Annotated in this window: 41 protein-coding genes; 18 read left to right on the top strand and 23 right to left on the bottom strand. The window is 34.6% G+C overall.

The window, feature by feature from the left end; translation table 11 throughout:
* Window positions 1-367 precede the first annotated feature (367 nt).
* Window positions 368-1,591, bottom strand: coding sequence for a TCR/Tet family MFS transporter (locus AC07N0_RS09975; RefSeq protein ID WP_494589054.1), 1,224 nt, complete (start codon window positions 1,589-1,591; stop codon window positions 368-370).
* Between the two features lie 425 nt (window positions 1,592-2,016).
* On the opposite strand from AC07N0_RS09975, the gene AC07N0_RS09970 reads away from it, so the two are divergent.
* The 3 genes from AC07N0_RS09970 to AC07N0_RS09960 all read left to right on the top strand — a co-directional run bounded on the left by AC07N0_RS09970 (window position 2,017) and on the right by AC07N0_RS09960 (window position 4,568).
* Window positions 2,017-2,982: a hypothetical protein gene (locus AC07N0_RS09970; protein WP_494589053.1), complete on the top strand. Its 966-nt coding sequence runs from the start codon at window positions 2,017-2,019 to the stop codon at window positions 2,980-2,982.
* A 284-nt stretch (window positions 2,983-3,266) separates the two neighbouring features.
* Window positions 3,267-3,878: a hypothetical protein gene (locus tag AC07N0_RS09965; RefSeq protein WP_494589052.1), complete on the top strand. Its 612-nt coding sequence runs from the start codon at window positions 3,267-3,269 to the stop codon at window positions 3,876-3,878.
* Window positions 3,879-3,890: 12 nt separating this feature from the next.
* Window positions 3,891-4,568, top strand: coding sequence for a hypothetical protein (locus tag AC07N0_RS09960; RefSeq protein WP_494589051.1), 678 nt, complete (start codon window positions 3,891-3,893; stop codon window positions 4,566-4,568).
* A gap of 99 nt (window positions 4,569-4,667) precedes the next feature.
* On the opposite strand, the gene AC07N0_RS09955 is transcribed toward AC07N0_RS09960, so the two are convergent.
* From AC07N0_RS09955 to AC07N0_RS09930, 6 genes are read right to left on the bottom strand one after another with little or no spacing between them, the layout of a single operon-like run.
* Entirely contained in the window at window positions 4,668-5,294 is a 627-nt protein-coding gene (locus AC07N0_RS09955; protein ID WP_494589050.1) for an SCO family protein, read from the bottom strand.
* Entirely contained in the window at window positions 5,284-5,841 is a 558-nt protein-coding gene (locus AC07N0_RS09950; protein ID WP_494589049.1) for a toxin-antitoxin system YwqK family antitoxin, read from the bottom strand. The genes AC07N0_RS09955 and AC07N0_RS09950 overlap by 11 nt, the downstream gene beginning before the upstream one ends.
* Window positions 5,842-5,879: 38 nt before the next feature.
* The gene (locus AC07N0_RS09945; RefSeq protein WP_492802661.1) at window positions 5,880-6,626 is read right to left on the bottom strand and encodes a YHYH protein; all 747 of its coding nucleotides are present in this window, start codon (window positions 6,624-6,626) and stop codon (window positions 5,880-5,882) included.
* Window positions 6,627-6,647: 21 nt separating this feature from the next.
* Window positions 6,648-7,133: a hypothetical protein gene (locus AC07N0_RS09940; RefSeq protein ID WP_494589048.1), complete on the bottom strand. Its 486-nt coding sequence runs from the start codon at window positions 7,131-7,133 to the stop codon at window positions 6,648-6,650.
* Entirely contained in the window at window positions 7,130-7,426 is a 297-nt protein-coding gene (locus tag AC07N0_RS09935) for a hypothetical protein (protein ID WP_494589047.1), read from the bottom strand. Before AC07N0_RS09935 ends, AC07N0_RS09940 begins: the two co-directional genes overlap by 4 nt.
* Before the next feature lie 7 nt (window positions 7,427-7,433).
* On the bottom strand, window positions 7,434-8,009 hold the full coding sequence (locus AC07N0_RS09930; RefSeq protein WP_492802657.1) for an RNA polymerase sigma factor: 576 nt from the start codon (window positions 8,007-8,009) through the stop codon (window positions 7,434-7,436).
* 224 nt (window positions 8,010-8,233) lie between these two features.
* Between AC07N0_RS09930 and AC07N0_RS09925 the strand changes: the two genes are divergently transcribed.
* Both AC07N0_RS09925 and AC07N0_RS09920 read left to right on the top strand, forming a co-directional pair.
* Complete coding sequence (locus AC07N0_RS09925) at window positions 8,234-8,920, top strand: FadR/GntR family transcriptional regulator (RefSeq protein WP_494589046.1); 687 nt, start codon at window positions 8,234-8,236, stop codon at window positions 8,918-8,920.
* 77 nt (window positions 8,921-8,997) lie between these two features.
* Window positions 8,998-10,212 carry an MFS transporter gene (locus AC07N0_RS09920; protein WP_494589045.1) on the top strand — a complete coding sequence of 405 codons (1,215 nt, stop codon included), beginning with the start codon at window positions 8,998-9,000 and terminating at the stop codon, window positions 10,210-10,212.
* Between the two features lie 83 nt (window positions 10,213-10,295).
* Here AC07N0_RS09920 and AC07N0_RS09915 read toward each other — a convergent pair whose 3' ends face one another.
* From AC07N0_RS09915 to AC07N0_RS09900, 4 genes are all read right to left on the bottom strand, one after another.
* The gene (locus AC07N0_RS09915) at window positions 10,296-13,733 is read right to left on the bottom strand and encodes a sensor histidine kinase (RefSeq protein ID WP_494589044.1); all 3,438 of its coding nucleotides are present in this window, start codon (window positions 13,731-13,733) and stop codon (window positions 10,296-10,298) included.
* 540 nt (window positions 13,734-14,273) lie between these two features.
* Window positions 14,274-14,636 carry a hypothetical protein gene (locus AC07N0_RS09910; RefSeq protein WP_494589043.1) on the bottom strand — a complete coding sequence of 121 codons (363 nt, stop codon included), beginning with the start codon at window positions 14,634-14,636 and terminating at the stop codon, window positions 14,274-14,276.
* A 573-nt stretch (window positions 14,637-15,209) separates the two neighbouring features.
* Window positions 15,210-15,611, bottom strand: coding sequence for a response regulator (locus AC07N0_RS09905; protein WP_492802648.1), 402 nt, complete (start codon window positions 15,609-15,611; stop codon window positions 15,210-15,212).
* Window positions 15,608-18,187, bottom strand: coding sequence for a PAS domain-containing protein (locus AC07N0_RS09900; RefSeq protein WP_494589042.1), 2,580 nt, complete (start codon window positions 18,185-18,187; stop codon window positions 15,608-15,610). The genes AC07N0_RS09905 and AC07N0_RS09900 overlap by 4 nt, the downstream gene beginning before the upstream one ends.
* A 357-nt stretch (window positions 18,188-18,544) precedes the next feature.
* On the opposite strand from AC07N0_RS09900, the gene AC07N0_RS09895 reads away from it, so the two are divergent.
* Window positions 18,545-19,135 carry a DUF4202 domain-containing protein gene (locus AC07N0_RS09895; protein ID WP_494589041.1) on the top strand — a complete coding sequence of 197 codons (591 nt, stop codon included), beginning with the start codon at window positions 18,545-18,547 and terminating at the stop codon, window positions 19,133-19,135.
* A gap of 83 nt (window positions 19,136-19,218) precedes the next feature.
* On the opposite strand, the gene AC07N0_RS09890 is transcribed toward AC07N0_RS09895, so the two are convergent.
* Together AC07N0_RS09890 and AC07N0_RS09885 are read right to left on the bottom strand one after the other, a co-directional pair.
* Window positions 19,219-19,734: a hypothetical protein gene (locus tag AC07N0_RS09890; RefSeq protein WP_492802643.1), complete on the bottom strand. Its 516-nt coding sequence runs from the start codon at window positions 19,732-19,734 to the stop codon at window positions 19,219-19,221.
* A gap of 64 nt (window positions 19,735-19,798) precedes the next feature.
* Window positions 19,799-20,662: a chromate resistance protein ChrB domain-containing protein gene (locus AC07N0_RS09885; protein ID WP_494589040.1), complete on the bottom strand. Its 864-nt coding sequence runs from the start codon at window positions 20,660-20,662 to the stop codon at window positions 19,799-19,801.
* A gap of 260 nt (window positions 20,663-20,922) precedes the next feature.
* On the opposite strand from AC07N0_RS09885, the gene AC07N0_RS09880 reads away from it, so the two are divergent.
* The gene (locus AC07N0_RS09880) at window positions 20,923-21,879 is read left to right on the top strand and encodes a sulfite exporter TauE/SafE family protein (RefSeq protein WP_494589039.1); all 957 of its coding nucleotides are present in this window, start codon (window positions 20,923-20,925) and stop codon (window positions 21,877-21,879) included.
* A gap of 36 nt (window positions 21,880-21,915) precedes the next feature.
* Here AC07N0_RS09880 and AC07N0_RS09875 read toward each other — a convergent pair whose 3' ends face one another.
* Entirely contained in the window at window positions 21,916-22,554 is a 639-nt protein-coding gene (locus AC07N0_RS09875) for an NAD(P)-dependent oxidoreductase (protein ID WP_494589038.1), read from the bottom strand.
* Window positions 22,555-22,879: 325 nt separating this feature from the next.
* On the opposite strand from AC07N0_RS09875, the gene AC07N0_RS09870 reads away from it, so the two are divergent.
* Window positions 22,880-23,794, top strand: a complete 915-nt coding sequence (locus AC07N0_RS09870; RefSeq protein WP_494589037.1) for a sugar phosphate isomerase/epimerase family protein — start codon at window positions 22,880-22,882, stop codon at window positions 23,792-23,794.
* 251 nt (window positions 23,795-24,045) lie between these two features.
* Here the strand turns inward: AC07N0_RS09870 and AC07N0_RS09865 are convergent, their stop codons facing one another.
* Window positions 24,046-24,552 (bottom strand): metallophosphoesterase family protein, encoded by a 507-nt coding sequence (locus AC07N0_RS09865; RefSeq protein WP_494589036.1) that lies wholly within the window; start codon window positions 24,550-24,552, stop codon window positions 24,046-24,048.
* A 241-nt stretch (window positions 24,553-24,793) separates the two neighbouring features.
* On the opposite strand from AC07N0_RS09865, the gene AC07N0_RS09860 reads away from it, so the two are divergent.
* The 5 genes from AC07N0_RS09860 to AC07N0_RS09840 all read left to right on the top strand — a co-directional run bounded on the left by AC07N0_RS09860 (window position 24,794) and on the right by AC07N0_RS09840 (window position 33,368).
* Window positions 24,794-25,435, top strand: a complete 642-nt coding sequence (locus AC07N0_RS09860; RefSeq protein WP_492802634.1) for a hypothetical protein — start codon at window positions 24,794-24,796, stop codon at window positions 25,433-25,435.
* Window positions 25,436-25,487: 52 nt separating this feature from the next.
* Window positions 25,488-29,567, top strand: a complete 4,080-nt coding sequence (locus AC07N0_RS09855) for a hybrid sensor histidine kinase/response regulator (RefSeq protein WP_494589035.1) — start codon at window positions 25,488-25,490, stop codon at window positions 29,565-29,567.
* A gap of 108 nt (window positions 29,568-29,675) precedes the next feature.
* Window positions 29,676-30,419 carry a phosphatase PAP2 family protein gene (locus tag AC07N0_RS09850; protein ID WP_494589034.1) on the top strand — a complete coding sequence of 248 codons (744 nt, stop codon included), beginning with the start codon at window positions 29,676-29,678 and terminating at the stop codon, window positions 30,417-30,419.
* Between the two features lie 95 nt (window positions 30,420-30,514).
* A complete protein-coding gene (locus AC07N0_RS09845) occupies window positions 30,515-31,864 on the top strand; it encodes a hypothetical protein (RefSeq protein ID WP_494589033.1) in 1,350 nt (449 codons plus the stop codon).
* Window positions 31,848-33,368: a tetratricopeptide repeat protein gene (locus AC07N0_RS09840; protein WP_494589032.1), complete on the top strand. Its 1,521-nt coding sequence runs from the start codon at window positions 31,848-31,850 to the stop codon at window positions 33,366-33,368. Before AC07N0_RS09845 ends, AC07N0_RS09840 begins: the two co-directional genes overlap by 17 nt.
* Before the next feature lie 63 nt (window positions 33,369-33,431).
* On the opposite strand, the gene AC07N0_RS09835 is transcribed toward AC07N0_RS09840, so the two are convergent.
* Complete coding sequence (locus AC07N0_RS09835; protein ID WP_494589031.1) at window positions 33,432-34,433, bottom strand: zinc dependent phospholipase C family protein; 1,002 nt, start codon at window positions 34,431-34,433, stop codon at window positions 33,432-33,434.
* Window positions 34,434-34,587: 154 nt separating this feature from the next.
* Window positions 34,588-35,052: a GNAT family N-acetyltransferase gene (locus tag AC07N0_RS09830; protein WP_494589030.1), complete on the bottom strand. Its 465-nt coding sequence runs from the start codon at window positions 35,050-35,052 to the stop codon at window positions 34,588-34,590.
* Between the two features lie 70 nt (window positions 35,053-35,122).
* Here AC07N0_RS09830 and AC07N0_RS09825 point away from each other — a divergent pair, with 70 nt between their 5' ends.
* Window positions 35,123-35,740 carry a hypothetical protein gene (locus tag AC07N0_RS09825; protein ID WP_494589029.1) on the top strand — a complete coding sequence of 206 codons (618 nt, stop codon included), beginning with the start codon at window positions 35,123-35,125 and terminating at the stop codon, window positions 35,738-35,740.
* 83 nt (window positions 35,741-35,823) lie between these two features.
* Here the strand turns inward: AC07N0_RS09825 and AC07N0_RS09820 are convergent, their stop codons facing one another.
* The gene (locus AC07N0_RS09820; protein ID WP_492802621.1) at window positions 35,824-36,639 is read right to left on the bottom strand and encodes a hypothetical protein; all 816 of its coding nucleotides are present in this window, start codon (window positions 36,637-36,639) and stop codon (window positions 35,824-35,826) included.
* 411 nt (window positions 36,640-37,050) lie between these two features.
* Here AC07N0_RS09820 and AC07N0_RS09815 point away from each other — a divergent pair, with 411 nt between their 5' ends.
* From AC07N0_RS09815 to AC07N0_RS09805, 3 genes are all read left to right on the top strand, one after another.
* On the top strand, window positions 37,051-38,079 hold the full coding sequence (locus tag AC07N0_RS09815; protein ID WP_494589028.1) for a GntR family transcriptional regulator: 1,029 nt from the start codon (window positions 37,051-37,053) through the stop codon (window positions 38,077-38,079).
* Between the two features lie 196 nt (window positions 38,080-38,275).
* Window positions 38,276-41,083, top strand: coding sequence for a leucine--tRNA ligase (gene leuS, locus AC07N0_RS09810; protein WP_492802618.1), 2,808 nt, complete (start codon window positions 38,276-38,278; stop codon window positions 41,081-41,083).
* Between the two features lie 141 nt (window positions 41,084-41,224).
* Window positions 41,225-41,755, top strand: coding sequence for a YfiT family bacillithiol transferase (locus AC07N0_RS09805; protein ID WP_494589027.1), 531 nt, complete (start codon window positions 41,225-41,227; stop codon window positions 41,753-41,755).
* 90 nt (window positions 41,756-41,845) lie between these two features.
* On the opposite strand, the gene AC07N0_RS09800 is transcribed toward AC07N0_RS09805, so the two are convergent.
* The 5 genes from AC07N0_RS09800 to AC07N0_RS09780 form a co-directional block, all read right to left on the bottom strand.
* Window positions 41,846-42,931, bottom strand: coding sequence for an aminotransferase class I/II-fold pyridoxal phosphate-dependent enzyme (locus AC07N0_RS09800; protein WP_494589026.1), 1,086 nt, complete (start codon window positions 42,929-42,931; stop codon window positions 41,846-41,848).
* 115 nt (window positions 42,932-43,046) lie between these two features.
* Window positions 43,047-44,399 (bottom strand): MATE family efflux transporter, encoded by a 1,353-nt coding sequence (locus AC07N0_RS09795; RefSeq protein ID WP_494589025.1) that lies wholly within the window; start codon window positions 44,397-44,399, stop codon window positions 43,047-43,049.
* 233 nt (window positions 44,400-44,632) lie between these two features.
* The gene (locus AC07N0_RS09790) at window positions 44,633-45,280 is read right to left on the bottom strand and encodes a response regulator (RefSeq protein WP_492802609.1); all 648 of its coding nucleotides are present in this window, start codon (window positions 45,278-45,280) and stop codon (window positions 44,633-44,635) included.
* 10 nt (window positions 45,281-45,290) lie between these two features.
* The gene (locus tag AC07N0_RS09785; RefSeq protein ID WP_494589024.1) at window positions 45,291-46,079 is read right to left on the bottom strand and encodes a sensor histidine kinase; all 789 of its coding nucleotides are present in this window, start codon (window positions 46,077-46,079) and stop codon (window positions 45,291-45,293) included.
* A gap of 696 nt (window positions 46,080-46,775) precedes the next feature.
* Window positions 46,776-47,423 (bottom strand): hypothetical protein, encoded by a 648-nt coding sequence (locus tag AC07N0_RS09780; RefSeq protein WP_494589023.1) that lies wholly within the window; start codon window positions 47,421-47,423, stop codon window positions 46,776-46,778.
* A gap of 317 nt (window positions 47,424-47,740) precedes the next feature.
* Here AC07N0_RS09780 and AC07N0_RS09775 point away from each other — a divergent pair, with 317 nt between their 5' ends.
* Entirely contained in the window at window positions 47,741-49,504 is a 1,764-nt protein-coding gene (locus AC07N0_RS09775; protein ID WP_494589022.1) for an ABC transporter ATP-binding protein, read from the top strand.
* Window positions 49,505-49,545 lie beyond the last annotated feature (41 nt).

Below are 49,545 nucleotides of genomic sequence, written 5' to 3'. Positions count from 1 at the left end.
CTTTGAGCTTTGAGCTTTGAGCTTTGAGCTTTGAGCTTTGAGCTTTGAGCTTTGAGCTTTGAGCTTTGAGCTTTGAGCTTTGAGCTAAGGAAAATTCGAATCTTGTATAGATAGTTCCTCAAAGATTAAGTTTTTCCCACTTTATCTGCTCTTGTTGGTATTTTTACGGAATCGCCTAAACCAACAAAGCAGAAGCCTAGAAAATCTCGCCTTCCTATTAGGATGCGATTTAAGTCACACCCTAATAGGAATATCCTGTACTTCTGCACTTATTGAGGTTTTTATAGGATTTCCCAGACTAACAAGGTGGGTGAATAAGGGCATAAAATTCCCCACTCACAATTCAAAACTCTTCACTCACAACTCCCTACGCTTCTGCTACAGATTTTCTAGGAAAAGATTTCAAGGCTATTAATAAAGCAATAATCGTTAAAACTGCTGCCATCATAAAGGCTGCTCCCGGGAAGAAAACAGGTGCATTTTCTGCCGAGAAATAAGCAAACAAATTAGAGGCTAACAAAGGTCCGAAGATGGTCGTTACACTTTGTAAACTGGTTACCCCCCCCTGTAATTCACCTTGTTCATTAGCAGGTACTTGTTTAGAAATCATACTTTGTAACGCTGGCCCCGCAATACCGCCTAAGCCAAAAGGAATCATAAAAGCATACATCATCCAGCCTTTGGTAGCTAAAGCAAACAAGGCAAAGCCTGCTGCATAAAATAATAAACCTACCATGACAGAGTTTCTATCTCCTAATTTTGGATTAATGATTCTGTTTAACCCTCCCTGAACAATGGCAACAACTAGCCCCACAAATGAAAGTGAATAACCAACTTCTGCTAAAGTCCAGTTAAATTCTTTCATCGTGAAATACGACCAAGTGCTAGGGTGTGTTTGCCCTGCTAATTGCAAACAGAAAAATGCACCCACCAATCCTAATACTACTGGATAGCGACCCAAGCTTTTTAATGAACCTACTGGATTAGCACGTTTCCAATCGAAATCTCTTCTATTTTCTACCTTCAACGATTCTGGCAATACAAAATAGCCATACAACCAATTTAAAAGTGTTAATGCGGCTGCTACAAAAAATGGTACTCTCACGCCAATATCGCCTAATACGCCTCCAATGACTGGACCAATAATAAAACCAACCCCAAAGGCAGCGCCAATCATACCAAAGTTTTTAGAACGGTTTTCATCATCTGAAATATCAGCTATGTAAGCAGAGGCTGTGGTGAAGCTTGCCCCTGTGATACCTGCAATGATTCGCCCAACAAACAACCATGCGATAGTTGGTGCAAAACCAAGCAGAATATAGTCTAACCCAAAGCCAAAAAGTGAGCCTAAAATAATAGGACGACGACCATACTTATCACTTAGTCCCCCAAGAATGGGTGAAAAAATAAATTGCATACAAGCGTAGGCAGCCATCATAACACCAGAGTATTGTGATGCTTCGCTAAGGCCTTTACCAGTAAGTTCTTGTAATAATTTAGGTAAAACAGGAATAATAATCCCAATTCCTAAAACATCAATCAATATAGTAATGAAAATAAATACAATAGCAGGGTTTCGTTTTGCTGACATGAGAAAAGAAGTGAATTCACAGATAATAATTATGTAGCAAGTTAAGCATTTTTTGTAAAAGAGACAGCCTTTTGCTTTGAAGGCTCTCTATCACTGGCATGATTTTAATATATCCTTTATATGTGTAATAATCATAAATTATGTAAGTCAATTCATTATTTTTCATTTTGATAGATAGCCAGAACTGCTTGAAATTCAATACCAATGTTGTGTCAGCATTATTTTTTAGCCTCACATGATGATGTACCTAGCTTGTTTAAGCGGTACAGGTTGCATATTTTTGTGAAAATCGGCTAATATTATTTGTTACTAATAGATTTAAAAACCAATCTATTTTCCTTTTTGTTTTGCGGTGTAAGTCCTTTCAAGCTTCTGTAAACTAAACATAATTAACTAATTCCTTGCTTATTATTTTCTGTAAAAACATGAAAAAACTATCAAACTTATTTGTAGTCATTTTAGTGGCTTTGGTTTCGGCGTGTGGTGTTACGCCAGATATTCAACCAACAACTGTGGATAATACTTTACCTGCTGCAACGGGCGGACTAGATGTCACCTTTACAGACCCAACTATCAACTCAACATCATCGGTTGTAGCGGCAAATGGGGATAATGTAAACGTATCGTTGTTAATCAAGAAAACAGCATCAGGAGGGAAACCTCGAATCCTTCGGGTTTTTGTAGAAACTACTGCGAATTATCGTCCTGCCAATGCCACACCTTTGTTTGAAATTAAATTGAAAAATAAAGACGAACAAACACAAACGATTGACTATACTGTTTCGCCAACGTCAGGAAAAGTTTATATCCATTTTGATGTATATGATAATACGTCAACAGATGCCAATAGTACTTCTGCGAATGTAACGCGTAGAACCTTAGTCGTAAATGTTTCTTCTGAAGCTCAAATTGCTTCTTGGACTTCCCTTACTTTGGGGGCGCAATCGAATGCAGCAGGTTCAAGGGTAACTTCAGCTACAGGCGATATTTATAAAGTATGTGATTTGGATTCAAACATGAAGTATGTAGATATTACGTATGCATCTGTGGGTTCACCTGTCAAATCAACGTTGATGTCTAACCCAGCCAGAAGTGCTAGCTTTAGTTTAAGTACCACAGCAACTGCAACTGATTGCTCAGGTTCTTATACGGGCGGAGGTTCGCCTACTTATTTTGCGGTAGCACCTACTGCTGTAGACTTTGCCACTGCTAATGATGTAGCATTGGGAGCTTTGAGTATCTCTAATACTGCTCCTCAATTTATTGCTGTTGAATCAGGCAAAGTATATGCCTTCTTGAATGGTAGAGGTAAAAAGGGACTTATTAAAATCAATAGCATAGTAACGGGTGTAGCAGGCACTATTAATTTCGATATTAAAGTACAGAAGTAAAGCAAGAATGTATCTTCATTTAAAAAACGGTTGTAGTATTTATTTACTACAACCGTTTTTTTTTGTAGGGGTTATCACAACATCAATTGTCATAGCCACGTATAAGCCACTATTATATCGTTGATTATCAACATCAACAAAGGTTTCCATAAGCTTTAAATAAATATGATACTGACTATTTTCACTTATTTGCTTGTTTTAACACAAGCTAGTACTTTCGTCATTAAATAATAAACACTTACTTAAACTCTTAAATTATGTTTCATAAAAAAACCTCTTTGCTGATGATGATTTTTCTCATGGTCAGCCTCCTCTCTAAAGCCCAGTATGAAAAGGATACTAAATTTTGGCAAGTAGAGGGTACCTTCAGTGGAAATATTACCTCTAACGACACTAAAGGGGCAACATCTTTGACGACTGACCACGCAAACCACACGATAGCGATTGGCTTTAAAAGAGCTAAATTCAGTGAGGATTTTTTGGCAAAGGGCTGGTTGTTAGATTATACCCTACAATCAAGCACTTACTCTAGTAGTAATTCATCTACAAACAACAACTATTTTCATACCATAAAAGCAGGTTATTTTGTAGATAAATTTAAGCCATTGAATAAATCATTAGCTATTTATGGAGAAATCGTAGGGAAGGTTGGCTATGGATTCAGAACGGGCAATATTACCTATACTTATGATTACAATACTTATCAGCTAGAAGCAGGTGTGAACTTCGGAGCACGTTATTTCTTAAAGAAAAATCTATTTATCAACGGCCAAACCTCTTTGGTAAATTTGAATTTACAACATTATAAGATAGGTACAGAACAGCAGACGAATTTAATGCTCAATAGTATCATGAATGTAAGTTCATTATCTATTTCAATTGGCAAAACATTCTAAATCCCTATTAAGATGAAATCAAACATACAATTTATATACATTTTTGCTATCATATTGTTAGCGAATACTTATTCAAAAGCCCAGTTTAATGCTGGTGATTCTTTTCTGCAAGGCTCATTGAATGTTAATCAATCCTTGAGTTCAAGCAATAATATGGCGGGACAAAAGACCTATGCAATTGGGGTAGACTGGGGGAAATATAGCACTAAAAATACAGCCCGTATTCTTTCATTGAACATCAATTACACGGATCAATCTTATCAAACTTCAGCACTTCAAAACAAGGTTCTGAGTATTGGTTTGAACAAAGGGCATGAATACTATAAAAGTATCTTTGGAAAAATCGGTATTTATGGCCGTATTATGGGAGGAATAAATTATGGAAATTTGCAATCTAAAACACTTCAAAATAGCGGTTCAGTCAATTATACCCAACAAACTACTAATAGTCTTGGATTAAATTTGTTTGGAAATGGAGGAATAATGTATCGTTTAAATGATAAATGGGCATTTACTGGTAATTTACTCAATTTGAATGTTGCTAATTTAAATTATGCGTGGACAGACGGGAAAATATCTCCTCTTCAAGGAGGAACCACCGAAAACTTCACCCAAAAACAATTTAATTATAGCTTTACTCCTAGCCTTGCATTCTCTTATGGATTAGGCATTAGGTATGTAATAAAGTAAGTGTTTTTCCATTTAGGGTGCGACTTAAGTCGCACCCTAAATGGAAAACAATAATCAATACAAAACTTATTACAAGGACATATTCAGAATAACTCAATTTTACTCCTCACCTTTCAATACTTTAATATCCTCAATCAAATGCTCGATATCTAAGGGAATTGTTCCATTATAAATTCCTCTTATCCTCAGTTGTTTATCTACTAATATAAAGTTTTCAGTATGCAGGAAATCATTCTCTTGTTTCTGAACGCCTAAATTTTCATCTGCAAAATATGACTTCCTCGCAAGTTGGTAAATGGCTTTCTTGTCACCTGTCAATAAATTCCATTTTGGTGTGTTAATTTTATGGGTTATAGCATAATTCTTTAAAACGCTTACACTATCACGATTAGGCATGACGCTATAAGACATTATCCGCACGATACTATCATTAGGAAAAGCTTGCGATACTTTTTGCATAGATTCCATCAATCTCGGACATAGACTTGGGCAAATCGTAAAGAAGAAATTGGCTACATGGATTTTACCTAATAAGTCTTTTTCGTTGATACTCTTATTATCCTGATTCTGAAATTGAAAAGGTGCAAGTTTATGAGATACTTCCTCGGACTGCCAAACCGCCGTAAAATCAGGCGTATTATAAAAAGGCAGTTGCTCTTGTTTAGGACTTTTACAACTCCAACAGACTAGAGCCATACACAAGGCGATAATGTAGCTAGTTTTCATTCGTAACTGAGTTTTCATTCTTACCCATACAGCCTTTAGCACCCAATAAGCCAAATCGTCGACCATTTTTCACTTCATAGTTCGCTTTTATCTTGCCATCATCAAACCACATTTGTTGTACACCCATTGGTTGTCCATTTTCATCATAATTGCTTATGGTAAAAAGCTGACCATTGGGATACCATTCTTTGTGTGTTTTGATAGGTACGTCATTGTTAAATTCGTATTCAAATCGTTGTTGTCCGTTCTCCCACCAAGCTTCATGTTTGCCTGTTTTGTGATTTTCTGTAAAGTACCTACGCTCTTGTATCTGCCCATTTTCAAACCATTTCTCTGACAAGCCATCTAATTTCCCTGCTGAAAAGTATTGTTTTGACTGTATTCTATGGTCTGTATAAAACTGTAAAACGGCTCCAGTAAATGGCTTGTTTTGATAATACAGGTATTCTTCTTTTTGATGGAATAGTTTATCATCCCAAGAAATCTCCTCTTGGGACGACTGGCATGATACTATAATAAAAAGCAATAAAGTGATAAATTTTACCATTGAATTAAAGCATTCTTCGGTCTAATAGCCCTACTCATTTATTTACTCACTGTTCCAGATGTTCCATAAAAGCCTGTTCCGTTTATATAAGGGTCAGCATCGGTAATATGGTAGTGATAAATACCAGCGGGGAACTCGGTAGTAGCATGCGAATGCCCATGTAAATTATCTAAATCAGCATTGGTTACGGCTTTTCCATTTTCTACTGGCCCGTATACAGGAAATCCATCGAGCAGTAATCCTAAAAAAGCACTTTTCCCATTTTTAGTGGTTAGGTAAGCAGGTTCTTGATGATAATGATATTGACCCGTTTGCTGGGGATGTCCCAAATATTGGTCAAAAGAATTTATTTCGTTGGTCAAAGGCTGATTAGGCCCTGCATATTGATTAAAAAAAGGAATACCATTCAATGAAACCCCTATTGGTCCTAAAGGCGTCGCTGCTGAAGCACTAGCTTTGGTCGGGTGTAAGGGTATTTTAAAAACCAATGCTTGCTCTGAAATGCTATTCGGATTTATACTAAACTTAGTATTGGTGCCATTATAGGCTTCATAACGCGCATCGGTTTTGGCAAAATACGGACTCTTATGGTCTGGGATACCATTGCTCCGAATCACCAGATAATCTCCTTCCACGGTGGCGGTAACGCTAACACCCGAGAACTTATTTTTAATGACCGAAATATCCACATCTGATGTTGTAGTAGTTGGTGTGACGCTAGTATCATCGCTTTGTTTACAAGCTAAGAAAATAATTGAAAGCACGATTAATGAGTAATACTTCATAGTTTTAATGGGTTAAGTTAATTATTCTGGTCTTCTTCCTTCTTCGCCTCTTGGTGGCGGAGGGCCACCTTGATGAGCCATTTTTGCTAAAATTTCTGATAGTAGGTGGTCTAGCAATATTTTTTGGGCTGGCGTACAAATCGTATTTCTTACTTTCCTAAAATGATTTACCGTCACTAAATCTTGCCTGACAATTAGTTGGGCTATTTTTTCAGATAACACCTGTGTTTTTACAGTATCTTCGGGCGAACCAACCATTTGGAATAGCTTATTTTTCAATGGCAATATTTCCTCATTGATTGCCCTCAAATCACGTTGATGCTCATTAATAAGTACATCATACTGCTCGCTCTGAGCCTTGGTAAATTGAAGGGTTTTCTCTACCAGCTTTCTGACTTCCTGTCTATCATGATGTGGAGGTCTTCGGTGAGAAAACCAAATCGTACCTAATAGCATGATATTCATCACCACCAAGAAGCCGATTATCCAATTATATTTATTTTTCATGGTTCATACACATTTTGAGTGCCTGATATGCCTAAATAATTGCCTAATTCTTCTTTAGTCATGGTAGGCTGGCTATTGCTAATGTAAATTTTACTGATAGTCACTATATTAAAACCCACAATGAACATACATACCGCTAATTTTGCATAACTCATCCAAGGCATTATCACTGGCAAAGGACGCTGATTAATACGATTTTTGATTTTGGCATACAAATATGGATTCGACGATACTGGTTGTATCTTATCAATACTGTCCAGTGTTTTGAATATTTCTTCTTCTATATTTTTCATATGTCCCTTATTTTTCAGTTTCGTAATATTGTTTTAGTTTCTTCTGCAAACTTTGTTTTGCCCTAAAAATCAAAGACTCAATGGATGAAACGCTCAGTTCCATCACTTCTGCAATTTCTTGATAACTCAATCCATCAAGCTTATGAAGTGAAAACGCAACTCTTTGGCGTTCGGGTAGTTCATCTATTTTACTAAACATTAGGTTGGTTCTTTCCTTATTTTCAAGCAATACACCAGGGTGGTCTGTTTCGATACTGCCTACAGTGTTGATTTGGTCTTCTAGTCCAAATAAGGATAAAACAAAGCTCAATCGCTTTTGCCTTTTTTGTTTCCTCAGATAATCCAATGATTTAGTCACCGCTATTCTATACAAGAAAGTAGAGACCTTGGCTTCGCCTCTAAAAGAATGTATCGATTCGTAAAGCTCAATAAAAACCTCTTGTGCTAAGTCTTCAGCTTCTTCGACATTCCGCAGAAAGCCCAGACAAGTATTAAATACTTTGTCTTGGTACTTTTCCACTAAAAATCGAAAAGCTGCTTCATCAGCATTTTTTAACTTTTCTAACAGTTCGGTTTCAATCATTAGCAATAATCGAGGTTCATTTATTCTTTAGATGTTGTTTATAAAAAAAACTTGCGGTGGATTTGAATATTTTATGAAAAAAATTTCTGAATTAATGATAATATAACCATTTATCCCTAGCGAGGGACTTAAGTCCCTCGCTAGGGATAAATGGTTATTAAACTTATATTACTTCAATCAAAAATATCGAATATTTTTTTGTATTAACCTTAAAAATCTTATCTTTGCAATCATCAGATGATATGATGTATAATAACATGAGCTTAATCAATAAAAAAACATTAGCAGAAGAAGTAGCCGATAGGCTAATTGAGCAAATTTCTTTGGGCAATTATAAAATTGGTGATAAACTCCCAATTGAGTCTGAATTAATGAAACTCTTTGGTGTCGGGCGTTCTAGTATTCGTGAAGCTATCAAAATTTTATCTATCCAAGGCTTATTAGCTGTTCAACAGGGCGTTGGTACATTTGTGGCATCCGATAAAATTCAAGAGTCGCTCAATGACCAAATGGGTCGTGCAGAAATAGCGGATGTTATTGAAGTTCGCTCTTTACTAGAAGTAAAGATTGCCGAAAAAGCCGCCTTAAATCGTACGCCTAGTCAATTAAAAACAAGTAGTAAATGGCTAAGTCTTAGAAAAAAGTTTGCAACAGAAAATGATGTTCAAAATTGTATTCATGCAGATGTAAATTTTCATATCTCTATCGCCGAAGCTTGTGGGAATCCAATACTAACAGAGATTTATAAAACAGCGAGTATTCAAGTGACAAAATCGTTTGCAAGTATTAATCAAAATACTGACAACTTCAAGGAATCACATTCACTACACGAAGACTTATTACAATGGATTGAACTTCAAAATCCTGAAAAAGCAGCCTCCGCTGCCAACAGCATTATTTCAAGATTATAATTTTCACCCTTATTAATAATTGACTTTAATTTTATTCAAATTCATCTGATGATATGATGAAATAAACTTTAATACCGATGAATAGTACGCTAACAAAAACAGCCTCTCCTGCTACCAAACAAATCGTTTATCAGATATTGTTTGCCATCAGCTTTACTCATTTTTTAAATGACCTTATTCAATCAACCATTCCTTCGTTATATCCTATCTTGAAAGGTGAATTCAAACTTACGTTCGCTCAGATAGGCGTTATTACATTGGTTTTTCAACTTACGGCTTCTATCCTACAACCTTTTGTGGGGATTTATACAGACAAAAAGCCTAATCCAAAATCATTGGCCATAGGCATGACGCTTTCATTAATAGGATTGGTTTGTCTGGCTTTTGCCAATCATTACTATTTAATCCTGTTATCGGTTAGTTTTATTGGCATGGGTTCATCTGTTTTTCACCCTGAGGCATCGCGCGTGGCACAATTGGCTTCGGGTGGTCAGAAGGGATTAGCACAATCCATTTTTCAAGTGGGTGGCAATGCTGGTAGTGCCGTAGGTCCTTTATTAGTAGCTTTAATTATTCTTCCCTTAGGACAAAATTATGTAAGTCTTTTTGCCATTGCCGCCTTCGTCGGTATTATTGTGTTGCTACGCATCGGCAAATGGTATGGAGAGAAAATTGCTGCCAGAAAAACAATTACTAAGGATAATTCATCAGTAATAGTATCAGAATTACCTCGCAAAAAAGTAATATTTTCTATCACTATTTTATTGGCGCTTGTGTTTTCTAAATACATCTATTTAGCCTCAATGACCAATTATTTCACCTTCTTCTTGATAGATAAATTTCATATCTCTGTAAAAGAGTCACAATTATATCTTTTTATGTTTCTTGGCGCTGTTGCCATTGGAACCGTGTTAGGTGGTAGACTGGGTGACCGTTATGGTAGAAAGAAAATCATTTGGGTATCTATATTAGGTGCCGCTCCGTTTACGCTTTTCTTACCTTATTTATCGTTGTTCTGGACGATTGCTTTTGCAGTAATCATCGGGCTAATCATCGCCTCAGCCTTTACAGCAATATTAGTATATGCTACTGACTTGATGCCAGATAAAATTGGTTTAGTAGCGGGATTATTCTTTGGATTTTCTTTTGGGATGGGTGGTATTGGCTCTGCGGTATTAGGGGCCTTAGCAGACTCTACAAGTATTGCCTATATCTTTAAAATATGTGCATTCCTGCCGTTAATGGGCATTATTACTAGCTTATTACCTAACCAAAAGCCACGTGTAAAATAAAGGGTTAACGGAATTATAATCCGCATCCATCAAAAAAGCAGTCAGAAATTAGTTTTCTGACTGCTTTTTTGATGGATGTTTACTTAACAATATTGATACGGAAAGGTTAATGTAAATGCTGTACCTTTTCCTTCTTCGCTTTCAAAAGTGATTGTTCCACCCAATTTATTGGTAAATTCTTTGGTAATATTCAACCCCAAACCTGTTCCTTCTATCGCTAATACATTATTGGCTCTGAAAAATATCTCAAATAAATTCTTCTGGTCTTCTAAAGGAATACCTATGCCATAATCTTTGATAATTATGGTAAAATTATGCTCGTTAAAATTCAATGCTAGACTAGGATTAGCCCCTCCTTTTGAATACTTAAAGGCATTATCAACCAAATTACTGATAGCATGATTTAACAACGAGGCATCTGAATAAATCACTTTGCTCGCTAAGGGTATAGATAAATCAAGTTTTCTAAGGTCTTTTCTATCTGAAAAATATTGTGAGTTGATTTCATTTACTAACGCTACAATATCGATATACTCTAATTCTAAATTGAGCTTGTCATTCGCTGTTTTTTCTAATAAAAGAACATCTTTAAGCATTTCAGTCAGCCGATTAGACTGGAGTGTTACCCTATTAAGATGATGTTGTATTTTATCTTTAATGTCGATATTATTAAGCATATTAGTATAAATACCCAAAATATCAATGCTGGTAACGATGGTTGCAAGGGGTGTTCTAAATTCATGTGAAGCAAAAGAAATAAAGCGTGATTTTAGTAAATTGATTTCTTTTTCCTTCTCTAACGAAAGTTCTAATTGACGAAGTTGTTTTTTGGCTTCTTCTGCATTTTTCCTTTCCGTAATATCAATTATAATGCCATTAAAAACAATTTTTTGACCAATAGTGGTAGGGCTTGAGATGCCTTCAAACCATTTAATTTCATTCTTTGCATTCAGAATCCTTCCTTCAAAATGCCAATCAGATTGCGTTTGAACAGCTACATACATAGAAGATAAAAAAGCTTTTTTATCTTCATAATAGATGTGTTTTGATAAATCTGTCTCGTTAACATCAAATTCAATTCCGAAAATATCAGCCATTTTAGAGCTTAAATAAGGGAAATGAGTTGACCCGTCTGCTTCAACACATAACTGATAAACAACCCCTGGAACACTCTTAGCTAAGTTTTTAAACATTAATTCACTTTCTCGCAATTGTTCTTCTACTAATTTTAGCTCGGTGATGTTAATACTTATTCCTATCAATCTATCCACTTCTCCGTGCTCGTTAACCATCGGTATCTTAGATAATAAGTACCATACTCTTTTCTTGCTAGGGTCATCAATTAATGTTTCTTTGTTAATAATGGCATTGCCCGTTTTGAATACAGTTTGATCTTCCTCTATAAATATTTTAGCATATTCTTCTGTAAAAGTTTCGTAATCGCTTTTGCCTAGCCCTTCTTTTTCTTCTTTAAAACCTAAGTATTCAAGCTCGGCTTTGTTAATTAAAGTCTTTCTTGACGCTAAATCTTTTACATATACGTTCAAGGGTAAATTATCAACTATTGTTCTGAGTAAATACTGTTCACTTTTAAGCAATTGCTCTGCTTTCTTTCGTTCAGTAATATCCCTAAAATTCATAACGATTCCTTTGATAGAAGGCTCTGCCAGTTGGTTATTGAAATGAGTTTCAATCCATAATAATTCTCCATTAGGTCTTGTGTATCTAAAAGATGCCGTCGGATTATAATTTGGTTTATTATATACTTCATGATAAATTCTACCAAGTTCTTGTAAATCATCAGCATGAATACTATTTCTACTATACTCATCAAGGCTATTAATTCCAAATATTTTTTTACCTCCAGGACTAATATCAGAAATATTGTTATCTAAATTTACAATCGCAATTCCTTCTAAGCTATTTTCAATCAAGGCTTTAAAACGCTTTTCCTTTTCTATAATATCTCTTTCTGCTTGTTTCTTTTCTGTGACATCCTGTGAAGTAATTCTTATTTGACTTGCTTTCCCTTCTTTATCTCTGATAAGTTTGGCATTCATTACGATGTATTTAATCCTACCATCTATCATGTTGATACGAAAATCAACATTCAAGTACTTATCCTCATTCATCATCAAGTCATGTTGTTCTATTAGCTTGTCCTTATCTTCTTCATGAACATAGTTTAGGGCATCATCGAGGTTGAGGGGTGCTTGATCAGTGGCTATCTCGAAAATAGTATACATTTCTTCTGACCAGTGATTACTTTGCTCCATTAAATCTATTTCCCAATAGCCTAATCTAGCAATATTCTGAGCAGCCAATAATTGTTCATTTGTTTTCTGAAGGGCAAACTCACTGAGCTTTCTTTCCGTTATATCTTTACCATAACAAGCCGTTCCAATAATTTTATCTTCCATTTTCATGGGATAAAATGACACTTCTCTCCATAAATTTTGTTTATATGAGATATTATACTGTTCAGTAAAGGTTTCTCCTCTCATTGCTCTTTCATAATAAGCAGTGTAGAGAGCTAGATGGGCTGGCATAGAACTAAGCGTATCTAACACGTTTTTTCCTGTATAAACACTCTCCCCACAATAATCAAATATTAGTTTTTCAAAGGCCGCATTATAGGATATTAAACGAAATGACGTATCTATACTCCATACAATTTCAGGGGTATTATCAATTAATGATTTTAAATTTTTGGCATCAAATTCTTTTTGTTTTCTAGCAATCACTTGGTCATTGATATCTCTAAAACTCAACAAAATAGCCTCTATTCCCTGATTATGTTGTAGGTTATGTATTGATACTTCAAGCCATTTATCCGTATTATCAGCCAGCTTGATGCAAAACTCTACCTTATTTAATTCATCAGGGTTTGTAAACGATTTTCTAAAAGCCTGATTTAATAATTGTCGGTCTTCATAATGTATATTGATATTAGCTTTGATAAAGTCGATACTATCATCAGCATCAAAACCTAAAATCTTTTTACCCGTAGTATTTATTTCAAGAAAATTAACATCACTATCCAACAAAACATAGCCTTCATGACAATTTTCAATAATTGATAGAAATCTATTTTCTTTTAGGATGATAAGTTCTTCTTTCGCTTTTAAGATTGAAATATCCTTGAAGTAACCATGCCAAATGGTTGAACCATCCGAATTACTTTCTGGGCTAGCAAATACCCGTAGCCATCTAACATCAATGCCATCCTTGCATATTCTGAATTCGTAAAGCCAATTATTAAGTTGTTTCTGAGATGTTTGTAGGGAAGTAAAAAAGCCCTCATAATCATCATTGATGATAGATTGTAAGTATATTAAAGGATTGTTCTGAAAAATATCTTTATTAACATTAAAAAATATCTTTTCAATTACCTTATTGACATAAGGAAAAGAAATATCTCCTTCAGGGGATAGCACTAACTGGAACATCGCTACCAGCAAGTTATCATTTATATTTTCAAAATCTTGAGGGGCTCTTGATTCATTCTCCAATATATTCATCGGTACTTGATTGTTATACTATACAAATCATCTTTTATTGTGAGTAAGGTGGTTACTCGACCTAAAACATTTATAATCAAAGATTATACCATCTTTAACACCAATACTATTTACCTGAAAGATTACTTAATTTGTGATAATAACAACAAAAAAACGGCAATATTTTACTGGCAATTTACCAGTGCAATAAATCAATTCTGAACGGGTTATGTTTTTTTTTTGCTTTTGAAAACGAAGAAGTTTTTTTGTATTACTTTAATTCAATAAAGTAATACAAATTTTTAGTAGAGATAATTAAGGTGTATTAATCTAAGAAGTAGCAGTATTATAAGGTGGTGTAGAACTATTTATTACCTGAATTTATGATATAAAATTTAAACTATAATTCATTTTTTAGTTTACGGTCAAAAAAATTAAAATAATACAAGACCTCATCAATTAAGTTTAATTTTTTTATCCTATGTTAATTATTACAAAAATTGGCTACCTCCTATATTTTGTAAAAAATACGAGAGATAGCCAATTATAAGGTAATTAACTTTAATCAATTACTGAATCATTCTTTTTGGCAGTATCACTAGCCATTTGTTGGTCTTTTACTACTGCCTTAGTATAAGGCATTTTAGCATTTTGCCATGTCAGATACTCTTCTTTTGGTTGATTTCTGATAATGCTCAACCCTTTTTCAGCAGTGTTTGATGCTTGTTGTTTATAATTCCTGTTTATAGCTACATTTTCGCTAACAGGAAATGACTTTTTATTTTTTTTGGCTGCAGCAGCAGCTTTATTCGGATGTTTGTAATTGTGTGTGCTATACCCAGGATCACTTGCCGTAATCTCCTGAGCGAACGAACCATAACTTGCTAATGTTAACAAGGTCGCCCAAAAAACTTTTGTTTTCATGATGTTATGTGATTTAAGTTTGTATGTTTTGTTTCAGAATTTACTTGCTCTAAAAATTGAGTATAAATAACTAATATCAATTTCAATTATTAAAAACCTTAGAAAATTGTATTATTTACATTCAAAACAGTGTTGCTTTTTTATTCTAAACGTAAGATGCAAACAAAAATTTTGACAAACAAATGTTCGATTTTGAGCAAGATGAGTGAGTTTTAGCAGCAAAAATCAATAATATTTTGTTTTTATTAAAGAATAAATACGAAATTATAAGCTAATTTTGAGTAAATAGTTGGTTTTCATCAATAATGCTATCGGATTGATACCTAAATACGTATAACAATGAAAAAAAAATATTTTTATTGTTACCATTATTCAGCAGGTTTAAAATCAGACGAAAAAATATGATAATTTATACTTTTTAAAGTATTTAAGTATTAAATTCAACCTAAAACAACTCGATTTCTACTTAAAATAAAGCATCTTAGGGTGTATAAAACATAAAATCCCGAAAAATAAATTAAGCATTAATACTTAATTTATTTTTCGGGATTCTTGCAGAGAAAACACTTATAATTAATTTTCAAAAAAACGTTTTACTTGTTGTTGAGACTTTAAGCCTTCAAGAATATCTTTGGTAAGAGGTTTTGAAACATAAGAAATTACTTGTTCATAAGTACTAGCCTTGTCGAGGTCGTGCTGGTCAATCGAAGAGCTTACCATTACGACGTAGATTTGATTTTTCAACGCCTGTTTTTGCAAAGCTTCTAATAACTCCCAACCATTCATCACAGGCATATTTATATCAAGTAGTATTAAATAAGCATCATCTCCATTGTTATTGATAATAAAATCAAACGCTTGCTTCCCATCAGCAAAGTTGATAGGAGCATCAGTAAGCCCACTTTTTTTTGCAATTATTGAGTGCAGGGTTTGCACCATCTTGTCATCATCAACAATTAATAAATTGAGTTTCATATTAAAATATTATTGTGGTCTGTTTTAATTGTGTTATTGATTTTTCTTATAATCCCATCGAGCTCATAAGCTGAATCAAGAATATTTTGAAGAAGTTCTTCCCTACTTATTTCAATATTATCAAAATCATTCAATAAATTGATAATTCCCATAATTCTAGCCACGGGAGCTCTAACGATATGCGATTGCATCCATGCAATTTCTCTGAGCTGTTTGTTCTGAGTTTCTATTTCTCCAAGATGCTTCTTTTGATCATTAATATCTTGAATCATCCCGTATATACGAATAGGTTTTCCTTGTGCCAATTCTACTCGTCCTTTGGCCCTAACCCAACGTACCTTCCCTTTAGCTGTCACAATTTGTACTTCATGGTCATAAGGAGTACCAAAATTGATTGCCTTATTTACCGCTTCTACAATGGCATCCCTGCTTGTCCCTTCTCTATAGGACAACATACTGCTTTCAAAAGTAGGTTCATAATCTATCGGCACTTCATGAATTTCTTTTGTGATTGAGCCCCAAGTTACTTTTTTGGTCGATAGGTCATATTGCCAACCACCTACACGGCCAATCTCGCTTGTTTCTTTTAGCAGGATTTCAAACTTTTTCAAGTCTTCTAAATCCTGAATCATGCCATATAATCTTACAGATTTTCCTTCTAAAGTCGCTACTCCACCCTTTACTCTTATCCATTTCTCATGCCCCTTTGCAGTAATAATCTGGGTTTCAAAATCAAAGTCTTTGGCTTCTGCTATCACCGTATCGATTAGCTTTCTAATCCTAGTTCTATTTTCACCTTCTCTGTAAAAATCCAATAATTCATCCACTTTCAAATCATAATCCAGCGGAAGTTCATGAATCTCTTTCGTGATTTTAGACCAAGAAACTGTATTATTTACCAAGTCTACTTCCCATCCCCCTACGCGTGCAACTTCGCTAGTTTCTAATAAAATCCTTTGGTTAGTCTCCAGTGCCAATTCAATCTTTTTACGATTGGTAATATTTCTGGAAAACATCGCCGCCCCTCTTATCTTATCCCCATCTTTGATAGGGTTATAGGTAGTTTCACTCCATGCCCCCCATATTGAATCAAGTGCTGGGGAATAAGTCTCTACCGTAAAAGTTTCACCAGACAATACTCTTTCATATTGAAGTTGTCTATGCTGCTTTAGCTCCGCTAAAAATTGCTGATTTTGATGCATTGAATCGCCAGATTCAAGTTTCCAAGCTGCGATTTTGTCAATAAAATTCAAGTAAGCATCATTCGCTGCCAACAAGTTTTGGTTTTCGTCAATGCTCCAAACCAAATCATCGGTACTATTGATTAAGGCTGCCGTATTAGCCCGTTCTGTTTCAAGTAATTTTAAGTAAAGTTTTTGTTCAGTTATATCGTTGATTAGGGTGTGTTTGGCTTTTTTGCCATTATATTTTATGTTATGAGTTGTAATTAGTACACTAATCGTTTCTCCATTCTTTTTTATATGCCTCCACTCGTATTGATTAGCCTCAAATTCGTCATCAGCGTTCGTATAGTCGAGGTATTTATAAGCATCTTCTTTAGGACGAATATCCAACAATGTCATTTTCAAAAACTCTTCTCTAGTATATCCATAATGCTGTATGGCAGCCTCGTTGATTTCTAAAAAAGCAAACGTTTCAACATCATATATCCACATGGGCTGTGGATTTGAAAGAAATAGTAACTTATATTGTTCTTTACTTTTTTTAATTTTCTCTTTATCCTTCTTCCTTTTGGTAATATTTCGAGCATTTAGTACCAGTTTTTCTACCTTGCCATCTTCATAAATCGGATGAAAAGTAATATCCATCCATTGCTCATTATACCATTCAGTAGCGGGCATATAAATATCTACTGAAAAAGCATTTCCTAAAAATGCTTTCTGGCTTTGTGTCTTAAACAGTTGGATTAGCTCTTCGGTATAGAAGTTTTTCAATAAAAAACTTTCTCCTACTTTTAACGTCTTTCCAGTATGTTTTTTGATGGCATCAACATAGGTTTTATTAGCAGAAATCAGGTTTAGATTTCTATCTACACACCAGATATAATCGTTGGTGGCACTTAATAATACCTTTAATTGGTTTTTTTCGAAAAGTAATTCGTCTAAATTAAGTTGATTTTGTTCAATTAATTCAATCGTTTTTTTAGCAAATGTTTTGAAGATTTTTTGCTCCTTTTCTGTAAGCTCTACCAAAGATGGATGGAGCAAAGTAATATGTCCTAACATCAGACCTGAAGGCAGATATAGTGCTATACTTGAGATAGACTTAATCCCTTTTGCTAACAACCATGCATCTTGGGGATTATTAATCGTAAAAATTTCTTTTGAATCTCCTCCTTCATGTTTAAGCAAAAAAGGGCTTATAGGTAAATCTAAGCTAAATTGAATATTTTTAGCTGACTTACACCACTGCCTTTTTGTCTCTACAAAAGATAGACAAATGACGGATGAATCAAATATATTTGAAGCTACATCAAGAACAAAATCGAAATCGTTTTCCTGTAGTGCTTCAACTTGAATTGTAATAAATTCATTTGGCGGAGTGAAATTATTCATATCGAATTGAAAGCAGTTTTTAAAAAGACTAAAATAGTAGGGTAAGTCCAAATCAATCTCAATGCAAACTAATCAAAAAAAATGAAAAATATACGCTTTATTGTATTTAAGCAGATTTTTCATCACTTAAATTCATAATTAATAGCACAGGCGTAAATTTTTATTGAAAAAAAATAATGGATTTTTTGTTTAAAAGTTCATTTTATCATAAAATTCTATTTAAAACAATAAATTAAAAATATAACTATTTAAAGATTTTATCATAGAGCCTTCTGGCAAATAAATTTTTTATTTGAAAGATTTACCCTTAACATTACAGAAAAAAGAGCGACAATATACTAATCAATTTATAAGATAATGGAAAAACTTGAAATTGCTTTTCAAAAATTTGATGAATATAATAAAGCTGATAATAATATTTTCGTGTGGGAAGAAAAGGAATATCCACAGGAGTATTTTTTAGCACTACAATTATATCAATGGGTGTTGAAATTAGACCCTATTGCTACAGAAGCATTATTACTGGCTTCACGAAGCCAGCATATTGGTCGCTGGGAAATTGCCCGAGAAACATATCCAGACGGAAGAGTAGGTTATTTAACGTGGCGTAAGGATTTATCATTTTTTCATGCTAAAAAAGCGAAAGAAATACTTACTGAAGTTGGATATAGTGAAGAGGAAATTGCAAAAGTGGAGAGGATTATTCTTAAACAAAGAATAAAAACTGACCCAGAGGTTCAGACAATGGAAAATGCACTTTGCTTAGTTTTTTTACAATTCCAATATGAAGATTTTCATCCCAAATATTTACCAGAAAAGGTAATTAATATTTTGAAAAAATCTTTATTAAAAATGGATGCCCACGGACATCAATTTGCATTGAACCTAACTTATTCACCCCAAGGTCTGGCTTATATTCAGGAGGCTTTGAAATTATTGGCTGAATAATTTTATAGACTATTTCATAAAGTCAAATGAATATTGACCTTATGAAATAGTCTTTTGCATTAACATAAATAAATTTTATTCTTTTAAAAGCCTACTCCAAACTGAAAACCTATGGTATAAGAGGTGGGCTTATCATTCCCGAAACGAACAGGCAAAGGGACAGCTATAAAGTAGTTGGAATGCTTGTTCTTTTTAACCACTTTGTTTAGCACTGGCGTAAAACCGTATCTTCCGCCCGTTTCAAAGGCTGCTCTTGTTACTAAAGTAAGTCCATGTTTAAATCGAAACATTACACCAGGATGAAACAAGAAATTGTTCACCTTGCTCACTCCATTTTCTGAACGAATGGTTGGGACAAATTCAAAACTGAATCCGATTTTATCACTTTTCAGGATATTAATGCCCGTCGGGAAGCCAATCGTATAACTTGACCCAAAATTTGATGTGCTCGTGCCATCAGCCGACCAAGTAGTAATGGGATGCAAAATGCCCATATAGCCTACAATTTTGGGATAGGTATTTTCTGGCGAAGGTTGTTGTGCAAAAAAGCTAAAAGACAAAGAAAGTAAAAAGATGAGGTAAGTAATTTTGTTTTTCATTGTAAGAATTAAGGATTGTTCCTGACAAAATTTCAAGAATAATCCTCCTCAAAATAGCACATAATTAACTTTTTGTATCAAACTTACTTTTTGTGATATTTTTTTTAAAAATCGATGGATTTTCGCCTGTATATTTTTTGAAGATTCTAGTAAAATGGCTCTGATCTGAAAACCCTGTTAAATAGGCAATCTCTGTTAATGAGTGATTGGTATTACTCAATAGCTCTATCGCTTTTTCAATCCGCAGTTTGCGGATGTATTCTCCAAAAGATAGGTTTTCAAAATATTTAGAGAATTCTCTGGAAAGATAAGCAGGATTTACATCCAACTCTTTTGAAATTTCTTTCAGGCTTAAAGTCAGATTCGTGTCTATTTGGTCTTGAATAATATCCTTTAATTCCTTGGCCCATACAGGCGTCTTACGATTACTTTTGGTAGCAGGTTGGAATACTTTTTGAAAGACATCCACTAAAAGGTTTTCAAAAGGATTCTGAAAATGTTTTACTGCTTGCAGGTATTTTGCCCAACTGTATAAGCCATCATAAATCACCATGCCTTGTTTCAATAATTCGTGGTCATCTTGAATATTATGAGCCATGCCCGAGGCTATTGCCCATAATCCTGCTGATTGTGGTGCAATATCATGTCGGTCAGTATCGGCACCCCGTACTATTACCGCCATTGTATGAACAGCTTCGTCATCGATATTGTATTTTTCAATCAAACAGTCGAAAGTACATAAGCCCAATTTATGGGATAATTCTACGTTCGGAACATCAAAGGGTATTGCTCCTATTACTTCAGCTTGCTGAATTACAGCATCAAAAGGAACAAAAATAAATTCTGCCTCTGAGTCAATGTATTTTTTAATCAACCACGGACAAGCTATTCTATCAATCTTTGGTTTTTCTCGGGTTATCCATTTCATAAGTAGTGACTAGTAAATAGTGATTGGTGAACAGTCATCTGTCGCAGTAGCATTTCAAACCCCTATTTATCAGTCATTTATGATAAATAAAAACGTTGCTTAATTTGTATGGATCACTAAATAAATGAATCATTTTTGAAAAGTGACAGCAAAATAAGAATTTATTCTCTTAATATTAAATTCAAAAATAAATACTCTACTTGTTTTGTAGATTTATTTAACTCTATTAACTTTGTAGGAAACTAAGAATTTAATTTTTTATGGAAATAGAATCACCGACTAATCTTGAACAAGTTGTTGAGAAAAAGAAGTCATCCAAAAACCCTTTTGAAGAAGCCATTATTAAGATTTGGAAACGTGAAAGAACACCTTATGAAGTAGCCATTCACTTCTTTAATGCACTAGCTTTGATGATAGTAGGGTATTTTGTTTTTACCTATCTAACCATTCAAAATATTACTACAGGTTTACACGAAATCAATTCAGATATCCTTTATTACATTTTGGGGGGCTTTATTGCTCAAATGATTGACGGAGCTTTGGGAATGGCTTATGGCGTTACAGCTTCTACTTTTCTAGCGAACGTTGGTGTGTCGCCAGCAGTAATTTCAATGAGTGTTCATGCTTCTGAGATTTTTACGAGTGGCGTGTCGGGTTATATGCACTTAAAATTTGGTAATGTTAATTCCAAACTGTTTAAGGCTGTATTGATTCCAGGAGTAATCGGGGCAGTATTGGGGGCTTATGCACTTTCTACTTTGGCCGAAAGCTATATGCAATATGTAAAACCTGCCGTTTCTGTTTATACTTTAATATTGGGGATAGTTATTATCCGTAAAGCCTTAGTAAAAAGACAACAAAAGAAAAACATCAAAATGATTGGGCCATTAGCATGGTTTGGTGGTATGATGGACTCTATCGGCGGTGGTGGTTGGGGACCTATCGTTTCTTCAACATTGATTGCTTCGGGACGTCATCCAAAATATACTATTGGTTCAGTAAACTTAGCTGAGTTCTTTATCTCACTTTCGTCTTCATTAACATTCATTTTTGTGATTGGCTTTTCGCAATGGCAGGTCATTCTGGGCTTGATTCTTGGAGGTATCGTAGCAGCACCAATTGCGGCTCGTTTATCAAGTAAATTGCCAGTAAAAGCGTTGATGATTATGGTAGGTATTGTAGTAATCTTAGCAAGTTTGAAGAAACTTATTGGATAATTTCCTTCAAACTTAACTAAGTTACCAGATTAGTTTTTAGATATTAGTAATAAAAGGTGCCGCTCGAACATACTGATTTTCAAACAATTGTTTGATGATAAAATCAGCTAAATCGGTGGCACTTATTTTATCTCCTGTACAATCTTCCAAACTGACATCTGTATTGCCTCTAGTGTCTGTTTGTTCTATCATGGGCAATCTTATCAGCGTCCAATCGACATCACTATCTACCAACATTTCGTATTCGTGCTGTTTGTCGGCAGTAGTTTTCGGATAATTTTGCTTCATCCAGTCTGTCCCAAATTTAGTTTTAGGACTTTTTTTATCAAACGGCGTATCAACGTTTAAGCCTGTTGTAACGATATACCTTTTGATATTATATTCCTTCATTGCTTGCAATACGTTGCTGGTAGCATCCCCAAAAATAGAGCTTTCACCCACGGGTTGCCCTATGGTACTGATGACAGTTTGACAGCCTTCAACAAGGTTCAAAATAGCATGATAGTCGCGGGCATCGCCTTTGATGATTTCAATTTGAGGACTCTGGATATGAAAATTATCAGGATTTCTAAGCAGCATTTTGAAATGAAAACCTTGATTTAATAACGCTTGAACAAGGTATTTTCCTGACTTACCTGTACCACCGATGATGGCAAGTTTTATAGACTGTTGCATATTACTCTTTATTAAAAATTGAAAATATAAATTCAGACTGTCTTCAAAAGAAAACAATCTGTTCGCTTACGTTTTTGTAAGGCGAGGATTTAAATCAATATTTTAAACAAAGAGTCTAATACGTGAAATTAGTAAAATAGCGTGATAGTACGACAAAGCCTATGTATAAAATTTTAAACAAAACATTTTATTAGGCACGTTTAGTGAAAGTAAATGAATAAAATTTCGATGAAGTAACGCAAATTTTCAAGCGAATCACAGTAGTTTAACATAGCTTTGTCCTTTTGAAGAAAACGTATTAAAACCTTTATAATAAACTAAGAAAATGTCTGAAATATCTCGTCGTGATTTCCTTTATCAAGCAGGTTTACTAGCTTCTGCTTCTTTGTTTTCTTTTGAAAGTTTGGCTGCTAAAGTTCCTAATCTTCAATTAGCCTATTCTGCTATTACGTGGGGAGGCAAAGACCTTGATGCGATGAAAGATATTTCATCATTGGGTTTCAAAGGGGTACAGTTGCGTGCCAATGCTTATGATACGTACAAAACCAAAGTGCAAGAATTAAAAGATATTATTGCGGCAAATGGTTTAGTTCTACCGATGTTTTCAAGTGGTAATGTTGAAATTGACCCAGCGAAAGAAGCTAGTACGATAGATTATCACGTGGCTCATGCCAGTTTTGTAAAGGCATTGGGTGGCACTTCTATTCAATTAACCAATTCGGTTCGTCCGAAAGACAGATTACCAAGCACGGAAGAATTAAAACGTTTGGCGTTCGTAATGAACGAAATCGGTAAACAAACTGCTGATTTGGGTATTCAGGCTGTGTATCATAACCACATGCACCAATTGGGCGAAACGCCAGAGGAAGTGGATATCATCGTTCAAGATATGAATCCGAAATACATGAAGTTATTATTGGACGTAGCCCATTATCATCAAGGAGGTGGCATACCTGCTAAAGCAGTATTGCAATACAAAGACATCATCGGGGCATTGCACATCAAAGATGTAAAAAGTCCGTTAGCTGATAAGCCCAACGACCCTAAAGCGTATAAGTTTGTAGAATTAGGACAAGGGAATGTTGATTTGAAAGCAGTATTCGATAATCTTCAGAAGATTAATTATAAAAAATGGGCGATTGTTGAATTGGACGGCGTACCTGAAAAAACGCGTACACCATTGCAATCAGCAGAAATCAGCAAAGCATTTTTAAAAGATAAAATCGGATTTAAGATTTAGCTTTTTGATTGTCTCTTATAGTAATCAGCATTGTTAACTTAAAATTCTTCCTATTAGGGTGTGACTTAAGTCACACCCTAATAGGAAGAATTTTAAGTTATTGGTATTCCTAAACCGTGTTCTGTGTGCGACATACCACGGGAAAAGCTTTCAACCCTTTTCACTAGCGAGGGACTTAAGTCCCTCGCTAGTGAAAAAAACATTTGATTATCAACTACTTACACCCTTGTAAGCAATCTAAAGAAATTAAATTACTCCTTCCCCCTCCTACTCATCTCTATCACTTCTACATCAAAGATTCTTTTGCCCTCTATCTTTAGCCTCACTGCCGTTTGCACCTTATGAAAACCATGCGTTCCTGCTGCTCCGGGGTTGATAAAAAGCATTCCATTTCTATGCAAATCTCTTTTTACTTGAAGAATATGCGAATGTCCGCACACAAAAATATCAGGTGTTTTTATCCTAAAACATTCCAATGCATCAGGCTTATAACTTGATGGTGCGCCTGCGATGTGCGTCATACCAATATTGAGTTCTTCGCAAGTAAAATGATTTATTTTTGGATAGATTTGCCTCACCGTAGCATCATCAATATTGCCATATACGCCTTGGATGGGCTTTAAGGCCTCAAGGGTATCCGAAACTGCCACGATACCCCAATCGCCTGCGTGCCAAATATGGTCGCACCAGTCGATATGAGGGAAAAGACGTTCGTCAAGAAAACTATGAGTATCGGAAATAATTAAAATTTTTTGCATAATTTTCACTAAGTCGCCAAATCTTCCGTTTTCATTAAAGGAAACATAGAGGAATATTGATTATTAAAGATTAAATCTCGTGAATATGTATATTTGCATATATAAATTCTTTAGCAAAGATTGAACAAAAATAGTGGAATATACATTGTATAAAGAGTTTTTAAATCAAAAGACTGCCAAGTAAGTATTTCGAGATTTACTTGAGAAAAATAGAAAAATAAACCAGCTAATTTGTTGCTTTATGCCAGTGAAACCATTTGAAACTACCCTTTATGAAAAACTTAAACCGTTTTTCAGTATGCACAATTTTGTGCTGTTGGCAGATAAAAAACAATTTCGAAAAATTACACCAACAGGCTTTCAGAACGTAATTTTTACGGCAACTCCTTATGACAATGAAACTTGGCTAGAAGTAAATATTGGCTGTAGAAACAACCAAGTAGAACAGATAGCCCAACAGTTTCTGGGAAATACGCGTGATTTCTGGTCAGATTCTAATACTTTAGTTATCTCAATTGGGAAATTTAACGATGCCAAATATTTTAGATATAAGATTTTGGATGAAAACGATTTGGATGATGTTTGTGAAATCGTGAAAGAGTTTTTGGAACAAAGAGGGTTTCATTTTATGAATGAGTCGGATAGCTTACCAGCATTAAATAATATTTTTAATCTGCATCTTTCTAAGCCATGTAAATACTTATACAACCAATTACATCGTAGTTATAAGGGCATCATCACCGCAAAATTGACACACGATAAACACTTTTTAGATTTATCGAACAAACACCGAGATATTTTGACGAGCAATGGTTCTAGTCCTGATGAACTATTGACTTACGAAAGATTACTAAGTTTTCTGTTATACCATTCTGTGAATTAAACCAGCTTTTATTGAAATTTTCCTAAATTGCATAAGGAAGATTATTTTTTTGATGAAATTACGCATTGTACTCATATTGTTGTTCTGTAACAGTTGGCTTACACCTTTGGTGGCACAACTGAAATTCAGCCGTATTAGTACACAAAGAGGCTTATCGCAAAGTACGGTAGGGCAAATCTTTCAAGATAAAAAAGGATTTATTTGGTTTGCTACGAAAGACGGCCTTAATAAATACGACGGCTACCAGTTCACCGTTTATCGACATATCTCTAACGACCCCAATTCTATCAGTAGTAGTACGATTTCATGTATTACCGAAGACCAAGAAGGCAACCTTTGGGTAGGTACTTTTGATGGTGGCGTAAATAAACTCGACAAAACCACAGGAAATTTTATTCATTTCAAACAAGCAGATGATAAAACTAATATCGGCGGGCTTAGTATTTCGTCTATCATTGCTTCGCCCGATAATAAAATATGGGTTTCTACTTATGGTTATGGCTTGCTTTGTTTTGATAACCAACAAAAAACCATCAAATGGCGTTTGGTGGAATCTGAGTTGCTGACAACTAATGATATTTCCTTGGTTTTCCAAGATAAAAAGAATACGCTTTGGTTGGGTGGGCATTATGGCGTAATAACCCATATTGATAAAAACAACCATGCAAATACGGTTCGCCTTCAGAGCAATCTTCCTCCTCGTAAAAATCAAATCACTTGTTTGGTGGAAGACCCACAAGGAAATATTCTAGTAGGAACACGTGGTAATGGTTTGTATAGACTGAACCCACAAACGAATGTATTCACTCAGGTGTTATACAGTCCTAATCAGAATAATCGAGCTAATTTGATTACAGATTTGGTTTATGACAAAGATGGCACGCTTTGGATTGGTACGGACAATGGAGTTTTTCTCGTAAAAAATAACAATTATGCCCAACTTAGTTATATAGAGTCCAATCCTGATTCTGAAACAGGATTAAGTTCGCATGCTATTCAATGTATTTTTGTAGACCGAGATAACAATGTGTGGATTAGTACTTGGGAAGCAGGATTGAACGTACATTACAGACATCGGAATAACTTCAAATTATACCGTCACAAGGTAAACTCTACTCAAAATTTATTACGAGATAAAGTAACAGCCATCGCCTGTGAAAACGACCCTAACCGAGTTTGGATTGGTAGTAATAATGGCCTGACATTATTTGACAGGGCTAAAAATACCTTTTCACATTATTTTATCAGCCCTTCTCATGCTACTACGAGTACAAATGACATCAATAATTTATATTATGATCGTGATGGTGACCTGTCTGTCTTAACTTGGGAAATTGGGCTTAGGATTATGAAAAAAGGCAGTAGCTCTTTTACACTCTATCCTTATGATGATGGTAGCAATACTACACACCTTACCTGTTTGAGCCCTGCCAGAAAACCAAAACATTTGTGGATAGGTACACAAGAAGAAGGCATTTTGTTATTCAACAAACAGACGGGCGAATTCAGCCCTGTTCCAGACCTCAACCGTAAAGGGGTATTATTGGGAATGCACATTAATTCTATCTTAGAAGAAGAAAACGGCACACTTTGGATTGGTACTTATAATAATGGTATTTATTGTTATAATCAAAAGAAAAGGCAAATTGTCCATATCCGTAAGTCAAACCGCTCGGATGGATTAAGTGCTAATCAAATCAATAAAATATTTCAGGATTCTCGTAAGCAAATTTGGATAGGTACTAATGGTGGAGGCTTAAACCTGTATCAGCCAACAACTAGAAACTTTAAGGTATGGAGAACAGAAGATGGCTTACCCAATAATACCATCAAGGGTATTGTTGAAGACCGTCATTATCATTTGTGGTTATCGACCAATCAAGGTATTTCACAATTCATTACCTATAGCAATTCATTCAAGAACTATACAAAAGCTGATGGACTTCAAGGCTCGGAGTTTTTGCTGAATGCTTATGCTCAAAACAATCGTGGTGAAATATTTTTTGGTGGTACAGAAGGGCTCAACATTTTTCATCCCGACAGTCTGATTGAAAGTAATATAGTACCCAATGTATACCTTACTGGCTTAAAATTGTTCAATAAGCACGTGGTAGTGGGGCAGCCTGGCTCACCTTTGCAACAAGATATTTCACAAACAGAGGAATTAGTACTAGAATCAGATCAGAATGTATTTTCAATTGATTTTACTGCCTTAGATTTCCAACAGTTCAAGAATAACCAATATGCTTATGTGCTCCAAGGCTTTGATAAAGAGTGGAACTATGTAGGAACACAAAGAACAGCCAACTATACCAACTTGAATGCAGGAAGCTATCTGTTCAGGGTAAAAGCGACCAATAATGATGGCGTTTGGAATCAAAGGGAAGCCATGCTACGCATTACGATATTACCCCCTTGGTACAGAACTTGGTGGGCGTATTTCTTTTATTTAATCATTGTGGGTATTGGGCTTTATTTCACCAGAAGAGTCGTGCTCATTCGTGAGCGTTTGAAATTGGATGTACAATTACAAGAAAGAGAAAAAGAACAAGTACAGGAATTAGACCGACTAAAAACTAATTTCTTTACTAATATTTCTCATGAATTCAGGACACCTCTTACGTTGATTATCAGTCCATTAGAAAAATATTTAGCCGACAGCAAAGACATTCCAGATTCGCAACGCAAAAGGACGGAATCTATTTATAGAAATGCCAAGCAATTGCAAAAACTGATTAATCAATTACTTGATTTATCTAAATTAGAAGCAGGCAAATTATCGCCAGAAATTACGCAAAACGATGTAATTGATTTTGTTCAACAAATTACAGAATCATTCAGAGGGCTAGCTGAACAGAAGAATATCAACCTTCTTTTCAAACCATCGACTCCTTATTTATTGGCTTATTTTGATACAGATATTTTAGAGAAAATTGTAACTAATCTACTTTCCAATGCCTTCAAATTCTCGGACAATGATAGTGAAATTGTGGTAAAAGTATCGGTTAATCCAGCAGATAATCAAAGAATTATTATCGCCGTAAGCGATACGGGTATTGGGATTGATAGCAAAAACTTACAAAATGTATTCAATCGTTTTTACCAGATTCACGGTAAAGACCCTCAGAAACATGTGGTAGGTACTGGTGTAGGGTTAGCGCTGTGTAAAGAGTTGATAGAATTACATAGAGGAGAAATACTCGTTAGTAGCAGATTGGGCAAAGGAAGTACCTTTACCATTCACTTGCCTATTAACAAAGATGCCTACGATAGTAATTGGATTCGGGATAATGCGATTGACCCAGAACTTCCTCCGATTAATGTTCATGATAATTTGATTGAGCCTCATAAAAACGAACATCCTAAAAAGAATGTTCCGCTTTTATTAATTGCAGAAGATAACGACGATTTACGCAATTATATCAAAGAGATTTTCGTTGAAAATTTCAATATCATCGAAGCAAACAATGGTCAAAAAGCCCTTGATATTGCCATAGAACAAGTGCCTGATTTAATCATTTCAGACTGGATTATGCCTGAAATGACTGGTGGTGAGCTTTGCGAGCATGTCAAAACCAAAGAAAGTACGAGCCATATTCCTGTAATTATCTTGACCTCTAGAAGTAGTAACGAAAGTAAACTGGCAGGACTAGAAATCGGTGCTGATGATTATATTACCAAGCCTTTTAATGCTAGCTTGTTGGAAGCGAGGGTTAAGAACCTATTGGAAAGCAGAAGAAAACTCAGAGAAAGGTTTAGTAAAGAAGTCAAAGTAAATGCAAAGGAAATTACTTTAAATTCTTCAGATGAACATTTTCTAGAAAAAGCAGTTAGGATTGTAGAGGAAAATATGATGAATACTTCGTTGGATATTGCTTTTTTAGAAAGAGAGTTGAACATGAGTACGATGCAGTTGTATCGAAAACTAAAAAGCTTAACTAACTTTTCAGGAAACGAATTTATCAAAAATGTTCGCTTGAAAAAGGCTATTCAATTACTTGAAACTGATAGCTTTACCATTGCAGAGATTGCTTATAAGGTTGGTTTTAACGATCCTTCTTATTTCACTAGAATATTTAAAAAGGAATTTGGCAAATCGCCATCTGAATACTTAGAAAAAACGCCACTATAATATCTATAACGCTCTTCAAGTTTCCTTCAGATTTATTAGGTATCTTGGTTGTGCCAAACCAATACTATTACGATAAATTTGTGCGTAAGCACTTAACATTTCCGTCTGATGATGAATATTAAAAAAAGTTTTTTATTATCTTTTTTACTTTACCTAAGTATATGTCCTACTGCTTTTACGCAACAAAGAGATTCTACCTTTCGTAAATTAACCATCAAACAACTGATTGTTCCTACCGCATTACTTGCTGGAGGCTATACGTTGAAAAGTTTTAGTTTAAAACAAGAACAATTAGAATGGCATGGTAAATACTATAGCAACTTTAGTACACACGTAGATGATATTATTCAATATACACCTTATGTAGCCGTGTTCGGGTTAGATTTAATGGGCATTAAAGCAAAACATACTGTGGGTGACCGTATTGGTGTTTTATTGATTGGCGCCACTATCATGTCGGGAACAGTGTTTACCTTAAAACATACTACTAAAGTTTTGCGTCCTGACCTCTCTGGACAAGATTCCTTTCCGTCGGGCCATACTGCCAATGCTTTTTTTGGTGCAGCTGTTTTAGCGGAGGAATATAATGACGAAAGTATTTGGTATGGTGTGGGGGCTTATACCATTGCTACGGCTACTGGAACGATGAGAGTATTGAATAACAGACATTGGTTTTCAGATGTAATTGTAGGTGCTGGTGTGGGGATTCTATCTGCGAAAGCGGCTTATGTAATCTATCCTTGGTTGAAACAAAAACTAGGAAAAAATCCAAGTGATAGTCCGTCCAAAATGGCTTTTACGCCGATGTATGATGGTAGGGTTGTTGGAGGGAATTTGGTGATTGGGTTTTAGGATATAGTTTAAAAAGCTTATGAATAAATAAACATTTGAAGCTTCTATTTTAATATTCTTTCAAAATAGACTATTTTTGATAAAAAGAGTAGAGAATGAACTTACCCAATAAAAAAGCGATAAAGTTAGACGAGATAGATAGTGTATTACAATTCAATGCACCTCTACCAGGGAAAGAACACCCTTTTTATACTGACTTTACAGGTTTAAGAGGTGATTTCAAAGAAAAAAAGCTTTATAGAACCCTTAATTTAAACCCTTTAAACCTTACGTATAATTACGAAGCAAATCAATTTAACAAACTAAAAGTTTTTTTGGCTGGCATGCGTGGAAGTGGGAAAACCACAGAATTGGCCCGTATTGTTGAGGAAATTGAATATAAAGATGGTTTTTTCTGTGTAGTTTGTAATATAGACATTGAACTGAATATGGACCATGTTGAGTACATGGATATTTTGATTTGTCAGATTGAAAATCTTATCAAGAAAGCACAAGAGAAAGGATTACAATTAGATAAGAATGTTGTAAAGTCACTTAGTAAATGGTTCGAGGAAAGAACGTTAGAGATTAATAGTTCAATCGAAAAATCTGCGAGTATTGAAATAGAATTAGAAGGAAAATGGGGACTCCCTTGGCTTTTATCGTTAGTTGGCAAGCTAAAAGGCGGAGTAACAGGTTCAAAAGAAAGAGCCGATTCTGTTAGAAAAGTATTTAGGAATCGCTTTGTAGATTTTGCACAAGAATTTAACATTTTTGTAGAAGATGCTGCTAGATGGCTTCGTGACCATTCTGAGGCTCGTGATATTTTGTTTATCGTTGATGGATTGGAAAAAACCACAACGGCAGAAAGAAGAAGGGAAATCATCATTGAAAATGCTGAAAGTATTAAAAGTATTCGGGCAAACTGCTTAATGACTTTACCGATTGAACTGATGAAATCTATCAGACAGGTAAAAGATTATTCAGAAGTAGTCACTTTCCCATTTATCAAAATTCAAGAGCAAGATGGTTCTGATGTTGAAGCAACGATTAATCGTTTCGTAGAGTTTGTCTATAAAAGAATAGATGAAAATCTTTTTGAATCAGAAGACGTAGTAAAAACTGCCGTAAGATTTAGTGGAGGTTCTCCTCGTGAATTATTACGTTTATTACAACATGCAGGCTATGAATTAGAAGATGATGATACCCAAATAACGATGAAGGCTTTGATGGAAGCTGTGAAAGATTTATCTGCTGATGCTCGTTTTCTTTCTGAAAGGGAATTAACTGTTTTAAAGGAAATAAGAAAAAACAACAAAGAAAATAAGCCTACACCGTTTATTGATGGTATTGAGAAATTATTAGAAGAAATTGTAGTCATGGAATATAATTCTGGTACTTACAAGAGAGTAAATCCTATCATTGCTTACTCATCAATCTATCAAGAATATGTGGGTAAAGACTGATGATTTTGATAAACAGCTCAAAAAACTCCAAAGGGTTGTTCAACCTGCATTGTTTAGGTATGTAATTATTCAGTATAATCATGCTGATATAAAAAAACAAATCATAGAGTTCCTACAAGCTACTTTCTCAGATAGAACTTTACTTCCAATCAAAATACGAGAGACTGATTATTTTCAACTTTTAGCAAAAACTGATTCCATCCAAGAAGGTTTTGTAGTGATTGAAGACTACGAATATGTTATTAATGACGAAGTATTTGCCAAGGGGTTTAACCAACGCCGAGATAGATTATCTGCCAAAAATATAGCCTATATTTGTTTAATGCCTAATGATGAAAAACTCCTTAAAAAATGTAGAGAATTAATTCCTGACTGGTGGTCTTTTCGCTCAATGTTGTTAAAGTTTGAAGTAAGATTCCTACTTGATACTGATGAAAATAAAGCGTTTAAACCTTTGGAAATTTCATCTTTAGGAGGTTTAGAATTTGCTACGAAAAAAGAGGAATTAGATTGGTTAGAAGAAAAGGTAAAGTCTTTACCAGATACTGAAATCAACCTTAAACTTGAATTGTTACAAAAAGCTTCAGATATAGCTTATGATTTACAATTGATAGATAAGATGTTTCTTCTTATAGAATCAATGAGCCAATTGGCAGAAAAAGTAGATTTAAAAATAAATAGCCCATTACAATTTGCCAAAATACAAACCTCTATAGGAAAATATTTCATATTAAAAGCTGATTTTAAGCAAGCTGAAAATCATTTTCAAATAGCCTTAAATATAGCTCAAAAAGTGAATTATGATATTGATATAATAGCATATCAAAATAATTTAGCTACCGTATATCAATATTTAGGAGAAAACTCAAAAGCTAAACAACTGCTTGAAAAAGTGGTTGTTTCAACTGAAAAGCATTATGGAAAAGATAACTCCAATACGGCTCTAAGATATTCAAATCTCGCAAGTGTGCTTAAAGATATGGGCGATTATGAAGGAGCTAGGAAATTATCAGAAAGAGTTTTGCAAACATTCAAAAAACACTTGGGAATTGAACATCCAGTGACTACAGTAGCTTACTCAAATTTAGCTACTGTACTTCAAAAATTAGGAGACTTTACTGGAGCTAAAGCGCTAATGGAAAAGGCACTTTTATATGACCTGAAAAATTTTGGAGAGGATCATCCAACAACTAATATAAGATATTCAAATCTTGCTTTAGTTTACAAAGACATGGGAGATTATAAAAAAGCTGAAGAAATGCTAGTGAAAGCTTTGAATTCCGATATTAAAAACTTTGGATCTGAACATCCGAGTACTGCTTTAAGAAAATGGAATTTAGCAACAGTTTTTATAGCACTAGGCTTTTTAGATAAAGCCTTAACATTAATTGAACAAGCCTATATAACCTATAAAAATACATTAGGAGTTGAGCATCATATTACTGAAAATTGTAAGGGTTGGTTAGATAGGTTAAAGGAGAATATGTTAGAGTCTAGCAGTTAATACTCATTTTAATTACTGACAAAAAATCTCTTGGCTCAATCGCCAAGAGATTTTTGTTGGTAATTAAAACTCTTCTGGTTTTGCTTTTCGTGATTGTAACAAACCTTGTTTGATTAATTCGTTATTTTTCCAAGCTTTTTTGGCTATTTTAAATTTTGCTTTGTCTTCTTTCGTGACGGTTTCTAAATCAGAAAGGTCTGGTTTGCCAGCATTTACCCACGCTGTATACCAAAAATCAGCTACACTTTGGCTTGATAATATCATCTGATTGTTGATAGTATTACCCAAACGTTCTCCGTAAGCCTTGGCAAATTCGCCCGTGTAATTCTTTCTCATTTGTCCGAAACGTTCAGAACGCTTGAACTTTCTTTCGTCGGTAAAGCCTACGCTAGCGTTTATTTCTTCTTTGAAAACGCCATCTAATAATAGACTCGTTGCTGCAATTTTTGTCCAAATTTCAGCCAATGGGTCTTTAATGTATTTAGCTTTATGTTTTGTATAAAGGTTATAACTTTCAATGTTTATCTCTGGCACAGCAGTTTCCCAAAGCGAGTGTAACCCTCTTTGATTGGTTAATTGTCCATCATAATTATAACTTGTATGCAAAGGCACATGCGCATCTGAAACATAATGACCTAAATCTGCGGCATAAAACAAAATACTGTCTTTCATTTTACTGCGGAAAGCATTTGTCAATTTCTCTTGCATCTCTACGACTACCCACGGTAAAGTACCATATTTTTTGAGGGTATCGGCGGTGTATTTTTTTACGGCTGAATCCCAATCATGAGGAATGGTATTTAGTGGGTCAGTGCCATAAATAGGAGCATCTAAATCAATAAAGTGTTTAGGTGCTTCTGTTTTATCTGTATTTCTACGCACATCTGGACGAACAGAGTTATAAACCATATAATCTTCATTTTTCATAAAGAATGTTGCCATTTTTTTAGGCAAAGCGTACGCTGAAATTTGATGAATGGTTTTGTGACCTAAAAAGCCCCAAGAGCAACAGCCTAACAGGATTAAAAGAGTAAGGATTTGTTTAAGTTTTGATAATTTCTTCATGAATCTTAGTTGAATTGACGTATTTTATTGATTGGGTTAGTTGTGAATGAGTGACTATACTTTAATAAATCATGGTAAAGATAAGGCTAAACGATGGAGATTATCACCTTGCTTATTTATGTAATAATTAATTATTATTGCGTTCCATATACGCTTAAAGTGCTAATTCAAAATATAGCACTTCATCCAAGGGATTGTACACATAAGCGGACGTTGCTTGAAAGCCAAAAGAACGATAGAGTCCAATCGCTTCTGTCAGACTAGTTAAAGTATCCAATTTCATGGTTTGATAATTGGCATTTTTAGCAAACGTAATCAATTCTTCTACTAATTTTCTGCCTACTTTATGCCCTCTAGCATTTGGTTTTACATACAAACGCTTCATTTCACACACGCCTTCGGCAATGGGTTTCAAGGCAACACATCCTACAATCTCTTCGTTGATTTTAGCTAGTATAATACATCCAGCAGGAGCTGCATAAACTTTTGATAAAGTTTGCAATTCTTTCTCAAAATCCTGAAAACAAAGGTCTATCTTTAAGTATTCAGCATATTCTATGAATATTTTTCTTACCTCATCTAATTCATCAGGTGAGTAATTCACGTAATGGAATTGCATATTTTTAACTTTGTGAGTAAATAATTAAGGATAAAAAAAATTGAATGGAAATCACTTACTAATTTTGGGCATGAAATTACAAGAAATATTCCGAAACATCATTGCGACAGATTCGCTTCACGCTCGATTCTTGAATACCCTTTCATTAATGGAGAACACTGGTGCAAGAAAAATATCAGCTTCTGAAGATAAATCCAAAGTATCTTATATCGTTTTGAAGCACGCCGCAGAAGAAGCACGCCATGCTTATTACTTAAAAAAGCAAATTCAGAAGGTAGGGAAAATAGCAGATTTTCCAACGTATGAAAAACCATATCTTATCGCTCCTTTTGCTAGTTATACTTATTTACACACATTGGATATTCAGGTATGTAGGTATTTAAAACAAACACTAAAGCTATCAGGTAATGATTTGAAATATGCAGCCTATTTGTTGGTAACCTATGCCATTGAGGTAAGAGCTGATGAATTGTACCCAGTATATCAAGAATTACTTGAAGAGGTGTCGTCTAAAGTAAACATGAAATCAATCATTGTTGAAGAGGAAGGACATTTAGCCGAGATGATTACGCAATTAAAAGAGTTTTCGCCAGCATGGGAAATGCACGCTAAAACTGCCTGTGATATTGAAAAGACTTTATTTGAACAGTGGATTATTTCTATTGGTACTGAATTAGGAGTTAATTAATAGCTATCAGCCATAAGCCTTGAGCTATGAGCCTTGAGTTTTTAAGTCAAAAAGCTCAAGGCTCATAGCTTACAGCTAAACCCTCACAGAGAGTTTCTTCGAATAAATAGAAATGAATTTCTGATATGTTCTTGTCTACCACTTAGAATTAAGTCGGCAGCATTTTTTCCTAATTGAAAATGGTCTGTAGATACTACGGTGATTCCTCCTGATAATATTTCTTTGATAGGTGTTTCGTTATAAGAAACAATGCCTATATCCTCGCCTACTACCATCTTCTTATTCTTACAGCACATCAGTGTTTCGGCTAAATATCTTTCTGAAAGAATTAAATAAGCTTCCTTGCTTCTGATAGTATTTTCCTCTATGTCAGAATAGATATTGTATTGTAGGTTGTTCTCTTTGGCAAACTTTTTCAGACCTTCAATGACAAAATATGCATTGGCATAATGTTCTTGTATAATACAATTCAGGGTACCGTATTTCAAAATAGCTTCTCTGGCTTTGAACAAAGCTTCGTAAATATCCTGCTCGAAATCTTGATAAACACAGGCATATTTCCCTCTGATAAATTCATTTCTTTTCTCAAGAATAATCAATTTATTGGTCGGGATACTATTGATAGTTTTAAGAAAATCTTCATTGAGATAACTCGTATGCAACATAAAAGCAAAGTAATCATATTGATTAATTTTCTCTTTTATGACCTTTTCGAAATGAAAGGCATTCTGAGTACTGAACTGATGGATGTATAAATCAACCGTAGCTTTCCCCTCGATTTTGTCCATAAATCCATCGTAGATTTCATGTTTAAAATCGTTCAGCCTACTAAAAACTATGAGTATTTTTAGTTCTTTTGATTGAAGGCTTGTATGCGAATTGGCTAATTGTGCTGTCAATGAGAATGTCGTTTGAACTTATAGATACCAAGTAACTTATTCCCGAACAACTAAATATCCTGCCTTGCACCGTCAACAAAAATCAGGTCATAACAGGACACCAAATGCCCATTTCCACAACTTTGCAATATATATCCCAACATTTGCAAGAAATGTCCTAACCATTTAAAACAATTTGAGCCTACCTTTACGAAACAATTTATGCACTTTTTCAATAATTTATTTGACTTATTGGATTAATTCGTTTGTTTTTGACAAATGGAGCAATTCAGATAAAAAGTTTAGATTGAAATTCCCAAAAATTCGTACCACTATTATATATAAGCGTCGAATCAATATTTCAATCACTTTGGCATTTACGTATTACCTACTATTACCAATATAACAACCCAATTTTATCCAGTAAATAAAATGATAAAGACATTCAGAGAGTTTTCTCAAAACAAGCAAGATTCAAAAACACCAAAATATCAACAACTGGTAAACACTCTGTTGATTGATATTGAAAGCGGAAACTTACAAACGGGTGAACGCCTTCCTTCCATTAATGAAGCGAGTGAAGAGTGTTACTTGTCTCGTGATACTGTTGAACGTGCTTATTCAGAACTTCACCGTTTAGGTGTGATTACTTCTATTTTCAGAAAAGGTTATTTTATTTCTGGAAAGTCGGCTAAAACTAAAACGAAAGTTTTCTTTTTAGTTGGAAAAATTACAGAGAACAACAAAGCCATTTTTAATGCTTTTGTGAATGCCTCTAACAAAGATGTAACTGTTGACATTTTCACTTACAATTATAAAAGTGATAATTTCAGAGAAATCATCAATAGTCATTTAGGCAATTATCATTATTATGTAATCATGCCTCACTTGATTGAAGAAAGTGAAGAAAACATCAAATGCTTAAAGAAGATTTCTGGCGAACGCCTTATCTTTTTAGAGCAATCTTTGGCTTCTCTTCATGGATTAAATTCAAGCATTTTGAGCAACTCTGGTGATGAGATTGCTCAGGTAATGCAACAAAACATTAAACATTTCAAGAAATACAAAACCTTGAATTTAGTTTTGACAGAAGACGAGTATTTTGATTCGGAGTTGATTACTGGCTTTAGAGATTTCTGTGAAACCAATCATTTTGATTTCCAAGTATTAGATGGCTTTCAGGATGAAGAAGTAATGGCAGGAAACGCATACTTAACAATGGACGACATTGATTTAGTAGCAGTCATTAAATCAGCTGAACAACAAGGCTTAACACTCGGGAAAGAAATCGGGTTGATTTCATTGAACGATAACTGTTATAAAGAAATATTAGCTGGGGGGATTACAATAATATCCTCTAAACCTACAGAAATTGGCAGAATGGCCGCCAACATTATCCAAGGAGGAAAACGCCAACAAATACAAGTTCCGATGGAAATGGTATTGAGGAAATCCCTTTAAGACACTTTTTTAATTGAAAAATAGGCTAAGATGATTCAAAATCTTATTCCTTGTTACAACCTTGACTATCTTTAGTCAAGGTTGTTTTGTTTTCATGGCTCTTTTTCAGCTAAAAACCTGTAATTTTGCAATTCTAAAAAAATAGTCAATGTAGCCATACACTTATTGTTAATGTCTACAACAAAAACCACAAGCAATGGAATACAATTTCAAAGAAACAGAACAGAAATGGAGACAGTTTTGGGAAGAAAACCAAACCTATAAAACAGAGGTTAACCATGATAAACCCAAGTATTACGTATTGGATATGTTTCCGTATCCTTCAGGTGCTGGGTTACACGTTGGTCATCCGCTGGGTTACATTGCTTCTGATATCATCGCTCGTTACAAACGTTTGAAAGGTTTCAACGTATTGCATCCGATGGGCTTTGATTCTTTTGGTTTGCCTGCTGAACAGTATGCTATCCAAACGGGTCAACATCCAGCTATTACTACCGAAGAAAATATTGCTACTTATATTCGTCAGCTAAAACAAATTGGGTTTAGTTATGACTGGTCGCGTGAAGTACGTACTTCTGATGCTAAATATTACAAATGGACGCAATGGATTTTTATGCAATTGTTCAAGCATTATTACGATAAAGATGCCAACAAAGCCTTGTCTATTGCTAGTTTAGTTGAACGCTTCGCTGTGTCTGGAAACAAAGGCATCAATGCTGTTTGTGATGAAGATACATCAAATTTCACCGCAGAAGAGTGGAATAGCATGAGTGAACAAGAACAGCAGACTATTTTATTAAAATATCGTTTGACTTATCCAGATGAATCAGTAGTAAACTGGTGCCCGGGGTTGGGAACAGTTTTGGCGAATGATGAAATTAAAGACGGTGTTTCTGAACGTGGTGGGTATCCTGTTGAACAGAAAAAAATGAAGCAATGGGCAATGCGTATTACTGCGTATGCTGATAGATTAATTGACGGTTTGAATGAAGTAGATTGGTCGGATGCTTTGAAAGAACAACAACGTAACTGGATTGGTAGAAGTACGGGGGCAAGTGTAAAATTTAAAGTTGATGCTTCAACTGTTCAAGAGAATGCTCCAGCATTTATTGAAGTATTCACTACGCGTGTTGATACGATTTATGGCGTGTCGTTTATGGTAATTGCTCCAGAACATGAGTACGTACCGTTCTTGACAACACCTGAACAAAAAGAGACCGTTGATGAGTATGTAAAATGGGTAGCTTCAAGAACGGAGTTAGACCGTATGTCGGAAGTCAAAAAAGTTACAGGAGCTTTTACAGGAAGCTATGTAATTAATCCGTTTACGGAAGAAAGGGTGCCTATTTTCTTGGCAGACTATGTATTAGCTGGCTACGGAACAGGGGCGGTAATGGGGGTACCTTCGGGTGACCAACGTGACTGGAACTTTGCTACGCATTTTGAATTGCCAATTGTGCCTATTTTGGATGCTCAGAAAAACATTGAAGAACAAGCTGATAATACCAAAGAAGGTAAGTACATCAATTCGGATATTATCAACGGAATGGGTTATAAAGAAGCTACGGCTACTTTAACAAAATGGTTGGAAGAAAGAGGCATCGGAAAAGGTAAAATTCAATACCGTTTGCGTAATGCAGTATTTAGTCGCCAACGTTATTGGGGTGAGCCAGTACCTGCCTACTTCAAAGACGGTTTGCCATATTTGATTGAAGAAAGCGAATTGCCTTTAGAATTGCCAGTGATTGATAAATACTTGCCAACAGAAACGGGTGAACCTCCACTAGGCCGTGCCGAAGGTTGGAAATACAAAGGCGAGTACGAATATGAATTGTCGACCATGCCAGGATGGGCAGGTTCGTCATGGTATTGGTATCGTTATATGGATGCTCAGAACGAGCAAGAATTTGCCTCACAAGAAGCCATCAATTATTGGAAGGCAGTAGATTTATATATGGGAGGGTCAGAACATGCTACTGGTCACTTGTTATACAGCCGTTTCTGGAATAAATTTTTGAAAGATTTAGGATTAGTACCAGAGGAAGAATTTGCTAAGAAATTGATTAACCAAGGCATGATTCAGGGGCGTTCTAATTTTGTGTATCGTGTAAAATCATCCGTTGGAGAAGGCAAAAACCCAGTTTTTGTTTCTTATGGCTTGAAAGACCAATACGAAACTACGCCAATTCATACAGACGTAAACATTGTATCGAATGAGGTGCTAGATATACAAGCTTTCAAAAAATGGCGTACTGACTTCGAAAATGCAGAATTCATATTAGAAGATGGCAAATACATCTGCGGTGTTGAGGTTGAGAAAATGTCGAAATCTAAATACAACGTAGTAAACCCAGATGTATTGGTTGACAAAGTTGGAGCAGATACTTTGCGTTTGTACGAAATGTTCTTAGGGCCATTAGAACAAGCTAAACCTTGGAATACTAATGGTATTGATGGTTCATTCCGTTTTATCAAAAAAGTATGGCGTTTGTTCTATGACGATTTAGGCAACTATAAAGTAAAAGACGAAGCTCCAACGCCTGCGGAATTGAAAGTATTGCATACTTGTATCAAGAAAGTAGAAGAAGATTTAGAACGTTATTCATTCAATACTGTGGTTTCTACGTTGATGATTTGTGTGAATGATTTAGGAACATTAAAATGTACGAACAAAGCTATCTTGCAAGAGTTAGTTATTTTGATGTCTTCGTATACTCCACATATTGCCGAAGAGCTTTGGGTATTGTTGGGTAACGAAGCAGGAACGATTTCTTATGCTACTTTCCCTAAGTTCAATGCGTCATTGTTAGTAGAAGCTAATTTCGACTATCCGATTTCTATCAACGGAAAAGTAAGAGCAAATATTTCTTTCCCAACTGATGCGATTCCAGCGGATATTGAAGCAGGAGTTTTGGCACACGAAGTAGTTCAAAAATGGTTAGACGGTAAAGCTCCTAAAAAAGTAATCGTGGTACCAAAAAGAATTGTGAATGTAGTGCTATAAAAAACAATAGCAGTCGCTCGCTTCAAGCGATTGCATTCTTTCTTTCCATCAGCTCTCTAAAGATTAATGATTTATTTATCTTTGGAGAGCTTTTTTGTTTTTTATTGTTAATAAATTACAAACATATCTAAACACATATTTATGGATTTACAAGCTTTACAATACCCAATTGGGAAATGGACCCCAAAAGAACAACATACTTGGGAAGAGATTCAAGAAAGTATTGCCCAATTAAAAACAATTCCAGCACTATATAAAGAACTTACCGCAGGTTTGAGCGAAGAAGATTTACTAAAACAATATCGCGAAGGAAGCTGGACTGTCAGACAAGTTATACATCATGTCGCAGATATTCATGTGCTGTATTTTGTCCGTTTTAAACATGCTCTTACTGAAATAAATTCTGAAGGAGTGGTAAGTAAAGTAGATGCTTGGGCTAATTTAGAAGAAGCTAAAAATGCTCCTATTGACTATTCTTTGACTTTATTAGAAGGCACCCATCTGCGATGGACATATCTTTTAGAACAAATGACAGAAGAGGATTTTCAGAAAGGCTACTATCATCCTACTCGTAAGATGTATTTAACATTGATGGATGCCGTGGATGTAGGTGTTTGGCATAGTAAACACCATTTAGCGCATATTAAAATTGCTTTAGGGAAAGATCAATAACTGTCTTTTTACTACTTGTCCATATTAAAATGTTACCTTTCTTTTAGGGTGCGACTTAAGTCGCACCCTAAAAGAAAGATTTTTACGTATCTAATTAATCTCTAATTCTTTAATCGTCTCTACAAGTACTCTTACCGCATTAGTTAACTTTTCTGTATCTTTCTCCCCTCCCAATGCGATTCTAATATATCTTTCACCGTCAACACTTTCATCAATAGCAAATTCATTTCCACTGGTGATAACAATTTGTTGACTAGCCATATCATTCACTAGCTTAGTCGAATTGATTGTTGCTGGTAGAGTTATCCAGATATGGCTACACGTTGGGTCGGTTCTATAAATGAGATTTTCTAACAATGGCTTTACCATCTGCTGTAGTTTTTCTGCCAAAACTTGTTTTTGCTCAATAATTGTTTGAAGTGCATTCGTTTGTAATAAATAGCTAGTCAACCCACTTAGCAAAGACGAATTGCCACTAGACGACATCCTGATATAATCTGCCACATTCGTTTTCAAATATTGGGGAAGAGTTACAAAAGCAGTTTTAATCAGCGGATTAAAGGGCTTAGACAAGCTATAAATATGGATGGTTTGGGCTGGCAATAAATCTAAAAAACTAAGCGGAGGATTGACACACATAAACCGATAGGCATCGTCTTCAATAATTAAAAGGTCATGTTCCTTTGCATATTCAGCTATCTGACGTCTTCTTTCTATTGGCATCACCACACACGTGGGATTCTGTATGGTTGGTTGTATATACAATAATTTACTTCCAGTACTTTTTACAATCGCATCCAAGCCTTCTATCGTAATACCATCATTATCAACTTCACAGGGGATTAATTGATAGTTATTTTCTAAAGCAATGCTTTTAAAGGATACATAGGTAAAAGGTTCGGTGATAATTGAACTGTATTGTTTCCGACAAGCCTGTAATAAACAGAGTAATGCCTGATTGCCACTATTACACATGACAATATCAATGATGTCTGGGAAAAGTTCAGACGATAAGCCTAACCATTCAGCACCTAAATCAATTGTATTTTTATCTCCATGAAAGGGAGGGAATAACAAAAAATCTTTCTTTTCATGTATAAAATCTTTTGTAAAATATTGCTTGATTAAATCCATCTCTGCTGGCACAGAAGGATAATTAAACTTTAAATCTATCATTGCAAGGTTAGTTTTATTTTCAAAGTCAAATAGTATGATTTACCGTTTTAATTTACAAAATAATTGAAAAATTCACTAACCTTTAGTTCACGACTTGGAAAGTCGTGCTACAACATTATAATTCCATTTTGCCTACTTTATTATAGAATCGCCAGCTCAGTAAACTTGCCGAAGCCAACAAACTTAGGGTTAAGCCTATCCAAATACCAATGTGTTTTAAATCATAGACAAACCCTAACACATAACATAAAGGCAAGCCCACACCCCAGTAAGCAAAAATGGTAATGAGCGTTGGAATGTTTACATCCTGTATTCCTCTTAAAATACCAATACTAACAGCCTGAACGCCATCAAACAATTGAAAAATACCACCCCATATAATTAATTGAGCGGCTAGTACAATTACGCCTTCATCTTTTACGTAACTCGCAAAAAAATCATTAAAACTAAGCATCAATATTCCGCAGAGACTCATAAAGATTATCCCCATCAATAAAGCTGCCGTACCAGCTTTAAAAATAGCACTTCGGTTTCTTTCTCCTACTCCTGCCCCTACCCTAATGCCTCCAGCGGTCGCAATACCTGTAGACGCCATATAAGTAAGTGAAACAAACCCAATAGCAACTTGGTGAGCCGCTTTATGCTCAATACTTATCCAACCCATCATTACAACAGCTCCATAGAAAGCGGCAATCTCAAAAAAGCCTTGGAAACCACTAGGGATTCCTACTTTCAAAATATTTTTAATTAGTGCCGACATTTCATTTACTTGTATTTTAGCACTTAAATAATCTTTAAATTTTCCTGAACGAAAAACATAGTAAGTAATAGCGATGAACATATATAATCTGGCAATACAAGTAGCATAACCAGCTCCCTTTAAACCTAACGTAGGGAAAATCCAGATGCCATTGATTAAAAAATAGTTTAGAATAATATTCATCAATAAGGCTGTCCATGTAATATTCATGGCCACCTTCGTATGCGAAAGACCATCTGTAAAGCTCTTCATTGCTGAAAAAAGAAAGGCTGGAATGGTGGAGGCAGTCATAATCCACAGGTATTCTTGAGTAAGTGTCTTAATCTGCGGAGGCTGGTCTAAAATTTCCATATTAAGACCAAAAGCCACTACTGCAATAGAACAAATAATTCCCATTAGGATAGCTACCCATAAACTTGATTTCAGCAATAGATGACATTTCGCAAAATCTTTTTCGGCTTTGGCTTTTGAAACCATAGGAGAAACAATTTGCAAACAGATATACCCGATAATAGAAATATTAATCAAAATACCGTTGGCATCTGCCGCTGCTGCTAATGATTCTACGGCACCTTTATCGATTCGGCCCACTTGGATAGTATCTACCAAACCCATAATCATAATACCTAGTTGACCAGCAATAATGGGTAGTGACAAACGGAAAGTAGCAATAAGGTCAGTTTTGTAATTATTAAATAAATTTTTCAAGGAGATTGTTTTAAGAGAATTGCTGAGAAATAATCCTACAAATTAAAGCATAATTGAACAGTAAAAGTTCTATTTCATTTTGATAAAATAAATTAATAATACTTTCTATTAATTTACTAATACTGCCCTAACATGCGACCTTTTGGTTTTTCAAATTAAAGAAGACAAAAAATCCCGTCAAGATTGCTCTTAACAGGACTTTAAAAATGGGTAATTAATATTTCTTTCTAATTTCATAAAACCACTATTCCTAATCGAATAGCTTGTATTACGATTCCCACCCTAGATTTTACATTCATTTTATAAAAAGCCTGTTCTCTGTATCCATCTACTGTTCTATTGGCACAACACATTTTATTGGCAATTTCATGATAAGTAAGTTCAGAACAAGCATAACGGATGAATTCTAATTCACGGTCGTTAAGTCCTAATTCTTTGATAGGATTTTTAATTTTTTCAGGGTTTAAGCTTTTTAGTAATTTATCGGTAACAAATTCGGTGTAATAAAATCCTTTGTTAATGACACTTTCCAAAGCCATTCTTAGTTCAGTGGGTTTACAGCCTTTAAGTAAATAACCTTTTACCCCATTTCTTAACATCCCGACGATTGCTTCTTCTTTATCATACATGGAGAGCGCTATTATTTTCACATCAGGATGATTATTTTTCAACCATAACGATGTTTCGTAGCCATCCATTTCAGGCATATTAATGTCTAAAAGCACTACATCAGGAATCATTTTCAACTTAAAATGGTGAATCATTTCTTTTCCATTAGCGGCTTCGTACATCACTTCATAATTTTCCATTTTCTGAACTAGGCCTGCTAAAGCATTCGCAACCAAGGTATGGTCATCAACAATAGCGATTTTATATTTCATATTTTTAAATCTAGCGGCTTACTATAATCATCATGTTGGTTCCTTTTCCTATTTCAGAGGCAATGCTACAAGTACCTCCTATTAATTTTACACGGCGTTGAATATTTCTTAGCCCAGCACCTGACTTGTTTATTCCATTTTGTTGGATGGCTTCGATATCAAACCCCTTTCCATCATCATGAATACTTAGCTCAAAAGTGTTAGGCAAATATTTTAATAATACCGTAAGATGTTTAGCGCTAGAATGTTTTAAGGCATTATTTAAAATTTCTTGGGCTACTCTAAATAAAACAATTTCTCGTTCATATCCAAGCGAAATTGTTTCACCAACAATATTAATTTCAGTAGCAAAGCGTTTGGTTTTACGAATCCTTTCGATTTCATACGACAGACTCTCTTCCAGACCGAATTGTTGTACAAAATCTATATCTAAGCTTTTGGTTAAAGCCCGCAAATCATTAATAGATTGATGAATAATTTCGTTAGTTTGTTTGATGTAACCATCTGTATCGACCATCTCCTCCTCCATCACATTCAAATTCATTCTGGCTACAGAAAGTAATTGACCAATATTATCATGCAATTCCTGTGAAATCTCTTGTAATGTTTGATTCTGTACTTCTAATTGAGAGGTAAGAATCTCTTGTTCGTAAGCAATTTTAAGCGCTTGTTTTTCTTCACGGTGCTTTGCCTGACGTTTTTGAAATAGAAAAACAAAGGAAATAATGAAAGCAACCAGAATACCAAAAATGATAATACCTACTATAAAAGTGAGTAGAAGCTCGTAGTTATTTATCATGTTGGCTAGAGATTGTATTTTGCTTTACTAAAAACGCCACTATAAATGAGCTATAGTAGAGATAGTTAGAGAAGTACCTGATATATAAAAGAATTTTCATGATAAATTTATTCGTGACTCCGTTTGATTTACTATCTATAATGTAATTGAAAGCTCCTAATAGAAATATATTAGCAATACAAAAAATTAATAGTCCACAGCTTATCCAAAATAGTGAAAAATCTTTTAATTTAATATTAGTCTCAAGGGATAATAAATCTCTAAAATATTTGATAGTAAGAATGGTAAATAACAAGATTTCAATATTCATGAAATAAGTATTGACATGAGGCAGAGGCTGAATCCATAAACTCAATATCATACCAAGTAAAAGCATACTTGGTATGATATACAATATGATTTTATTTTTTAAATCAAGATAATATCCTAGTAGTACTAGTACACACTGAATAGGCGTAAAAAAATGATATATGATATAATTAGATTTTCCTTTGATAGAAACGGCTCTTCCTGCTAGCTCTGCAATGATTGTAAGGAGAATTAATACTAAAAAAACTCTATTGGTTTTATTGAGTACATTAAATTTTATCCCTCCTACTACAAGGGAAGCTAGCAAGATAATGATATATATGTTATACTTTAAATCATTCACGGTTTCAAAAAATTATTATTGAATAAACTTTACAATACTTAAAATCATTTTTTGTAGGGTATATAATATTTGCCTGTGATATCTTGCCATTCTTGCTCTGTAAACAAATCATTTTGTAGCGGACAAACATCAGGACAAAGACCCATTTGATCTTGAATTTCAACTTGTTTCCTATTCATTCCTATTGTTTTATCCCATAACAAAACCCCGTCTTTTTCAATCATTAAAATAAGTGTTAAAACATCTTTTTTATTCAGTGAATCAAAACTTAAACCAGGAAAAATTCTGAATTTCAACGAACCCTTTGTGTAATTTCTACTATTCACGTAATCGTTCAACTTATGTATTTTTTCTATTTCATTAAAATCTTCAAAGTTTAAAGTATAACTTCTTCTAAATAGCTTAGGTGTCGAACATGCATCTTTTTCCATATAATCATACAATTTAGTAATCATATTTTTTGCCACTGGAGAATAAGTTGGCTCTGGTTTTTTATACACTATTATTTTTTTATTTTTAACTTTATTTTTATTACTTTTTGTTGTATCTGATTTATATTCTGATACTTTAAAGTTAGGATTATTTTTTACAATATCTTCACCTAAAACAGTCTTGGGATAAGCACTCACAACCATTGCTCCAACAAACATTCCAATGATACCAGTAACTAGTGGGTTAAATAATTTTTTCATGTGATTTAAGCAGTTAAAGTTTTATAATTGATTTTACGATTTGAAGCTACCATTTTATCCTTAGTATCACAATAGGTTTATTTACTCAAACTGCTCAAATTCAATCCATTAAGCCTTTTTCATTAAAAATACCGTATTTATACCCTGCAAAATCGGGTAAAATACGGTAGGCTATTTAGTGTTTTCACCCATTTTACAATGTCTGAAAACTGATAGCTAAAAGCTACTTATTTCCATCATTATAAACCATTCCACAAAATCTTATGTTAATTTTGAAGTAAGTATTGAAAACCACCTCAATTCTTTAAAAATATTAAATGAGAAAAGAAGAAAAAAGCGGCCAAATATTTGACATTCAAGTCCTTAAAAGAATATATAGTTTCCTTTCCCCTTATCGATTACGATTCTGGTCTTTGGTACTTATCATCATGGTTGCTGCTTGTGTTGTGCCACTCAACCCTTTATTAATTCGCCATACCATTGATAATTATATCGTTGCGGGCAATTACCCTATGCTTACCAACATGCTTTTATTGATGGTAGGTGTATTGCTCTTACAAGGCTTTCTTCAATTTGTTAGTGCCTATATGGCTGGCTGGTTAGGACAAACCGTTATTCGTGATATCCGTGTTGAATTATACGAGAAAATATTATCTCTTCGACTAAAGTTTTTTGATGATACTCCTATAGGTCGCTTAGTGACCCGTACTGTATCGGATATTGAAACACTCAATGATGTATTTTCAGAAGGATTAGCAGCTATTGCTGGTGATATTTTACAATTGATATTAATTACAGGCGTGATGTTCTGGACAGATTGGCGACTAACATTAATCTGTCTGTGTACAGTGCCATTTATGGTTATTTCAACCTACCTGTTTAAGGAATATATCAAGAAAAGCTTTAATGAAGTACGTTTGGCAGTTGCTAACTTAAATTCATTTGTGCAAGAGCACATCACAGGGATGAACATTGTACAAATTTTCAATTCCGAAAAAATAGAATACAATAAATTCCATGCAATCAACGAAGTACACCGTGATGCCCATATTCGGTCTATTTGGGCTTATTCGGTCTATTTCCCTGTGGCAGATGTAATTTTAGCAGCAGGCACTGGCTTAATTGTATGGTTTGGTTCAAAACAAATCCTTACTCATGACATGACGTTGGGTACGCTTACGGCTTTTATCATGTTTATGAACTTATTCTTTCGCCCTATTAGATTCTTAGCCGACCGTTTCAATACGCTTCAAATGGGTATTGTGTCCACCGAAAGGATTATTAAGCTCTTAGAGTCTGATGAATACGTAGTGAATAACGGTACTTATAAAGCGGATCAATTAAAAGGTAATGTTCGTTTTGAAAATGTTTGGTTTGCGTATAATGACGAAGAATATGTATTAAAAGATATTTCATTTGAAGTAAAACAAGGCGAAACGATTGCATTGGTCGGGGCAACTGGTGCGGGTAAATCATCAACCATTAATTTATTGAGTCGCTTTTATGAAATCAATAAAGGTAAAATATGGGTAGATGATATCGATTTACAACACTATGAATTGAATAGTTTGAGAAGCAAGATTGGGGTAGTATTACAAGATGTGTTTTTATTTTCAGATACCATTGAAAACAATATTACGCTTGGTGACAAAAGTATTACCCGAGAAAAAATCATTGAAGCGGCCAAGCTAGTAGGCGCTCATGAGTTTATTGACCGTTTGCCTGATGGTTACGACTATAATGTAATGGAAAGAGGGGCTACCCTTTCTGTAGGGCAAAGACAATTAATTTCGTTTGTAAGGGCTTTGGTACACGACCCTAAAATAATTGTGCTGGATGAAGCCACTTCTTCTGTCGACACCGAAACGGAAGAGATGATTCAGAATGCCATTGCTAAATTAATGAAAGGCCGAACAGCCATTGTGATTGCTCACAGACTTTCAACGATTCAGAATGCCCATAAAATATTAGTTTTAGATAAAGGTGAAATCAAAGAAGAAGGCACTCATGAAATCCTTTTAGAAAAAGATGGCTGGTATGCAAGCTTGCACAAAATGCAGTTTATTACAGAAAACGCCTGATAATAAAAATTAAATGTCAGTTTATTAACATAAGTCATCCT

The sequence above is a fragment of the Arcicella sp. GW821-FHT09D11 genome (genome assembly GCF_059416265.1).
This window is presented reverse-complemented; position numbering and strand designations above follow the sequence as displayed.

What these genes read in the sequence shown, in the direction of transcription:
- AC07N0_RS09975 (WP_494589054.1), bottom strand. Translation starts at nt 1,591, where the DNA reads ATGTCAGCAAAACGAAACCCTGCTATTGTATTTATTTTCATTACTATA.
- AC07N0_RS09970 (WP_494589053.1), top strand. Translation starts at nt 2,017, where the DNA reads ATGAAAAAACTATCAAACTTATTTGTAGTCATTTTAGTGGCTTTGGTT.
- AC07N0_RS09965 (WP_494589052.1), top strand. Translation starts at nt 3,267, where the DNA reads ATGATGATTTTTCTCATGGTCAGCCTCCTCTCTAAAGCCCAGTATGAA.
- AC07N0_RS09960 (WP_494589051.1), top strand. Translation starts at nt 3,891, where the DNA reads ATGAAATCAAACATACAATTTATATACATTTTTGCTATCATATTGTTA.
- AC07N0_RS09955 (WP_494589050.1), bottom strand. Translation starts at nt 5,294, where the DNA reads ATGAAAACTAGCTACATTATCGCCTTGTGTATGGCTCTAGTCTGTTGG.
- AC07N0_RS09950 (WP_494589049.1), bottom strand. Translation starts at nt 5,841, where the DNA reads ATGGTAAAATTTATCACTTTATTGCTTTTTATTATAGTATCATGCCAG.
- AC07N0_RS09945 (WP_492802661.1), bottom strand. Translation starts at nt 6,626, where the DNA reads ATGAAGTATTACTCATTAATCGTGCTTTCAATTATTTTCTTAGCTTGT.
- AC07N0_RS09940 (WP_494589048.1), bottom strand. Translation starts at nt 7,133, where the DNA reads ATGAAAAATAAATATAATTGGATAATCGGCTTCTTGGTGGTGATGAAT.
- AC07N0_RS09935 (WP_494589047.1), bottom strand. Translation starts at nt 7,426, where the DNA reads ATGAAAAATATAGAAGAAGAAATATTCAAAACACTGGACAGTATTGAT.
- AC07N0_RS09930 (WP_492802657.1), bottom strand. Translation starts at nt 8,009, where the DNA reads ATGATTGAAACCGAACTGTTAGAAAAGTTAAAAAATGCTGATGAAGCA.
- AC07N0_RS09920 (WP_494589045.1), top strand. Translation starts at nt 8,998, where the DNA reads ATGAATAGTACGCTAACAAAAACAGCCTCTCCTGCTACCAAACAAATC.
- AC07N0_RS09915 (WP_494589044.1), bottom strand. Translation starts at nt 13,733, where the DNA reads ATGAATATATTGGAGAATGAATCAAGAGCCCCTCAAGATTTTGAAAAT.
- AC07N0_RS09910 (WP_494589043.1), bottom strand. Translation starts at nt 14,636, where the DNA reads ATGAAAACAAAAGTTTTTTGGGCGACCTTGTTAACATTAGCAAGTTAT.
- AC07N0_RS09905 (WP_492802648.1), bottom strand. Translation starts at nt 15,611, where the DNA reads ATGAAACTCAATTTATTAATTGTTGATGATGACAAGATGGTGCAAACC.
- AC07N0_RS09900 (WP_494589042.1), bottom strand. Translation starts at nt 18,187, where the DNA reads ATGAATAATTTCACTCCGCCAAATGAATTTATTACAATTCAAGTTGAA.
- AC07N0_RS09895 (WP_494589041.1), top strand. Translation starts at nt 18,545, where the DNA reads ATGGAAAAACTTGAAATTGCTTTTCAAAAATTTGATGAATATAATAAA.
- AC07N0_RS09890 (WP_492802643.1), bottom strand. Translation starts at nt 19,734, where the DNA reads ATGAAAAACAAAATTACTTACCTCATCTTTTTACTTTCTTTGTCTTTT.
- AC07N0_RS09885 (WP_494589040.1), bottom strand. Translation starts at nt 20,662, where the DNA reads ATGAAATGGATAACCCGAGAAAAACCAAAGATTGATAGAATAGCTTGT.
- AC07N0_RS09880 (WP_494589039.1), top strand. Translation starts at nt 20,923, where the DNA reads ATGGAAATAGAATCACCGACTAATCTTGAACAAGTTGTTGAGAAAAAG.
- AC07N0_RS09875 (WP_494589038.1), bottom strand. Translation starts at nt 22,554, where the DNA reads ATGCAACAGTCTATAAAACTTGCCATCATCGGTGGTACAGGTAAGTCA.
- AC07N0_RS09870 (WP_494589037.1), top strand. Translation starts at nt 22,880, where the DNA reads ATGTCTGAAATATCTCGTCGTGATTTCCTTTATCAAGCAGGTTTACTA.
- AC07N0_RS09865 (WP_494589036.1), bottom strand. Translation starts at nt 24,552, where the DNA reads ATGCAAAAAATTTTAATTATTTCCGATACTCATAGTTTTCTTGACGAA.
- AC07N0_RS09860 (WP_492802634.1), top strand. Translation starts at nt 24,794, where the DNA reads ATGCCAGTGAAACCATTTGAAACTACCCTTTATGAAAAACTTAAACCG.
- AC07N0_RS09855 (WP_494589035.1), top strand. Translation starts at nt 25,488, where the DNA reads ATGAAATTACGCATTGTACTCATATTGTTGTTCTGTAACAGTTGGCTT.
- AC07N0_RS09850 (WP_494589034.1), top strand. Translation starts at nt 29,676, where the DNA reads ATGATGAATATTAAAAAAAGTTTTTTATTATCTTTTTTACTTTACCTA.
- AC07N0_RS09845 (WP_494589033.1), top strand. Translation starts at nt 30,515, where the DNA reads ATGAACTTACCCAATAAAAAAGCGATAAAGTTAGACGAGATAGATAGT.
- AC07N0_RS09840 (WP_494589032.1), top strand. Translation starts at nt 31,848, where the DNA reads ATGTGGGTAAAGACTGATGATTTTGATAAACAGCTCAAAAAACTCCAA.
- AC07N0_RS09835 (WP_494589031.1), bottom strand. Translation starts at nt 34,433, where the DNA reads ATGAAGAAATTATCAAAACTTAAACAAATCCTTACTCTTTTAATCCTG.
- AC07N0_RS09830 (WP_494589030.1), bottom strand. Translation starts at nt 35,052, where the DNA reads ATGCAATTCCATTACGTGAATTACTCACCTGATGAATTAGATGAGGTA.
- AC07N0_RS09825 (WP_494589029.1), top strand. Translation starts at nt 35,123, where the DNA reads ATGAAATTACAAGAAATATTCCGAAACATCATTGCGACAGATTCGCTT.
- AC07N0_RS09815 (WP_494589028.1), top strand. Translation starts at nt 37,051, where the DNA reads ATGATAAAGACATTCAGAGAGTTTTCTCAAAACAAGCAAGATTCAAAA.
- leuS (WP_492802618.1), top strand. Translation starts at nt 38,276, where the DNA reads ATGGAATACAATTTCAAAGAAACAGAACAGAAATGGAGACAGTTTTGG.
- AC07N0_RS09805 (WP_494589027.1), top strand. Translation starts at nt 41,225, where the DNA reads ATGGATTTACAAGCTTTACAATACCCAATTGGGAAATGGACCCCAAAA.
- AC07N0_RS09800 (WP_494589026.1), bottom strand. Translation starts at nt 42,931, where the DNA reads ATGATAGATTTAAAGTTTAATTATCCTTCTGTGCCAGCAGAGATGGAT.
- AC07N0_RS09790 (WP_492802609.1), bottom strand. Translation starts at nt 45,280, where the DNA reads ATGAAATATAAAATCGCTATTGTTGATGACCATACCTTGGTTGCGAAT.
- AC07N0_RS09785 (WP_494589024.1), bottom strand. Translation starts at nt 46,079, where the DNA reads ATGATAAATAACTACGAGCTTCTACTCACTTTTATAGTAGGTATTATC.
- AC07N0_RS09780 (WP_494589023.1), bottom strand. Translation starts at nt 47,423, where the DNA reads ATGAAAAAATTATTTAACCCACTAGTTACTGGTATCATTGGAATGTTT.
- AC07N0_RS09775 (WP_494589022.1), top strand. Translation starts at nt 47,741, where the DNA reads ATGAGAAAAGAAGAAAAAAGCGGCCAAATATTTGACATTCAAGTCCTT.